Annotated in this window: 31 protein-coding genes and 2 rRNA genes (2 of these 33 running past the window's edge); 16 read left to right on the top strand and 17 right to left on the bottom strand. The window is 71.3% G+C overall.

The window, feature by feature from the left end; all coding sequences use genetic code 11:
• Together OV090_RS04755 and rrf are read left to right on the top strand one after the other, a co-directional pair.
• Positions 1 to 751, top strand: a 23S ribosomal RNA gene (locus OV090_RS04755); it begins 2,192 nt to the left of the window's first position.
• Positions 752 to 919: 168 nt separating this feature from the next.
• A 5S ribosomal RNA gene (rrf, locus tag OV090_RS04750) occupies positions 920 to 1,036 on the top strand.
• A gap of 683 nt (positions 1,037 to 1,719) precedes the next feature.
• Here rrf and OV090_RS04745 read toward each other — a convergent pair.
• Positions 1,720 to 2,730, bottom strand: a complete 1,011-nt coding sequence (locus OV090_RS04745) for a hypothetical protein (protein ID WP_267702273.1) — start codon at positions 2,728 to 2,730, stop codon at positions 1,720 to 1,722.
• Between the two features lie 881 nt (positions 2,731 to 3,611).
• Here OV090_RS04745 and OV090_RS04740 point away from each other — a divergent pair.
• Positions 3,612 to 5,153: a hypothetical protein gene (locus tag OV090_RS04740; RefSeq protein WP_267702272.1), complete on the top strand. Its 1,542-nt coding sequence runs from the start codon at positions 3,612 to 3,614 to the stop codon at positions 5,151 to 5,153.
• 61 nt (positions 5,154 to 5,214) lie between these two features.
• On the opposite strand, the gene OV090_RS04735 is transcribed toward OV090_RS04740, so the two are convergent.
• Both OV090_RS04735 and OV090_RS50465 read right to left on the bottom strand, forming a co-directional pair.
• The gene (locus OV090_RS04735; RefSeq protein ID WP_267702271.1) at positions 5,215 to 5,994 is read right to left on the bottom strand and encodes a DUF1571 domain-containing protein; all 780 of its coding nucleotides are present in this window, start codon (positions 5,992 to 5,994) and stop codon (positions 5,215 to 5,217) included.
• 299 nt (positions 5,995 to 6,293) lie between these two features.
• Entirely contained in the window at positions 6,294 to 8,399 is a 2,106-nt protein-coding gene (locus OV090_RS50465; RefSeq protein ID WP_267702270.1) for a fused MFS/spermidine synthase, read from the bottom strand.
• A gap of 438 nt (positions 8,400 to 8,837) precedes the next feature.
• On the opposite strand from OV090_RS50465, the gene OV090_RS04725 reads away from it, so the two are divergent.
• Together OV090_RS04725 and OV090_RS04720 are read left to right on the top strand one after the other, a co-directional pair.
• Positions 8,838 to 9,806 carry a macrolide 2'-phosphotransferase gene (locus OV090_RS04725; protein ID WP_267702269.1) on the top strand — a complete coding sequence of 323 codons (969 nt, stop codon included), beginning with the start codon at positions 8,838 to 8,840 and terminating at the stop codon, positions 9,804 to 9,806.
• A gap of 569 nt (positions 9,807 to 10,375) precedes the next feature.
• Positions 10,376 to 10,600: a hypothetical protein gene (locus OV090_RS04720; RefSeq protein WP_267702268.1), complete on the top strand. Its 225-nt coding sequence runs from the start codon at positions 10,376 to 10,378 to the stop codon at positions 10,598 to 10,600.
• 4 nt (positions 10,601 to 10,604) lie between these two features.
• Here OV090_RS04720 and OV090_RS04715 read toward each other — a convergent pair whose 3' ends face one another.
• Positions 10,605 to 11,459 carry a fumarylacetoacetate hydrolase family protein gene (locus OV090_RS04715; RefSeq protein WP_267702267.1) on the bottom strand — a complete coding sequence of 285 codons (855 nt, stop codon included), beginning with the start codon at positions 11,457 to 11,459 and terminating at the stop codon, positions 10,605 to 10,607.
• A 123-nt stretch (positions 11,460 to 11,582) separates the two neighbouring features.
• Between OV090_RS04715 and OV090_RS04710 the strand changes: the two genes are divergently transcribed.
• Positions 11,583 to 12,596, top strand: a complete 1,014-nt coding sequence (locus OV090_RS04710) for a lysylphosphatidylglycerol synthase transmembrane domain-containing protein (protein WP_267702266.1) — start codon at positions 11,583 to 11,585, stop codon at positions 12,594 to 12,596.
• Between the two features lie 370 nt (positions 12,597 to 12,966).
• Positions 12,967 to 13,215: a helix-turn-helix domain-containing protein gene (locus OV090_RS04705; RefSeq protein ID WP_267702265.1), complete on the top strand. Its 249-nt coding sequence runs from the start codon at positions 12,967 to 12,969 to the stop codon at positions 13,213 to 13,215.
• Positions 13,216 to 13,396: 181 nt separating this feature from the next.
• Here OV090_RS04705 and OV090_RS04700 read toward each other — a convergent pair whose 3' ends face one another.
• From OV090_RS04700 to OV090_RS04690, 3 genes are all read right to left on the bottom strand, one after another.
• On the bottom strand, positions 13,397 to 13,846 hold the full coding sequence (locus tag OV090_RS04700; RefSeq protein ID WP_096332173.1) for an NAD-binding protein: 450 nt from the start codon (positions 13,844 to 13,846) through the stop codon (positions 13,397 to 13,399).
• 9 nt (positions 13,847 to 13,855) lie between these two features.
• Positions 13,856 to 15,604, bottom strand: a complete 1,749-nt coding sequence (locus OV090_RS04695) for a potassium transporter TrkG (RefSeq protein WP_267702264.1) — start codon at positions 15,602 to 15,604, stop codon at positions 13,856 to 13,858.
• A gap of 352 nt (positions 15,605 to 15,956) precedes the next feature.
• The gene (locus tag OV090_RS04690) at positions 15,957 to 17,705 is read right to left on the bottom strand and encodes a potassium transporter TrkG (protein ID WP_267702263.1); all 1,749 of its coding nucleotides are present in this window, start codon (positions 17,703 to 17,705) and stop codon (positions 15,957 to 15,959) included.
• Positions 17,706 to 17,745: 40 nt separating this feature from the next.
• Between OV090_RS04690 and OV090_RS04685 the strand changes: the two genes are divergently transcribed.
• A complete protein-coding gene (locus OV090_RS04685) occupies positions 17,746 to 19,041 on the top strand; it encodes a hypothetical protein (protein ID WP_267702262.1) in 1,296 nt (431 codons plus the stop codon).
• 396 nt (positions 19,042 to 19,437) lie between these two features.
• Positions 19,438 to 19,935 (top strand): hypothetical protein, encoded by a 498-nt coding sequence (locus tag OV090_RS04680; RefSeq protein ID WP_267702261.1) that lies wholly within the window; start codon positions 19,438 to 19,440, stop codon positions 19,933 to 19,935.
• Between the two features lie 189 nt (positions 19,936 to 20,124).
• Here OV090_RS04680 and OV090_RS04675 read toward each other — a convergent pair whose 3' ends face one another.
• From OV090_RS04675 to OV090_RS04645, 7 genes are all read right to left on the bottom strand, one after another.
• Complete coding sequence (locus OV090_RS04675; protein WP_267702260.1) at positions 20,125 to 21,078, bottom strand: DMT family transporter; 954 nt, start codon at positions 21,076 to 21,078, stop codon at positions 20,125 to 20,127.
• 457 nt (positions 21,079 to 21,535) lie between these two features.
• Positions 21,536 to 22,078: an inorganic diphosphatase gene (locus OV090_RS04670; RefSeq protein ID WP_096332178.1), complete on the bottom strand. Its 543-nt coding sequence runs from the start codon at positions 22,076 to 22,078 to the stop codon at positions 21,536 to 21,538.
• A gap of 150 nt (positions 22,079 to 22,228) precedes the next feature.
• Positions 22,229 to 23,581, bottom strand: coding sequence for a sigma 54-interacting transcriptional regulator (locus tag OV090_RS04665; RefSeq protein ID WP_267702259.1), 1,353 nt, complete (start codon positions 23,579 to 23,581; stop codon positions 22,229 to 22,231).
• 131 nt (positions 23,582 to 23,712) lie between these two features.
• Positions 23,713 to 25,539 carry a feruloyl-CoA synthase gene (locus OV090_RS04660; protein ID WP_267702258.1) on the bottom strand — a complete coding sequence of 609 codons (1,827 nt, stop codon included), beginning with the start codon at positions 25,537 to 25,539 and terminating at the stop codon, positions 23,713 to 23,715.
• Positions 25,540 to 25,724: 185 nt separating this feature from the next.
• Positions 25,725 to 26,582 carry a hypothetical protein gene (locus OV090_RS04655; protein WP_267702257.1) on the bottom strand — a complete coding sequence of 286 codons (858 nt, stop codon included), beginning with the start codon at positions 26,580 to 26,582 and terminating at the stop codon, positions 25,725 to 25,727.
• Between the two features lie 327 nt (positions 26,583 to 26,909).
• Positions 26,910 to 28,217 (bottom strand): porin, encoded by a 1,308-nt coding sequence (locus tag OV090_RS04650; RefSeq protein ID WP_267702256.1) that lies wholly within the window; start codon positions 28,215 to 28,217, stop codon positions 26,910 to 26,912.
• 106 nt (positions 28,218 to 28,323) lie between these two features.
• On the bottom strand, positions 28,324 to 28,725 hold the full coding sequence (locus OV090_RS04645; protein WP_267702255.1) for a hypothetical protein: 402 nt from the start codon (positions 28,723 to 28,725) through the stop codon (positions 28,324 to 28,326).
• 251 nt (positions 28,726 to 28,976) lie between these two features.
• Here OV090_RS04645 and OV090_RS04640 point away from each other — a divergent pair, with 251 nt between their 5' ends.
• Positions 28,977 to 34,805 (top strand): MG2 domain-containing protein, encoded by a 5,829-nt coding sequence (locus OV090_RS04640; protein ID WP_267702254.1) that lies wholly within the window; start codon positions 28,977 to 28,979, stop codon positions 34,803 to 34,805.
• A 127-nt stretch (positions 34,806 to 34,932) separates the two neighbouring features.
• A complete protein-coding gene (locus tag OV090_RS04635; protein WP_267702253.1) occupies positions 34,933 to 35,448 on the top strand; it encodes a hypothetical protein in 516 nt (171 codons plus the stop codon).
• A 76-nt stretch (positions 35,449 to 35,524) separates the two neighbouring features.
• On the opposite strand, the gene OV090_RS04630 is transcribed toward OV090_RS04635, so the two are convergent.
• On the bottom strand, positions 35,525 to 36,460 hold the full coding sequence (locus OV090_RS04630) for an endonuclease/exonuclease/phosphatase family protein (RefSeq protein ID WP_267702252.1): 936 nt from the start codon (positions 36,458 to 36,460) through the stop codon (positions 35,525 to 35,527).
• A 179-nt stretch (positions 36,461 to 36,639) separates the two neighbouring features.
• On the bottom strand, positions 36,640 to 37,317 hold the full coding sequence (locus tag OV090_RS04625) for a TetR family transcriptional regulator (RefSeq protein WP_267702251.1): 678 nt from the start codon (positions 37,315 to 37,317) through the stop codon (positions 36,640 to 36,642).
• Between the two features lie 165 nt (positions 37,318 to 37,482).
• Here OV090_RS04625 and OV090_RS04620 point away from each other — a divergent pair, with 165 nt between their 5' ends.
• From OV090_RS04620 to OV090_RS04600, 5 genes are all read left to right on the top strand, one after another.
• Entirely contained in the window at positions 37,483 to 38,337 is an 855-nt protein-coding gene (locus OV090_RS04620) for an alpha/beta hydrolase (RefSeq protein WP_267702250.1), read from the top strand.
• A gap of 111 nt (positions 38,338 to 38,448) precedes the next feature.
• Positions 38,449 to 40,365, top strand: coding sequence for a glutamate-cysteine ligase family protein (locus tag OV090_RS04615; protein ID WP_267702249.1), 1,917 nt, complete (start codon positions 38,449 to 38,451; stop codon positions 40,363 to 40,365).
• Positions 40,349 to 41,584: a succinylglutamate desuccinylase/aspartoacylase family protein gene (locus OV090_RS04610; RefSeq protein WP_267702248.1), complete on the top strand. Its 1,236-nt coding sequence runs from the start codon at positions 40,349 to 40,351 to the stop codon at positions 41,582 to 41,584. The genes OV090_RS04615 and OV090_RS04610 overlap by 17 nt, the downstream gene beginning before the upstream one ends.
• Before the next feature lie 63 nt (positions 41,585 to 41,647).
• The gene (locus OV090_RS50460) at positions 41,648 to 43,234 is read left to right on the top strand and encodes a sensor histidine kinase (RefSeq protein ID WP_267702247.1); all 1,587 of its coding nucleotides are present in this window, start codon (positions 41,648 to 41,650) and stop codon (positions 43,232 to 43,234) included.
• Positions 43,231 to 44,157, top strand: a complete 927-nt coding sequence (locus OV090_RS04600; RefSeq protein WP_267702246.1) for a response regulator — start codon at positions 43,231 to 43,233, stop codon at positions 44,155 to 44,157. Before OV090_RS50460 ends, OV090_RS04600 begins: the two co-directional genes overlap by 4 nt.
• Before the next feature lie 91 nt (positions 44,158 to 44,248).
• Here the strand turns inward: OV090_RS04600 and OV090_RS04595 are convergent, their stop codons facing one another.
• On the bottom strand, positions 44,249 to 44,502 hold the 3' end of the coding sequence (locus OV090_RS04595) for a serine hydrolase domain-containing protein (protein WP_267702245.1). 1,768 nt of this gene lie beyond the right edge of the window; the window shows 254 of its 2,022 coding nt (coding positions 1,769–2,022); the start codon falls outside the window, past its right edge; its stop codon occupies positions 44,249 to 44,251.

The following is a 44,502-nucleotide window of genomic DNA, read 5'->3' as shown; positions in this document are numbered from 1 at the left end:
GGGGCCGCTAGGTTCCACGGAGCCAACGTTGAAATACCACCCTGAGAAGTCTGAAAGCCTAACCGTGACCAGTGAGCCTGGTCCGGGACACTGCCTGGTGGGTAGTTTGACTGGGGCGGTCACCTCCGAAAGAGTAACGGAGGCGCGCAAAGGTTCCCTCAGGCTGATTGGAAACCAGCCGAAGAGTGTAAAGGCATAAGGGAGCTTGACTGCGACTCATACAAGAGGAGCAGGCACGAAAGTGGGCCTTAGTGATCCGGTGGTTCTGAATGGAAGGGCCATCGCTCAACGGATAAAAGGTACTCCGGGGATAACAGGCTTATCACGCCCAAGAGTTCACATCGACGGCGTGGTTTGGCACCTCGATGTCGGCTCATCGCATCCTGGGGCTGTAGTAGGTCCCAAGGGTTTGGCTGTTCGCCAATTAAAGCGGTACGCGAGCTGGGTTCAAAACGTCGTGAGACAGTTTGGTCCCTATCTGCCGTGGGCGCAGGAATCTTGAAGTGGAGCTGTCCCTAGTACGAGAGGACCGGGATGGACAGACCCCTGGTGTTTCGGTTGTTTTGCCAAGAGCATTGCCGAGTAGCCATGTCTGGAACGGATAACCGCTGAAAGCATCTAAGCGGGAAGCCAACCACAAGATGAGGATTCCCTGAAGGTCCGTCGTAGACGACGACGTTAATAGGCCGGGTGTGGAAGCGCGGCGACGCGCGGAGCTAACCGGTACTAATCGACCGTTCGGCTTGACCTTGGGCACCGTCCCGTGTGGCGGTTTGCAGTCCGAGGTTCCGAGCGACACCTGCACAAAGGCCAAATGGCCCGCTCCGAGATGGAGCCCCGTGCACAGCGTACAAAGATCTCTTGCGAGGCGATTCGATGGCTCCGCCGTCACTCTCCTCGCAGCTCGTCGACAAGTTTTGCTGGTGGCTATAGCGGAAGGGCCACACCCGATCCCATCCCGAACTCGGTCGTTAAGACTTCCAGCGCCGATGGTACTGCAGGGGAGACCCTGTGGGAGAGTAGGACGCCGCCAGCGCTATGCCCCCTTCGAAAGAAGGGGGCTTTTTTATTTTGGTCTCGCCAGGGCGCCGCGGCGCTTAGGCAGCTGGCCGCGCCGGCAGTTGGCTCGCGGGCCACCTTTGGCTCGCCGCGGGAAGCAGAGCCAGGCGCTGCAGGGCGGTCGTTCTCGCGGGCAGCATGCGACGATCTGCAACTGCCGGCCGCCCCTCTTCGGCGCGTCTCGCAGACGCGGTCTTCTTCTCGATAGCTCCTTATTGGGTCGCCCGGGGCGGCGCTTGGGCGTCGGGCCACGCCTGCGGTTGGCTCGCGGGCCACCTTCCGCTCGCCGCGAGAAGCAGAGCCGGGCCTGCAGGACAGTCGTTTTCGCAGGCAGGACGCGGCGAGCAGCAGGTTGTCACCCGTCCCTCTTCGGCGCGTGTCGAAGACGCGGTCTTTCTCGCTCTCGGGCCGATGGCGGCGGCTGGCGGCTACCGGCCGCGAGGTCGCGGACGAGGCGGTCGGAGACGAGGGCCTTTCTCGAGAGCTTCCAGGCCGAGGGCCTTTAGCGAGAGCTCTCGGGCCAATGGCGGCGGCCTGCGGCTGCCGAGCATTTGATGTGGCGGGCGCAGGCCATGCGACGAAGAGCATTCTCATCGGTCGCGGGCCGATGGGGGCGGCTTGGCAGCCGCCCCGAGTTTCGTGCAGGCCTGCGGCCGTCGATCACTTGGTGATCGGCACGAACTTCACGGCGCCGCCGGAGATCTCGAGGATCTCCGCCGGGCCGCTGGCGTCGCCGGCAGCAGCCCCCACGCGTACGAGCTTGCCGTCGCACATGACGGCGTCGATCTTCTCGGCCGCGGGCCGGGCGATGACGAGGCGCTTCACGGCCAGGTCAGTGACGGCTTGCTCGACCACCTCGCAGGCGGGCTCGTTGCCGCGGAGGCGAGGGGTCCGCGCCGGGCCGGGGGCGGCGAGCATGTCCGGCATCATGGCGATCTCCCCGAGCATCCACTTGGTGCTCTCGTCGTTGATGTTGTCGATGCCCTTCTGCACGTGCTCGCCGAGCAGGCCAGCGTGGGCGAAGGCGCTGTCGCCGGCGACGAGGATCAGCTTCTGCTCCGACAGCTTCTTGGCCGCGGGACCGCCGGAGGCGAACACCGCGGCGCGTCCGCGCTGGTTGGCCGGCAGGCTCTCGATCCGGGGGTCGTCGCTCTTCTCCTTGGAGTAGTCCTTGAAGCCCTGGGCGTGGACGATGTCCTTGAAGTTGAGGGCGACGTTGAGGATCTCGTTCTCGCCGGTCAGCCGGTAAAGCGCGCCGCCGGCGGCCTGGGCCTGAGCTGCGAGGTCGTCGAGGAGGGCGAGGGTGGCCTTCTCGTCCTTGCTGTTGCCGAACTGATTGCCGAGCTGGACGACGACGAGGTCACCACCGGTCCACTTGCCGGCGTCGTCGATCGCGCCCGCCGTCTTGAGCGCGGCCTTGGTGGCGGCGAGGTCTCCGTTGAGCGAGCCCAGGACGACGACGCGGCCCTTGGGATCGGCGACCCGCGACTTCTCGCTCGCGGGAGCGCGCGGGCGCGGCTTCTTCGCGGCGTCGGCCCCGGGCTCCTCCTTGGCCTCGGCCTTAGCCTCGACCTTCTTCTCGTCAGTCTTGGGAGCCGTCTTGGTGTCGCCCCCGCAAGCGGCGAGGACGAGGGCGAGGGCGAGGGTGGAGCGATGGACGAGGACAGACATGGCACCAGAGACTACACCGCGGGGCCCGGTTGCGTCACCCCGCCACGAGGCTGGGAAGTGCGCCGCTGGGGCTGCTGGCGAGCTCGGCTGCCTTCACGAAGCTGGCGCGCCGGGTCGCCCCGAGACGCGTGGCTGAACAGACGACGGCTGTCCCTTCGGACCTGTTCGGCGCCGCGACGAGCAGGGCGTGGCGCGGCGACGCGCCGGCTCGCTCGAGGCGACGTCGAAATCGTGGTCGACGAACTGCGCGGCGCAGGGCGGGGGACGAACTCGAGGTCGTGTGCTCGGCGGGCTGCGAGCGCTGGGAGCGTCGGCTGTTCGACGAACTTCGGCTGTGAGGCCGAACATGCGGACAGGCGAGCAGGGTCCAGGGGTGGTGAGTCGCTCTGAGCCAGGCGGGTCTGCAGGCGGGCCGGTGCGCTCAGGGGCGAGTGTCGTCGGCTGCGATCAGCCTGTTCGTCGCGACGCGATGTCCTGGTACGCGAGACGGAGATCGCCCGGAGGAGACCTGGCGGTTCGTGATGGCCGCAGCGAGGCACTTCGTGCAGGGAATGAGGCTGCTCGGGACATTCCGAGTTTCTTGGATGTCTTTTAGAGCATGTCCCAAAGACTGGCTGCGCAGGCAGAAGCGATCCGGGCGAGGCGATGGTCGATCTTCCTGCGAGGAGCAGGTCCCGACGTTTGTTGCGCCGGTTACCTGCGACGAGGGGCGCTCCGGGTGAGTCGATGCTCGACTTCCCCGCGACGGATTCGCGGGGTTCACACGCGAGCGCGAGGTGATGGCCACGCAGGACAGGAGTCGGCGCACGGCCGGGTGCGCGGGGGAGACGATGGGTGGTTCCGGGATCGTGATATGGTGTCGGGAGATCTTGGAGGCGACCATGCGCAAGTGGGCGAGCATCGTGAGCGGAGCGCTGCTGATCGGGGCCTGCAACGGCTCGGGGAACGAGACGGGCACGGCGAGCGATACGTCGAGCGGGACGACGACGGGCAGCACCACGACGACGACAGCGACGAGCGTGGGCACGACCGAGCCGACCACGACGGCGCCGACCACGACGATGGCCGATACCACGACCGGCACGACCGGGGTCGAAGGCGGATGCGGCGAGACGGCGCCGCCGGACACGCCGATCGAGTGGGACAAGGGCCAACCGGACATCTCCGGTTGTGGAGCCGTCCGCGGGCTCCGCGAGGTGCGGGCCATCATGCACCTGCACTCGCACCACTCGCACGACGCCTGTGACGGCGATCCGCAGCCGAACGGGGTGCCCGACGAGGATTGTTTGGCGGATCTGCGCGTGGGGCTGTGCGTCCCGCGGATCGACGTGGCGATGTTGAGCGACCACCCGGCGCACGCGAGCGAGGCGGCCTACGAAGAGCTGCTGCTGATGCGCGAGATGGACGAGCCGATCATGGGCGACGGCGGGACGCCGATCGCGGCGTGGTTGAAGTGCTCGGACGGCCACAAGGTCCTGGTGATGCCGGGGATCGAGAGCGGCGAGATGATGCCGTTCGGGCTCGAGAAGCACGTGACCGACGTGTACGGCACGAGCTCGCCGGCCGCGTTCGCGGCGATCAAGGAGGCCGGGGCGCTGGCCTGGGTGGCGCACACGGAGGGCCGCGACGTCGCCGAGCTGGCGACGCTCGGGCTCGACGGCATCGAGCTGTATCAGCTGCACGCGAACCTCGACCCCGACATCCGCATGGAGGACCTCGGCCTCGAGGACGACGGCTACTTCGCCGCGATCATCCCGTTCTTCCTGCAGCCGGGCCGGCAGCCCGACCTGGCGACTTTGGCGTTCCTGCTGCCCAACGAGCCGTCGATCGTGGCGCTCGAGACGCTCGGGCAGACGCAGCGGCTCACGATCTCCGGCGGCACGGACGCGCACCAGAACGTGTTCGACAGCATCGCCACTGACGGCGAGCGCGGCGACTCGTATCGCCGCATGATCCGGTGGTTCAACAACCGGATCCGCACGCCCGAGCTGACGCCGCAGGCGGTCAAGGCGGCGCTGCGCGCGGGCAACAACCACATCGTGTTCGAGTCGCTCGGCACGCCGGTCGGGTTCGACTTCCACGGCGAGGGCGCGGCGGTGGTCGAGATGGGCGCCGAGGTGTCTCTGGCCGGGGGTCCGCTGACGCTGCGAGCCTCGCTGCCGACGCTCGACCCGCGCAGCCCGCAGGGGCCGGAGGCGCCGGAGGTCCGGGGGGTGCTCTACCGGGCCACCGCCGACGAGCGGCAGGAGCTGATGACCTGGTCGAGCGGACAGATCGAGGTCGAGGCGCCAGGCCCGGGCGTGTACCGCGTCGAGGTCTGGATCACGCCGAAGCACCTCTTGCCGTACCTCGGCGACGCGCTCCAATACGCCGACATCGAGGCGCCGTGGATCTACAGCGGCGCCCTGTTCGTTCGGCCCTGATTGTCAGCACATGGCTCATAAGACAGCCGGAGGCCCAGGTGCCTCCGGCTGAATCGTCGGATCAGAAGTTGTACTCGCCGTTTTCCGGGTCGAAGTCGACGTCGGACAGGCCGACGTTGATCTTGGTGTCCTGGAAGCCGTAGTCCTCGAGCAGGTCGCCGTCGGCGTCCCACACCTGGATCCGCGTCGGCATCTTGGTCTTCAGGTCGAAGCAGACCTTGGCGCGGGCGGCGTAGTAGACGCTGAACACGCCGCCCGCGGGGGTGCGGGCCTCGATGCAGCGGCTGCGGGCGCCGTGGACGACTTTCTCGCCGAGGTCGAGGTAGAAGACCCCATCCTGCGGGCGCGACTCGCTGAGCCGCGCGTCGCGGGCGATGACGCCGATCGCGTGGCCGAAGTGGGCCTCGGTGATCATGTGGCGGTTGCCCTGCATGGCCATGCTCGAGTCGGGCTTCAAGTTGACGGTCATGTCGGGGAACGAGCCCTTGTGGGCGCGGATCTTGTCGTCGTTCCAGCCCTTGACGTAGATGACCTCGCGGGTCTGGTTCACCTCGCCGGTCCACTTGAGGTACAGGCCGAGTGGCTTGCGGAACTTGACCTGGATCTCTTCGCGGGGCATGAGGCGTCCCTTGACGCGCTCTTGCTTGTACATGGTGGTGGTGTAGTCGTGGACCTGCTCGAACGCCTTCTCCATGTCGAACACGAGCTGGCGGATCTTCGCAGCGTCGGCCTCGACGCCGGCGACGGCGGCGGGCTCCTCGGCGCGAGCGACGAGCGCGGCGCCGGCAACGACCGTGACCGCCGCGATCAGCGACGGCACATGACGCGTAAGCCATTTCATGGGGTGGAGCTTTTGCATGGCTTTCTTCCTCTCGTCAACCGCGGCGGCCCCGCGAATGCGCAGGAGCGAGCCCGACCGCAGATAGACGTTGTTCGGGGGGGCCGCTGCGACGCCGGCCCCCAGGCCCTATTCACGCGCGGACGGGCGCCCGTGCGAACGCGCCTTATGTCATTTGTGGCTTATCCCGTGCGGATCATTTGAATGCGCGATGTCGTGCGTACGCGCGAATCGGCGCGGTGCGTATCGCAGGCCCCGCGGATTGTCGGGCGGCCTGCGTGTTCACCGAATGATAGCGAGGATCAGCGCTTCAGCACCTGCAGCAGGTTGCTGTACGCGTCGGTCCACAGCGGATAAGGCGCGTCGGGGTCGACCTTGGGCGCGAGCGCGTTGACGAGGTCGGGGCTGTTCATGTCGCTCTCGCGCCGGGCGAGCAGCATCCAGTCGCTCTGCCACACCACCTCGTCGTTCTCGAGGTCCTCGACGTACTCGACCTGGAGGCCGAGCTTCTCGCCGATGCCGCGCACGACAGGGTCGAGGTCGAGGTAGCGGTTCGAGATGTGGACCGCGAGGATGCCGCCCTCGCGCAGGTGGCGGAAGTAGAGCTCGACGGCCTCGACGGTGAGCAGGTGCGCGGGGATCGAGTCGCTGCTGAACGCGTCGATGGCGAGCACGTCGAAGCCCTGCGGCTGCTCGCGCTCGAGCGCGACGCGGGCGTCGCCGATCACGACGGCGACCTCGCCCTCGCTCTGCTGCAAGTACGTGAAGTAGGGCTCGTCGCCGGTCGACAGCGCGACCACGGCCGGGTTGATCTCGTAGAAGCGCACGCGGTCGCCCGCCCGCCCGTAGGTCGCCATGGTGCCGGCGCCGAGGCCGACGACGCCGAGGTGCAGGCGCTCGCCGGCGAGCCGCCGCGGGTGCTTCTCGACCGCGAGGCCGACGCCGCTGGTCTGCCCGTAGTAGCTGGTCGGCGCGGAGCTCAGCGGCTCGCTCTCGAACTGGATGCCGTGGGTGATCCGGCCGTGGCGCAGGCGCGTGTACGCCAGGTTGCCGCCGCTGGCGCGGTCGACCCGCAGCACGCCGAAGAAGTTCCGCGTGACGAACATGTTGTCGTCGAGCTGCTCGCGCATGTGATAGACGAGCGCCCCCGCGAGGCCCAGCGAGCCGACGAGCACGCCGAAGGCCGACAGCGCCGCCAGCCACAGCCGCTGCGGCCAGGCGCCGCGGTACAGCACGTACATCGCCAGGACGAAGCCGACGAACAGCGCGATCGGCAGCTCCCAGAACTCGGGGAACAAGAGCGGCGCGACCACGCCCGTGAAGATCCCGCCGGCCGCGCCGCCGGCCGAGACGATCAGGTAGAACTGCGTCAGGTACTTCGGGTCAGGTTTCTGCCGCACCAGCTCGCCGTGGCAGACCATGCAGTAGGCCAGCAGGGTGACGAGGTAGATGACGAGCTGCAGGACCATGCCGGCGTAGACGCCGGCGAACAGGGCGTAAGTGGCTCCGCCGGCCCCGAGCACCAGGAGCGGCAGCCACAGCGCGCGGACGTAGCTGCGCTCGTACTCGAAGCAGAGGATGAAGCTCAGCAGGTAGAGCGCGAGCGGCAGCATCCACAGGAACGGGATGACTGCGACCTCCTGGCTGATCTGGCTGGTGGTCGCCAGCAGCATGGTCGAGGGGATGGTCGCCAGCGCGAACCACAGCAGACGCCGCCTGGCGGTGGGCTTGCTGACCGTTGCGACATGTCCCGAAGGCTTGGCGAGCGCAGGGGCGGCGCCGGCGAGCACGGCGCAGGCGCCACAGGCGACCGCAAACACGAAGAAGCCGATCGACCACACCCAGCCCTGACCGGCGATCGGCAGCGCGGGCTCGAGCGCGAACGGGTACGAGAACATGCCGAGCAGCGAGCCGAGGTTCGACAGCGCGTACAGGCGATACGGCGAGACGCCGGGGCGCACGCGCGAGAACCAGCTCTGAAGCAGCGGGCCGGTGGCGGCGAGCACGAGGAAGGGCAGGCCGACGGTGAAGGCGAGGAGGCCGAGGATGGCGAGGATCGGGCTGGCCTCGGGGTCAGGTTTCCAGGCGTCCGAGGGGCTGATCGGGGCCGGCCACACGAACGCCCGCACGAGCAGCAGCACCGCCGCGAGCGCGAGGGCGGCGAGGTGGATGTCGCGCTGACGCGCCGGCGTGAAGCGATCGGCCAGCAGGTGGGCGTAGCCGTAGCCGCCGAGCAGCAGCAGCTGGAAGAACAGCATGCAGGTGGTCCACACCGCCGGCGCGCCGCCGAACCACGGGAGCAGCTGCTTGCCGAGGATGAACTGCACGAGGAACAGCAGGAACGCGCCGAGCCCGATCGCGACGGCGAACAGCGCGGAGGAGGCGGAGGTGCGGGCAGGGGCGGTCACAGCCGCGCGAGACTACTCCAATCGCGCAGGCGACGGCCACGCGACCGGGTGCCTCAGCGCCGCCTCCGCCGCGCGCTCCGCCGCATGCGGCCGGCCGATGGCGGGGCGCCCCAGCCCGTCCTCGGGCCCGCCATGGGCCGCCGCTGGCCTGGTTGGCCGTTGCAGACGGCGTCGCAGGCTCCCGGGGCTTGCGCCGGCCGTCGTCACGGTGCGAAGCTCGGCCCATGGTCGCGTCGATCCGCTTCCGTTGAGCCCCGCCGCCGCCCGCGTGCGCGCCGGATCGGGCGCGTGCGTCGGCGTCGCGGCGTGGTCGCGCTTCACCCTCCCGTCCACCCGGAGGACCGCGCGCACCTCGGCCCGATCGCGGCCGGCTCACGCCTCACGCGGCCTCCTCGCGCTCGTCGGACCGCCTGTCCGAGAGCACAGGAATATTTGCACATGTCTGAAAAGTCCTATGTAAATTCCACGCTCGACCCCTCCGCCGAATCGTTCCACCCCGCGCCCACGACCGTCGCCGAATTGTTGGCGCGGGCCCGTCGTCACGGGCACGCGCTGGCGGCCGCCGGCGCGGAGCTCGAGACCATGGGCCTCGACTTCGTGGTCGCGCACGCCACCGACGCCGCCGGCGTGCCGTGGATCGTGCGAGCGCCGCGGCGGCCCGACGTGATCGCCGCCGCGCGCGTGGAGGCGCGGGTGCTGGCGCTGGTGGGCCCGCGCTTGCCGGTGGCGGTGCCGGACTGGCAGATCCACGCGCCCGACGTCATCGCCTATCCGCGGATCGCCGGCGTCCCGGCGGTCACCGTCACGGCCGCCGGGCCGCAGTGGAACATCGTCGATCCGGCGGCGCCTTCGCCTGAATTCATCGAGTCGATGGCGCGCACCCTGGCCGCCCTGCAGGCGATCGCGCCGGACTCGGCGGCGGCGCAGGGCGTGCCGACTGCGACGATCGCGGCGGCGCGGGCCAGGCTCGCGGCGGCGATGGCGGCCACGCGCGAGGCGCTGCAGCCGTCGCCGCGGATGTGGGCGCGCTGGCACCGGTGGCTCGAGAGCGACGCGCTGTGGCCGACGCACACGGCGCTCGTCCACGGCGACCTGCACCCGGGGCACCTGCTGCTCGCCGACGACGCGCGCGTGATCGGGGTGCTCGACTGGACGGAGGCGCGCGTCGACGACCCGTCGATCGACCTGGCGCTGGTCGTCGGCTGCTTCGGCCGTGACGCGCTGGAGCGGCTGCTGGGACGCTTCGCGGCGGCCGGCGGGGTCACGTGGCCCGGCCTCGCCGAGCACGCGAGCGAGCGCTGGGCCGCGTCCGCGGTGGTGGCGGCCGAGTGGGCGCTGCGGCGCGACCACGTCGAGGCGCTGGCGTATTCGCGCGCGCACCTGGCCGCCCTCGACGCCGCCGATTGATGGCAGTCGGCGAAAGCGAGCGCGCGGCGATTGACGGGACCGTCCCGCGAGCGCCGCGCGATCCGGGCCGGCGCGTCGGGTCATGAGGCTGCGACGAAAGCGAGCGTACGGCGATTGACGTGACTTGTCCCGCGAGCGCCGCGCGATTCGGGCCGGCGGCCGCGCGTTGGGGTCATCAGGCCGCGATCGTGCAATGATCACAGTCGAGGTGGCTCGATAATTGCTGTCGTCGCGGCCGCGGCCCTTCACCAGGGGCGATTCGTCGGCGCGTGCGGCGTGTGCACAATCGAGCGCGGCCTTGTGAAGGCTCTCGGACGCTCGTCCGCGGTGATTTCGGCGCTCCGTGCTGTGAGTCGCATTGCGGCACACAGCACCCGCGCTACCCCCGAGATATGCGAACTGCATCGATTACCGCAACGCTCCTGGCATTGCTGCTCGTCCCCTTCGTGGCCGCGCCGCGCGCCGATGCGGCCGAAGATGCCGCGCGGGCGCCTAGCACGGCGCCGTCGGTCTCGAAGCGTGAACGCGAGCGCGAGCACGACGGCGGCGTCGTGAAGGCGTCGCGCTGCATGGCGGCCTGCCACAACCGCGGGACCGGCCGCGACGCCTGCCTGCAGACGTGCGCGCGACGGATCGAGCGCGTCGTCAACGCGCCGGCGCCGGCGACGCTCGAGCAGCTGTCGGCCTGCCTCGACGACTGCTACACGGACACCAGCCTGCGCAAGACCGACCGCGAGACCTGCAAGCTGACCTGCGAGCAGATCGCGTCGCTGTCCGGCCCCGGCAAGCGCTGAGGGCTCAGGTGAACGGCGTGACCAGAGGGGCCAGCTCGAAGCCGTCGAGGGCGACCTGCGCCGAGTCGCCCGGCTGCAGCGCCGCGACCCCCTCGGGCGTGCCCGTGAAGATCAGGTCGCCGGGCATCAGCGTCATGCACGCGCTGACGTAGGCGAACAGATACGGGATGTCGAACACCATGTCGGCGAGCGGGGCGGATTGTTTCGCCTGTCCGTTGAGCCAGCCGCGGATCCGGGCGTCGACCGGCGGGACGAAGCCCGGCGGGGTCAGGCGGAGCCAGCTGGCGAGCGGGCCGAAGCCGTCGAAGCCCTTGGCGCGGGTCCACTGCTTGTCGCGCTTCTGCAGGTCGCGGTTCGAGACGTCGTTGCCGACGGCGTAGCCGACGACGTGCTCGAAGGCCCGCTCGGCGGCGACGTGGCTGGCCTTGCGGCCGACGACCACGACCAGCTCGCTCTCCATGTCGATGCGCTCGTAGCCGCGAGGCAGCGCCACAGGCTGGCCCGACGGGACGATGCAGCTCGGGGGCTTGAAGAACAGCAGCGGCTCGGTGGGGACCTCGTTGCCGAGCTCGGCCGCGTGGGCGCGGAAGTTGCGGCCGACGCAGATCACCTTGCTGGGGCGCACCGGCGCGAGAAGCTCCAGCGCGGCCACCGGGGTCCGCGCGCTGGCGGTCGCAGTCGCGGCGCGCTGCCACGGGTCGCCGTCGTCGTCGGCGAACGGATCGTCGATCTCCTCGGCGATGTCGTCCGGGCCGGGCGCAGCGCCGCGCGTCCGCACTCGCACCGCGCGCGCACCTGCCGCTCCGGACGCCCGGGCGCGCCCGAGCCAAAGCACCTCGTCGTTGCCTCCGCTGGTCATCGCCGCGATGCTGCCCGCCTCGCCGCCCGCGCGCAAGTCGGCGCCCGCCGCTCGCCCGGTCTTGTCTCGCCCGCCGGGGCCGCTATCCTCGCCGCCCATGCCGCACCGCCCCCCGGAGCTCGCGTGAGCCGCTTCGTCCGCCGCGCCCTCGTCGGCGTCGCGCTCGGCGTGCTGGTCTACGCGGTGGCGGTGCTGTGGGTGGACGCCGGACGTGTCCAAGAGGCCATGTCCGATTATACATGGTCGATGGTGCTGGCGGCGCTGGGGCTGTCGAGCGTCAACTACCTGCTGCGTTTCTTGAAGTGGGAGCTGTGCCTGGGCTGGCTCGATGTGCGCGGGGCCGGGCCGGGCGCGGCCCCGGGGCTGACCTACAGCCGCTCGCTGCTGGTCTATCTGGCCGGGCTCAGCATGTCGGTGACGCCGGGCAAGATCGGTGAGGTGCTGCGCAGCTACCTGCTGCGCGAGACCGACGGCGTGCCGTTCACCCGCACCGCGCCGGTGGTAGTCGCCGATCGCCTGACCGACCTGGTGGCGCTGGTGGTGCTCAGCCTGGTCGGCATCGCCGAGCACCGCGAGTACTTGCCGGTCGCCCTGGTCACGCTCGCGTTGGTGGTCGCCGGCGTGGTGGTGCTCGGCAGCCCGCGGCTGTGTCGCGGGCTGCTCGCGCTGCTCGGCCGGCTGCCGAAGCTGCGCGGCCTGGTCGCGCGCGCCGAGGGGCTCGTCGACAGCAGCGCGGCGGTGCTGCGCCTGCGATCGCTGGTGGTCCTGAGCGTGATCAGCGTGGCCGGGTGGGGGCTCGAGTGCGTCGGCTACTGGCTGATCCTGCACGGCTTCTTCGGGGTCGAGGCGAGCCTGGCCCTGTGCACCTTCTTGTGGGCGACGACGACGCTGATCGGCGCGCTGAGCTTCTTGCCGGGCGGGCTCGGCGCGACGGAGGGCTCGCTGGCAGTGTTGGTCGCTAGGCTGGCCCACGGGGTGACGCAGCCGATCGCGCTGGCGTCGACGATCCTCATTCGTGCCTGCACTCTGTGGTACGGCGAGCTGGTCGGAGGGGTGGCGCTGGCGGTGTTGATCCGCCGCGGCGCGAGCAGGCAGCCGGCTTGCGACGAGCCGACCGCCGGGTCGCCGACTGCGTGAGCGACGGCCACGCGGAGCGAAGGTCGGCGCCTCGTTCGCCGCGCCGAGAGCGGGCCGCGCCGCGATCGTGCAGGGAGTCCGCGTCGGCCGATCGGCGACGTCGATCCGGATCGGATCATGTCGTCATTCGCCGATCGTCATGATGCTGCAGTCGCTGTCGCCGACCCGGTGCGCAGCGAGGGAGACGCTGTTCTCGGCGGTGTGTACGGGGTCCGGCGCGCGGCGGCGCGCTCGCCTGCGCGCGGGTCTCCGCCGGTCCCCACGAGTACGCGGCCACATGCCGCGCGACGCACGAAACACAAGCCGGTCGCTGTTCCGGCGCCGCGCGCTTGCTCTCCGTTGGATCAAGCGCGTGTTCTAGGTTGTCGTCATGCAGATCGTCCTCGACAACTTCAACCTCACCGCCGCCGAACGCCTCCTCTGCGAGACCGCCCTGCACACCGCGGGCAGCATCGTCGAAGCAGCCAAGCTGCTCGGTATCACCCGGCACGCGCTCAAGCGGCGCATCATCAAGCACAATATCCGCTGGATCCGCGACGCGGGTGCGCGCCCCGGCATCGGTGACACCTCGCCGCGTCAGTCCGCGAGCGTCGCCGGCGTCGCTGCGATGACCGCGTGAATTATTCGAAGACCGGGGGCGGCTCCTCAACGCCCCTCGCGCGGTCCGTCGCTCCGGCGTCGGGCCGCTGGTCGTTTAAGCGCCCGAGCGCGCCGTGTGATCTGCGCGTACGAGCATGTCCTGAAGAGCATGCCCGAAGAGAAATGTCCGCGAAGACATGCCCGATCGGGCAGGACGAAGTTCACGCCTTGAGCGCCTGGCCGAGCGCGGGCTGGGCCTCGGCGCCGCCGATCAGGCGCTTGCCGAAGGTACGGCCCATCTCGTACTCGAGCTCGATGACCTGGGTGGCGCCGACGGCCTGGAGGATCCGCGACTCGCGGGCGGAGCGGGAGCGGGCGACGATGTCGCGCACGCCGACCTCCTTGAGGGCGGCGAGGGTGAGCACGGTCGCCTCGAAGTTCTCACCGATGGCGACGATGGCGGCGCGGCACTTCAGCGGGTCGATGGACAGCAGCGCCTGCGGGTCGGTGGCGTCGAGCTCGATCGCGTAGGCGACCTTCTGCTTGACGGCGTCGACCATGGCCATGTCGCGGTCGACGGCGATGACTTCGGCGCCCTGCTCGGCGAGCGATTCGGCGAGAGCGGCGCCGAAGCGCCCGAGGCCGATGATGAGGTAGCGGCTCTGTGCCATGGCGACAGCTTACCCGACCGGGAGGTCCTCGCGGGCGAGGCGGTGGCGCGAGCGCGTGGCGGCCTGGTCGGCGACTGCGAGGGCGATCGTGAAGGGGCCGACGCGGCCGAGGAACATCGCGGCGGTGAGGATCAGCTTGCCGGCGACGGAGAAGGAGCTGGTGATCCCGGTCGACAGTCCCACGGTGGCGAGCGCCGACACGGCCTCGAAGGCGACGTGGAGGAACGGCAGGTCCTCGGTGAGGCTGAGCAGGAGGACGAAGGCCATGAGCAGGCCGCTCATCATCACCAGGACGGCGGTGGCCTTGCGCACGACCTCGGGGGCGAGGGCGCGACCGCCGAGCTCCGGCTCGCGGCCGCGCAGCTCCGCGCGCAGGGTGGCGACGACCGTGGCGAAGGTCGTGGTCTTGATCCCGCCCGCCGTCGAGGCCGGGGCGCCGCCGATGAACATGAGCACGCACAGCACCAGCAGCGTGGCGTCGCGCATGCCGCCGACGCCGACGGTGTCGAGCCCGCCGCTGCGGGTGTTGGCGGAGATGAACAGCGCCGACCACAGGCGGTGGAAGATCCCGTGCTCGCCCGCGGGCTGTAGCCCCGATCCGAACTCGAGCGCGAGCACTGCGACGGTGCCGGCGACGATCAGCGCCAGGGTCGTCGACAGCACCACGCGGGTGGCCAGCGACAGCCGCGGCGGCGCCGGGGTGGTCGGCTTGACGACGCGGACGAGGCGGCGCCAGCCGTGGCGCACCAGCTCGACCATGACGGGGAAGCCGAGGCCGCCGAGCATCATCAGGGTCATGACGACGACCTGGACGCCGATGTCGCCGACGAACGCGCCCATGCCCCCGGGGAACAGCGCGTAGCCGGCGTTGCAGAACGACGAGACCGCGTGGAACACGGCGGTCCACAGCGCCGGGGCGTCGCCGATCCGCGGATCGCCGACCAGCAGGAGCCACAGGAGGAAGGCGCCGATGGCCTCGACGATGAAGGTGCCGGCGAGGATGCCGACGACGATCTTGCGCAGATCGGCGACGGTGCGCGCGTCGAGCATGGCGGCGTAGCGCAGCTGGCTCTGCAGCGAGCTGTTGTTGCTGAACGCGAGGGCGAGCGCGGCCACGGTCATGATGCCGATGCCGCCGAGCTGGACGCCGGTGAGGATCACGCCCTGGCCGAACAGGCTGTAGGTCGCGCCGACGTCGTTGACCGCCAGGCCGGTGACGCACACCGCGCTGGCCATGGTGAACAGGGAGTCGACGAACGAGGTGTGGGCGGCGTCGGTCAGGGACACCGGCAAGGTCAGGAGCAGGCTGCCGAGCGAGATCAGCGCGGCGAAGCTGCCGATCAGCATCATGGCTGGCCGCTGGGACATGTTTAATAGGACACGTCCGGTGCGCTCGGGGGCGATCACCAGGGCGCCGGCGAGGGCGGCCAGGGTGGTGAACACCAGGTCGTAGGTCTCGGCGGCCGCCAGGCGCCGCTCGCTCAGGGGGCCGTCGAAGGCGTCGCCGAGGATGAAGGCGCGGGCGAGGAGGAAGCCGAGCAGCGCGAGGAAGAGGGCGACCTCGAACCACAGCACGCCGCCGACGTCGGCGGTCTTGCGCCGCGCGGCGATCATCTGCCGCACCTGCTCGGCGACCGCGAGGGTGACGATGCCCATGCCGAGCACGACGAGGAGCCCCGTCCAGGGCGAGGCGACGGCGACGTCGAGCGCGACGACGGCGACGGCGACGACGAGGACGATCAAGCTGCCGATCGACACACGATCACTATATCGGCGTCCGCAGGCCCGCGCGTACGGGCTTCGACGACCCGCGAAGACGTGCGAAAATCAATTCGCAGAGGTGTGGCGAAAGCGCGCGGGCGCTCTCGCCACTGGTGGAGCGGTGCGGGAGGGCATCAGGCTGCTCGACGGCGAGGCGGCGACGACGCCTGGGGTCGCGGCGTCCCTCGGCCGACCGGGAGGTTGTCCTCGGCGACATCGCTCGGGGTCGAGGCATCCCTCGGTCGACCGGGAGATTTTCGCCGGGGATGCGACCTCGAGGACGCGGCTCGCTCACCCGGGGCGAGGGACGCGAAGGACCCGATGCGGGGGCGCCTCGACGAAGGGGCCTTCAGCCGACCGGGAGGTCCTCGCGGGCGAGGCGGTAGCGCGGGTTCGTCGCGGCGCTCTCGCCGACGGCGAGGGCGATGGTGAAGGGCCCGACGCGGCCGAGGAACATCGCGCCGGTGACGATGAGCTTCCCGGCGACGGTCAGCGAGGCGGTGATGCCGGTCGACAGACCGACGGTCGCGAGCGCCGAGATGGCCTCGAGCGAGAGCTTGAGGAACGGCTGGTCCTCGGTGAGGGTCAGCAGGAGGATGATCGCCAAGGCGATGCCGCTCATCATCACGAGGACGGCGGTGGCCTTGCGCAGGACCTCGGGGGCGATCGCGCGGCCGCCGAGCTCGGGCTCGCGGCCGCGCAGCTCGGCGCGCAGGGCGGCGACGACCGTGGCGAGGGTGGTGGTCTTGATGCCGCCGGCGGTCGAGGCCGGCGAGCCGCCGATGAACATCAGCGCGCAGGTGACGAGGATCGTCGCGTCGCGCAGGACGCCCATGTCGTAGGAGTTGAAGCCGGCGGTGCGGGTGTTGACCGAGGCGAACAGCGCGGCCATGAAGCGGCGGCCGAAGCCCTGCTCCGAGGCGGGCACCAGCGCGTTGGAGAACTCGAGCGCGTAGATGGCGACGGTGCCGCCGACGATCAGCGCGAGGCTCATCGACAGGACCACGCGGGTGGTCAGCGACAGCCGCGCGGGCGCGGGCGTCGAGGGCTTCACCACGCGGACGAGGCGACGCCAGCCGTGGCGCACCAGCTCGACCATGACGGGGAAGCCGAGGCCGCCGAGGATGATAAGGCCCATGATCACGGTCTGCAGCCCGAACTCGCCGGCGAACTGGGTGATGCTGCCGGGGAACAGCGAGAAGCCGGCGTTGCAGAAGGCGGAGATCGAGTGGAACACGGCCATCCAGACCGCGGAGTGCTCGCCGAGCCGCGGGTCGCCGACGAGCAGGAACCACAGCAGCAGCGCGCCGACGGCCTCGACGACGAAGGTGCCGGCGAGGATGCCGACGACGATCTTGCGCAGGTCGGCGACGGTGCGCGCGTCGAGCATGGCGGCGTAGCGCAGCTGGCTCTGCAGCGAGCTGTTGTGGCTGAAGGCGAGGGCGAGCGCGGCGATGGTCATGATGCCCACGCCGCCGAGCTGGATGCCGGCGAGGATGACGCCCTGACCGAACGGGGTGTAGACCGTCGGCACGTCGTTGACGGTCAGGCCGGTGACGCACACGGCGCTGGCCATGGTGAACAGGGAGTCGACGAACGAGGTGTGGGCGGCCTCGGTCAGCGACACCGGCAGGGTGAGGAGCAGGCTGCCGACCATGATCATCGCGGCGAAGCTGCCGATCAGCATCATGGATGGCCGCTGGGACATGTTCAAGAGGACATGTCCCGTGCGCTCGGGGGCGATCACCAGGCCGCCGGCGACCGCGGCGAGGGTGGCGAACACGAGGTCGTAGGTCTCGATCGCCCGCAGCCCGCTGGCCTCGAGGGTGCCGCCGAACTGACCGGTGAGCGCGAGGGTGCGCGCGAGCAGGAAGCCGAGCAGGGCCAGCAGCAGCGAGACCTCGAACCACAGCACGCCGTCCATGCCGGCGGCCTTGCGGCGGGCGAAGATCATCTGCCGCACCTCCTCGGCGACCGCGAGGGTCACCGCGGCCATGCCGAACACGATGATGAGGCCGGTCCAGGGCGAGGCGACGGCGACGTCGAGGGCCACGACTCCGAGGGCGACGAGGAGGACGAGGACGCTGCCGATCGACACCGCGCCACTATACCCGCCGGGCCCGCTAGACTGGGGCCGCATGCGCGCTCGTCCCGCCCCCGGCGTCCTCCTCGTCCTCGCCCCGCTGATCCCGCTGCTGCTCGCGCCCGTCGGCTGCGCGAGCTCGGTGTGCAGCAAGGTGCGGTCCGACCGCGAGGCGTTCACCCGCCGGGCAGTCGCGCCCGGGCCTCACCTGGCGCTGGCGGTGCCGTACGCGACGCTGAGCCAGAGCGTGCAGCGCTCGTTGACCGGCCTGCCGCAAGTGCGGCTGCCGCTGCCCGACCTCGGTCCGGTCGATCTCGGCGCGCTGGCGGTGGCGATCCGCAGCGTCGCGTTCCGCCCGGCCCCGGCCGGCAGCGTGGGCGCGCGCGTGACCGTGGCCCTCACCAGTCAGGGCAAGCCGGTCACCGCGCTCGAGCTCGACGCAGTGGTCGCGCCGCGCCTCGACCCGCAGGCCGGCAGCGTGCGCCTGCGCCTCGGCGCGGCCGACCTGCGCGAGGTGAGGCCGAGCATGCCGCCGGCCGAGCGCAAGCGGTTCGCCGAGTTCCTGCTCTCGCTGGTGCCCGGGGCCGCGCGCGCGCTGGTCGGCCGCGAGCAGGTCGAGGCGCTGGCCGAGACCTTCCTGCGCGAGCTGGTCGGCGGGCGCTGGCCGCAGATCCGCGACGGCCTGCTCCAAGGGACAGACGACCTGGTCGACGTCGAGATCGACCTCGGCGAGGTGCCGCTGACGAAGATCGAGCTGAAGAGCGGGGCCGCCGACCTCGAGCTGTGGGCCCACGCCGCGCTGCCGGCGGAGGCCCTGTCCCCGGGGACAGCTCGCCCCGCGGGCAGCGACGCGCGTCTGGTCGGCCTGCGGATGTCCGGCGGCGTGGCGGCGGCGCTGGCCAACCGGGCCATGGCGAGCGGCCAGATCCCCGCCCGCTACAACCGCGACGGCGCCCCCGACCCACGCGGCGAGCTGCTCGCCGGCGTCGACTGGCGGGCCGGCGAGCGGCCGCTCAAGGTCCACGCGTGGAGCACCGAGGGCACCTGCGCCCGCCTCACCTTCGGCGGCACGCCGAAGGTCGCGGCCCGCGGCGGTGACCTGGCGGTGGACGTCGCCGACGGCACGCTCGAGGAGGTGACGGGTTCGCTGCGGGTGCGCGCCGCGGTGTGGTTCTCCGGACTCGGCCGTCAGACCTTCGCGGTCAGCGAGTCGATCGCCGACGCGATCGAGTTCGAGATCCTCGGCGTCGACTACCGGGCCCGCGTCGTCGCGGCCGCGGTGTCGCGGGCCGAGCTCGAGTTCTCGCTCGCATTGGCGGAGGCCCCGCAGCCCGCGACACCACGTCGGTGATCCGGAGGAGGGAGTGATCCACCGTGAGCCGCTGCACGCCTCGCACAGACGAGCGCAGGCGCGCCGTCTGCTGCTGACTTGATTGTGTTGCCCCTTACAAAAACTACAATGTGACAGTTGTCCGAGGGACGAAACCGATCTCTGCTGGCAGATTTATCCACAGATCCAATTGTGGCGAATTCGTGCCTTCAGGGCACGGTAGCGCGCCTCGGGAGCCATGGGAGTCCACCGGAGGCAAGGGCTCTCGGCAGGCCCGGCGGTCGGTGTCGGCGGGGTCGGCGACGGCCTGCGCTTTCCGAGTACCGAAAGCGAACCAGTGTGCATATAGTCCGGCCGTACAGCCGCTCGCGGAATCGACCGCGGCGTCACCATGGAAGCTGCTCCATGAAACAGCCGATGCGAACGAGAAGCCGCCGCTGCCCCCCCAAGATTCTGGGCAACACTGCGCGGGCCCCTCAGCCGCTCCGCTCGCTCGCCGGCCCGAGCAACACGCTCGGAGCCGCCCCTCCCTCCGGCAGACCCGGGGTCCGAAATTTCCCCCGGCAACGGCACGCCGCCCCCCTCGGTGAGTGTCATCGCTCGGTCGCCGTCGCCAAGTACCTGGCCCGCCGCAACGAGGCCGCCGCCAAGGCCGAGCCCGCTAGCGCGACCGGCCGCAAGGGCAAGCGCAAGCCCTGGCGCGGCCGCCCGGGCCAGGAGTCTCCGGGGCTCGAGCACAGCCCTGCGGTGGCTCGCCCCGCCACGCCGCCGCGTGAAGCCGGCGCCAGCACCCCCGATCTGACCCCGTGGACAGCTCGTCGCAATGCCGCCCGTCTGAGCGGGCGCGACCGCGTCCCGGCCCGCCCGCGTCCGTCGCGGGTGCTCGCCGAGCTGGTGACTGACGCCACGCCCTGAGCGAGCCGACAGTTTTTGGACGAGGCGCACCAAGGGCGGCCCGGGCAATGGTGCTCGGGCCGCCCCCGTCCAATTCAGGGCCCTGACGCGCGGACTCGAGCGTGACGCAGAGTTCGGGGACATGCCCTGAAGAACATGCCCGTCGGGACATGGCTCGGGCGACATGCGCCTCGGGGCATGTCCCGGAGTTCAGGTCGCCGGGGCGCCCCGCTCGGGCACGAAGCGCAGCGACAGGCCGAGCAGCACCGCCGCCGCGGCGATGACGGTGCGGTCGTCGAGGCGCTCGCCGTGCCACAGCGCGGCGGTCGTGGCGGCGACGATGAACTGGACGTTGATGAACAGCCCGACCAGCGAGGTCGGCAGGCGCCGCAGGGCGTAGAGGTTGAGGATGTAGGCGAGGGCGGTCGGACCGACGATGACGAGCGCGCCGAGCAGCCAGACGTGGCTCGGCACCGCGGCGAGGTCGATGGCCGCGACCGCGGGCAGGCCGACGACCGCGATCATCGGCAGCGAGCAGGCGTAGATCGCCGCCGACAGGATCAGCGGGTCGGTGGTCTCCGAGACGCGCTTCGACAGGGCGATGAACAGCGAGTAGGCGCCGGCGTTGCCGCAGATCAGCAGGTCGCCGCACAGGACGGTGTCGCTGAAGCGCGCCGCGACCTCGCCGTCGCGGGTGCGCAGCCAGGCACCTGTCCCGACGGCCAGCTGGTCGACGCCGAACAGGGCGGCGATGCCGACGACCCCGAGCGCGACGCTGACGAGCTTGCGCCGGGTGAGCCGCTCCTGGCCGAGCAGGACCCCGAGCGCGAGCGTCTGCGCCGGCACCGTGGCCATGACCAGGGCGCCGTGGACGGCCGTCGAGCGCTGGATGCCGGCGTTGAACAGCAGCTGGTTGAGGACCACGCCGAGCAGGCCGAGCACGGCGAGGAGGCCCCAGCCGCGCCGCGGCCAGGTCTTGCGCAGGACCAGCGCGACGCCGACGAGCAGCACTGCGCCGCCGAACTGGCGGATCGTGGTCCACGCGATCGGGTCGAGGTACGCGGTGATCTCGCGCGCCGCGCTGTAGTGGGTGCCGAACAGGAGCTGCACGCCGATCAGCGCGGCGACGGCCCTGGCGGTGTCCTGGCCCGGAGATGCTTGCAAGTCGCGAGACGGTAGCGGACGCGGTGGTCGCGGTCGATGTCGGCGCGAGGCCTACGCGACTCGTCGCCCGATGCGAGGCTCACGAGCGCGAAGGCCCACGGGTCGCGGCCGCATGCAGAGGCGAGCGCGGCGCGCGGCGCGAGAACGACGACGAGCTGCGCGCAGTCGCGGCCGCCGCGGGAGCGGGTCGACGCCATGTCGCTTTGCCTCCAGGGAGACAGAGCGGCCAGGGACGCGTCGGCTCGGCCAATCACCACAGTCGTCCGACGAGCCCCGGGGCGGTGCCACCATTCGCCGATGCCGGCGCGGGCTCGAGAAAGGGCGAGGGTGCGAGGCCAACGAGGCGAGATGCCCGCGTCCGCGGATGCATGCGCAAAAGCGCCCCGGATCCCGCGATCCGGAGCGCCTCTTTGCTTCGCAAGAAACATGTCCCGAAGGACATGTCTTTTGGAGAAGACTACTTGTGGAGCTCGCCGCGGCGCAGGCGCTTGTACAGCTCGAAGGCCTCGCGGATGACGACCAGCGCCTCGGCGGTGCCGAGGATGTCGTCGATGACGACGGTCTTGTTCTCGAGGATCTTGTAGTCCTCGAAGAAGCGCCGGACCTCGCGCATGACGTGGTGCGGCAGCTGCGACTGATCGGTGTATTCGTTGAACCAGGGGTCGTGGGTGCTGACGGCCACGATCTTGTCGTCGATGCCCTTGTCGTCGCGCATGCGCATGACGCCGATCGGGCGGGCAGTGACGATGCAGAGCGGGTGGACCGGGCTCTGCTGCAGGACCAGGATGTCGAGGGCGTCGCCGTCGTCGCAGTAGGTGCGCGGGATGAAGCCGTAGTTGGCAGGGTAGTGGACCGCGCTGAACAGCACGCGGTCGAGGCGGAGGAAGCCGGTCTCCTTGTCGACCTCGTACTTGTTCTTGCTGCCCTGCGGGACCTCGATCACCGCCGGTACGTGAGGGAGTTGGCCTTCGTCGACATAGATGTCGTGCCAAGGATGCATCGCGCGGAGCGTGGTGCGGACCCCGGCCCCCTGTCAAGCAATCGTGCGCGGAGGGCCGCGTGCAGGGCCGCGGCGACGTCGAGGCCGTCGCCGCGGAGGATCGGTCTCACACGGCTCCGGCGCCGGACGCGGCGAGATCGCGCGCCGACGTCAGCCGCGCAGCTGCAGCCGCTTGAGCGCCTGTCGCAGGCCCTCGCCCGACATCTCGGCGGCCCGCGCGGCCTTGGCCTTGGTCGGGTGCTGTGCGAGCAGGCTGGTGAAGTAGAGCCGCTCGAACTCGTCGACCGCGCGATCGTGCGGGAGCAGGAGCAGGCCGTCGTGGGCCACGGCTCGCCGCGCGCTGACTTCGGGCGCGAGCGACAGGTCGTCGGCGGTGATCTCGGGGCCGTCAGCCATAACGTGGGCCCGCTCGATGACGCTCTTCAGCTCGCGCACGTTGCCGGGCCAGGCGTGGGCCTGCAGCGCGGCGCGGGCCGCCTGCGCCAGCCGCCGTGGCTCGCTCGCGCCGGCGCAGCGGCGGAGGAACAGCTCGGCGAGCAGGACTGCGTCTTCCTCGCGCTCGCGCAGGCTCGGCACCTCGACGCGCACGTCGGCGATCCGGAAGAACAGGTCCTGGCGGAAGCGGCCCTCGGCGACCATCGCCCGCAGGTCGCGGTGGGTGGCGCACAGGACCCGCACGTCGACCTTGCGCGGGCTGCGTTCGCCGACCCGCACGACCTCGCCCTCCTGGATGACGCGCAGCAGCTTGGCCTGCAGGTCGAGCGGGAGCTCGCCGATCTCGTCGAGGAAGATGGTGCCGCCGTCGGCCTCCTCGAAGCTGCCGGGGCGGTCGCCGACGGCCCCGGTGAAGGCGCCCTTGCAGTGGCCGAACAGCAGGCCCTCGGCCAGCTCGCGCGGGATCGCGGTGCAGTCCTGGACGATGAACGGCCCGGCCTGTCGCGACGAGCGGTGGTGCAGCGCTCGCGCGACCAGCTCCTTGCCGGTGCCGGTCTCGCCGCCGATCAGCACGCGCAGGCGATCGCCGCGGGTGGCCAGGCGCTCGAGCGTGGAGAACAGCTCGCGCATGGCGGCGCTGCGCCCGTACAGCTCGTCGAAGCGATCGATCGCCGGCAGCGCGACCTGGACGTCGTCGGTGCCGAGCAGGCGAAAGGTCGACTGCCCGGCGCGGAACACGGTCTGCGCGGTCAGCCAGACCTCGCGCACGCGCACCTCGCCGACGTGGACGCCGTTGGTGCTGTCGAGGTCGCGGAGCAGCAGGCCGCGCGGGGTGACGGCGATCTGGAAGTGGTTGCCGCTGATGTGCGTGTCGGTCAGGACGATGTCGTTGACCGCGTCGCGCCCGGCGGTGATGAGCCGCCGGTCGGACAGATCGACGTGGAACTCCTTGCCGCGGTCGGGGCCGTCGAGGACGCGCAGGTTGACCCGCCCGAGCCGCTGATAGCTGCGGGAGAAGTGCTGGACGGCGGCGGTCGGCTCGAGCGGTTTCTCGCGGGAGTTGCTCACTGCGAAAACGATGACTCCGGCCCGCAGGGTAGCACGCGGCCGCGCAGACCGGCTAGAGCGGCCTCGGGACAGGTCCTTCGGGACAGGTGAGCGCGCGGCGGAGGCGCGAGCGACGGCGCAGCCGCGGACGCTCAGGCCGGCTCGATCCGGGCCGGGTCGGGCGTGCTGGCGTAGAGGCGAGCGACCTCGGCGGCGCGGCGGCGGAGGACCGCGCGCTGATTGATATAACCCTTGTCGGTGATCTCGCCGGCGTCGATCGCGGGCGGCTCGGCGAGGACGACCGCGGCGGCGAGCTTGCGGCTGCTGCTGCCGGGGTTGGCGGCGTTGTGGGTCGCCAGCGCGGCGGCCAGGTGGGCGCGGATCTGCGGGTCCTCGGCGTACCTGTCCGCAGGGACATCCGGGGCGATCGCGCGGCAGCCGTCCGGGCTCAGGAACACCAGCGCGGCGGCGGCGGAGCGACCTTCGCCGGCGATCACGACGTCCTGCACGACCGGCGCGGCGGCGGCGATGAAGGCGACCCGCAGCGCGCCGGCGCTGACCCACGTGCCGCTGGTGAGCTTGAAGTCCTCGGCGACGCGGCCATCGAACACCACGCCCTTGCGCGGGTCGGTCGGGTCGGCGAGGCGGCCGGCGTCGCCGATGCAGTAGTAGCCCTCGTCGTCGAAGGCCGCGGCGGTGAGCTCGGGCTCGCGGTGGTAGCCCGGGGTGACGTTGGGCCCGCGCACCCGCAGCTCGAGCTTGCCCTCGCGCGGGACCAGCTTGAGCTCGCAGCCGGGCGCGGGCAGGCCGATGATGCCTGCGTGGTCGATGGGGAAGTGGACGCTGGTGACGAGCGGCGACGTCTCGGTCGAGCCCCACGCCGACGTCATGAGCACGCGCCCGGCCGCGCCGGCCAGCTCGGCGACCGCGGCCAGGCGGGCCCACAGGTTGGGCGGCAGGGCGGCGCCGGCGTAGAAGATGACGTCGAGGCGCGAGAAGAACCGCGCGCGCAGGTCCGCGTCGCGCTCGAGGTAGGGCAGCAGCACCTCGAAGCCGCGCGGGACGTTGAAGTAGAGGGTCGGCGGGACGGCGCGCAGGTTGGCGACGGTGCGCTCGATGAGCCCGGGCGCCGGCTTGCCCTCGTCGACGTAGAGCGAGCCGCCGTGGTAGACGGCCATGTTGAAGTTGTGGTTGCCGCCGAAGGTGTGGTGCCACGGCAGCCAGTCGACCAGCACCGGCGGGCGCGCGCGCAGGAACGGCCAGCACTGGGCGATCGCCTGCTGGTTGGAGCACAGCATCCGCTGGGTGTTGATCACGCCCTTGGGCCGGCTGGTCGAGCCGGAGGTGAACAGGATCTTCGCCACGGTGTCGGGGCCGGTGGCGGCGTGGGCGGCGTGGGCGTGCTCCAAGGAGCATGTCTCGGAGAGCATGTCCGAGAGGACAGTCTGCGCTGGGCCGGGGGCCTCGCCGACCACCGCCGGGCAACCGACCGCCGCGAGGGCGCGGGCGAAGCGGGCCCCGTCGGCGGCGAACACCAGGCCGGGCTCGACCTGGACGGCGATGTGGCGCAGGTTCTCGAGGTCCTGCGAGACCAGGCTGTAGGCCGGGGAGACCGGGACCGCGGGCACGCCGACGTACATGGCCGCGAGCTGCAGCAGGGCGTTGTCGACGCCGTTGTCGGACAGCAGCATCAGCGGGCGCGCGGCCGAGAGCCCGCGCGCCAGCAGAGCGGCGCCGAGGCGGCGGATCTTGGCCCACGCCTCGCCGTAGGTCAGCTCGAACAGCTGCCCGCCGCGCCGCTCGCCCAGCAGGACGCGCTCGGGTGCGGCCTCGGCCCAGCGGCGCAGCGCGGCCGCCAGCGTGGTCGGGTAGGGCAGCAGCGGCTGCGGCGAGCGCAGCTCGATCACGCCGCTCTCGCGGTAGGTGACGACGACCTCGGCGGGCGCGAGCTCGAGCGAGAGGTGCTTGGGGTCAGTCATGGCTCCTCGGCGCGGTGAGGGACGACGGGCTGGCGGTCATGGTGCGGCGCGGGGTCCGGCGGCCGGCGAGCGCGCGAGGGCTCGGTCGGGCGGCTCGGCGCCGACATGCTGATGGTCGAAGGGACATGCTCGGAGGGACATTCCTGTTTGAACATGGCCTTCGGAGCATGCACGATGGGACAGCCTCAGCCGCAGGCCCAGCGGCCGAGGGTCTGGAGGCCGTCCCGGCCGCGGGACTCGAGCGACAGCGAGAAGCTGTCGTCGCCGTAGGTATTGAGGTAGAGCTCGCGCGGGCCGTCGCCGTCGAGGTCGAGGGCGCCGAGCAGGGCGTAGCGCTCGCGGGTGTCGGTGCGCGAGCGCAGCAGCACGGGCGCGCCGGCGGGCGGGACGAGGAACAGGCCGCTGAAGCGGAGGTTCGCCTCCTCGTCCTTGGGGTCGGGGACGACGACCGCGACGATCTCGTCGGGGCTGCCGTCGCCGTCGAGGTCGAGGCTGGCGCGCTGGTCGATGCGCGGCTTGATGGCCTTGAGGCCAGGCGCCGCGGCGGCCACTGCCTCGGCGATCCGGGTCCGCAGCTCCTTGGGGGCGTCGCGGTCGACCTCGGCCGGCGGGGTCGGCGTGACGTAGACGAGGCCGTCCTTGAGGCTCGCCGGCACCACCGCGTCGCCGCGCAGGGCCTCGGCTGGGGCGTCGATCACGAGCGTGGGCTCCGGCGAAGTGACCCCGGGACAGGCAGCGACTGCGCGGCTCACGACCTTCGCGGCCGCGCCGCTCATCAGCCACACGTCGGTGCCGACGGGCGCGAGGTCGAGGCAGTCGGCGCCGCCGGCGAATTGCTTGCTGGCGTCGAGGAAGCAGGCGAGCGGCGAGAGGCCGAACTCGCTGGCGACGAGCAGCGCGCGGCCGATCGGCGGCGGCGGGGTCTCGGGCTCGGGGGCAGGCGCGGGTGCGGGCGCCGGCGCGGGAGCGGGCGGAGGAGGCGGCGCTTCACCGCCGCAGCCGACGAGGGACGAGACGAGCAGCGCGAGCGGGACGGACCTCATGGCCGCGGCACGATACCATGTCCGGCAGCCGGCCCGCGGCCGCCCGGAGGCGAGTGGCAAAAGACGGTGCCGACTGTCCGCGGAAGGCTTGCATGGCGAGCGGGCCGCGGCGCCGCTGGCTCGTGGCGGCAGCAGGTCGGCGACGCCAAGCCTTCGAGCAGGACGAGCGGACGGCGGCGACGGTCGCTCGCCATGAGAAGCCTGCGGTGATGCGGTGCTCTGCGCGCAAGAAGACCGGACGCTGGCGATGGCCGCTGGCCAGCAGTCCGCGGCAGCGGGTCGGCGACGCTGCGCGCGTAATGAAGATCGGGCGGCGACGGCCGCTCGCTAGAAGCCGGCTTGCAGCTGCAGCCGCATCTGGTCGGCGACGCCGGCGGGCACGCCCGGGCCGTACTGGCGGAAGTAGTCGAGCTGCAGCTTGAGCGAGTGGCGATAAAAGTAATAGTTGAGGCCGACGCCGTACTCGTCGAGGCGACCGATGCTGGTCTCGACGCGCCGGGAAGGGCGCACGCCGGACGAGCGGGCGGTGACCTCGAGGCGGGTGCGCGGGATGAAGAGGCCCATCTGCGCCGTCCAGCCGACGCCGTTGCGCGCGGCTTCGACGGGGATCGGCTCGCCGAGCGTGTCCTTCGCGTCACCCGGCAGGCGCCAGCCCTGACGCCAGTAGAAGTCGAGCAGCAGCGACATGCCGGCGACCTTGAACATGAGGTCGACCGTCAAGTTGTTGCTGCGCATCGTGCCGCCGTCGGCGAAGGTCGTGCCGCTGATGGCGCGAGTGCGGTGGTCGCGGTCGCTGAAGGCGTACGCGGCGCCGAGGGCGAGGCGCGGGGTGGCCTTGCGTTCGAAGTCGGCCTCGCTGTAGTCGTCGAACATGCCGAAGGGCAGGTAGTCGACGCGGGCCATGTACGTCAGGCCGAAGTCGCTGGCCTTGTAGTAGTCGTAGCCCTCGCCCATGAACACGCCGGCGAAGTAGCGCAGCTTGCCGAGGCCGGCGACGTCGGGCGAGCTCACCTGCACGCCGATGTCCTGGTCGAGGGTGAACTCGTAGCTGGCCGACGAGTTGTCGACCATCTGCAGCTTGGCCAGCGGGGCCATGCGCTGGCGCGCGTACGGCACGAAGAAGAAGCCGGCCTGGACGTTGGCGTGGCGGAAGCGGGTCCAGGTCGTGTACCACTGGAAGATCGGCGGGCGACGCGGCGTGCCGTCCTTGAACCCGAGGTCCTTCGGCGCGAACATCAAATGCACGTAGTAGCCGACGTGCGGCGAGAAGATGTTGCCCGAGAGGATCAGGCGCGCGCGCCTGAACTCGAGGCTGCTCGACCACGGCTCCATCCCGGCGGCGGGGATCGCCTCGCGCCGGACCGTGGCCAGCAGCTGCGCCCACAGGTTGAAGTTGATGGTGAAGCGGCGGTCCGGCGTGGCCAGCTCGATGCCCTTGCCGGGCCGCCACGTGGCGTTGCCGACCGGCGTCTCGGCCTGCCGCTGGGCCTCGCCCGCGGGCATCCAGGCGGGCGGCGGTGGGGGGGGGCCGCTCGGCTTGGGCAGCACCGGCGCCGGCGGGTTGGCCCACGCCCGGCCTCCCGCGACGAACACGACCAGCGCGGCGGCGTACCGGAGCGAAGCGAGAGGACGCATGCGTCGACGCGAATACACCCGAAGCGAAGGGCGCGTGTCAAGCATTCACTTAACGCGCGCGTTCGCGGGCTCGGTCGCGTTTGCGACCCCTCGCGCGACGCCTGGCCTAAAGGCCAGATCCGCTGTCCTGCGCCTCCGGCTCGTGGGGCTCGTCCTCGTGCTCGCGCACGCTGTGGGTCGGGCTGCCGTGCGAGTGGTGCCCGCCTTCGCGGCCGATCTCGGCCATGTGCTCGCGGTCCTGGCTGACGGTCTCGCCGCCGCGGCGGCCGATCATCGCCATGTGCTCGCGGTTCTGACTGACGGCCTCGCCGCCGCGGCGGCCGATCATCGCCATGTACTCGCGGTTCTGACTGACCGCAGCTCCGCCTCGCCGGCCGATGTTCGCCATGTGCTGCCGGTCCTGGCTGACGGTCTCGCCGCCGCGGCTGGCGATCACGCGCTGCCTGTCCGGGTCCATACCTGCGAATCCGCGGGCGTCGCCGCGGCCCTTACCTCGATTGCTCGACATCGCTTCTACTCCTGCGTATAGCGAGGGGGCGCGGCCGGACAGGCCGATGGGTCTCGTCCCTCGCGGGTCGACTCGCAGCGTGTGCGATGTTGACCCAGCCGCAAGTGCAGCGGTGCGGCCGCCCGGCGGCAGGTTCGCCGGCCCGCGGGCGGCGGAATCACATGTCCCTTTCGACATGTCCGAAGAGTCTTTCTACGGTTCCGCGCGGGCGGGAACTTTTGCCGCTTCGAGCCGTCACAGGGCGGCCTCGTATGACCCCGCGCATCTCGTCGTCCGCTGCTCTCGTCGCCTCGCTGCTCGCGTGCAAGAACTCCGGTCCGGCCGACCCCGAGCCCGCGCTCCCCGAGGCAGACATGCTCGCGGCCTTCGATCCCGCGGCCCTCGTCGATCGTCCGGGTGCGCCGCCGAGGGTTTCCACGGGCGCAGCTCTCGCCGTCCTCGACTACGCGCCGCAAGGAAGGACCGCGGGTGGCGCCGCGATCAAGGTCCGCTTCAACCAACCGGTGGTCGCGCTCGGCGTCGAGCAGATCCCCGACGTCTCGCGCTTCCTCTCCTTCGATCCGCCGCTCAAGGGCGACGCGTCGTTCCAGACCCCCGACCTGCTGGTCTTCCACCCCGCGGAGCCGCTGCAGGACGCCAGCACGTACACGGTCCGCTTCGCGCCCGGGCTGGTCGGACTCGACGGTCAGCGGCTGGACAAGGGCGTCGAGTGGACGTTCGAGACGCCGCGGCCGGAAGTGCTCGGGGCCGACCCGCTCCACCGCAACGACTCGTCGCCGCCGGCCTCGCGCCGCGACACCCCGTTCGTCGTCAGCTTCGATCACCCGACGACGCTCGCCGAGGTCCGCGCCCACCTCATGGCGACCGCACGGCCGCTCGCTCGCGAGGATGCGAAGCCGGCGCCGGTGCAGCTGCAGATCCGCGAGGCCACCGCCGCGGAGCGCGACCGGGCCGGGTACTACGGCTACGAGCCCCGCGAAGATCGCGGGCGCTACTTCACGGTCCGCCCGCAGGGGCTGTGGCCGGGCGACAGCGAGGTGGTGCTGGCGGTCACACCGGGGCTGATCGGCCGCCGCGGCCCGCTGCCGCTCGAGACCCCGTGGGAGATGGCCTTCGAGACATACGGCCCGCAGGCGGTGGTCTCGCTGCCGTGCGGCGAGGAGACCCGCTGCGGGCTCGAGTCGATGCAGATCGGCCTGCGCAACCCGGTGCGCGAGGGGCAGGCCCGGCACGTCTCGGTAAGCCCGCGGCCGAAGTCGCTGCAGATCGAGGTCACCGACGCCTACGACGAGTCGGGCGGGACCAACCTCGAGATCTGGGGCCAGTTCGTGCCCGGCACCACGTACACTGTCTCGATCGCGCCTGGCCTGAAGGACATCTACGGCCAGACCCTGGCGGGCGGCTTCAAGCACACCGTGGTGGTCGAGCGCAGGCCCGAGCTCGATCTGTCGAGCGACAAGGGCACGCTGCTGCCGGGGCGCAAGCAGACGGTCGGGATCGAGGCGCGGTTCCTCAAGTCGGTGCGGGTGCGCGCGGCGGTCCTCGACGAGCTCGAGCTGGCGCGCCAGGCGTGGCAGGGCGTGGCGATGCCTGCCGGCGCGAGCGAGCGGACGGTCGCGCTCGAGCCGAAGGGCGCCGGCGGCTGGGCCTCGATCGCGCTCGACGTCGCCGACCTGGTCGCGGGCAAGCGCGGGGCGGTGCTGGTCGAGGTGTCGCCGGGCGATCTGACGGCCAACGCCGACCGCGAGCGGCCGGACGCCGTGCGCGGGCTCTATCGCCTGACCGACCTCGGACCGGTGGTGATCGACTCGCCGACGCAGGCGGTGGTGCAGGTGCTGCGCCTGTCGGACAGCACGCCGGTGGTCGGGGCCACGGTCGCGCGCGTGGTGCAGGCCGGCGACGAGCTGACGACCCGCCCGCTCGGCACGACCGGCGCCGACGGCCTGCTCGCGCTGCCACCTGTCTCGGAGTACATGTCCAAGGGGATCGTCAAGGACGGCGAGGGCTCGCAGGCGCAGCGGCTCGTGATCGTCGACCCGGCCTCGGGCGACCGCACCGCGATCGCGGCCGGCGAGGTGCCGGCGGCCGAGAGCCTGACCGCCGACCTCCGCCCGCACGAGCGGGTGATCGCCCGCATCGTCGCCGACCGCGGCGCCTACCGCCCGGGCGAGAAGGTCAAGGTGGTCGGCTGGTCGGCGATCGAGACGCCGCACCGCCAGAGCGGCCTGAAGCACCTGGCCCAAAAGACAGAGGCTGTGTTCACCCTCACCGATCCGCGCGGCGCCGAGGTGGCGACGCGCAGGGTCAAGACGACCTCGGAGGGCAAGTTCTGGGCCGAGCTCGAGCTGCCGGCCGGGGCCGCGCTGGGCCGCTACTCGGTCACCGCGAAGGTCGGCGGCGCCGAGGCGCGCGAGACGGTCAAGGTCGAGGATTATCGCGTGCCCGAGTTCCAGGTCGCGGCCAGCGTGGCCCGGCCCGACGTGATCGCCGGCGACGCGGCCGGGCTGCGCGTCAACGCCAGCTACTACTTCGGCGGGGCGGTGCCGATCGTCAATCTGACGCGCTACGCGAGCTGCATGCCGCACCGCTGGCGCCCGCCGGGCCTCGACGCGAGCTGGGCGGTCGGGCGGCCGGTGCCCTACCGCATCCGCGCGCAGCACGGCTCGCGGGAGGGCAGCCGGCCCGATCCGGCGGCCAAGCCCGGCTTCATGGACGTCGCGGTCCCGCTGACGCTCGCCGCGGCCGACTATCCGCACCGCTGCACGATCAGCGCCGAGGTCCGCGACGCCAGCAACCAGGCGGTCGGCGCCGAGACGCAGGTCCAGGTCCACCCGGCCGACTTCTACCTGGCGATGGCGCTGCCCGCCCGCTACCGCAACCTCGGCGACCGCGTCGAGGTGCCGATCCGCGCGGTCGACCTCGCCGGCGAGCGCGTGGCGGTGTCTGGCGTGAAGGTCATGGTCGAAAGGACATGGTCGGAAGCGAAGGAGCGCGCCGAGGGCGGGCGCATGGTGTTCGACGGCTACGTCGACAAGACCGAGAAGGTCAAGACGTGCGAGCTGACGCTCGCGGCCGAGGGCGCCGACGCCCAGTGCGCGCTGCCTCCGCTCAAGGAGGGCAGCTACGAGCTGCGCGTCGAGACGACGACCGCCGACAAGCGGCTGGTCGCGAGCGCGGGCAACTTCCGGGTCGCGGGCAGCCGGCGCGCGTGGAAGCCGACGGCGCAGGAGAAGACGCTGTCGCTCGCGACCAGCGTGCAGAAGGTGACCCCGGGCGAGTCGGTCGACGTCGCAGTGCACGCCCCGTGGCAGGGCGGGCGCGGCGTGCTGGTGCTCGATCGCAAGGGGTTGCGCGAGTTCCAGCCGTTCTCCTTCACCGGCGCCGACGGGGGCACCGCGAGCTTCCGCTTCACCGCCGACGACAGCTGGACGCCGCAGGTGCACGTGCGCGCGTTCGTGGTCGCGCCGATGGATCCGCGGCGGCGGCCGCAGCGGCCCGAGGTGCTGAGCGCGAAGGCGGCCGTGGCCCAGGGCAGCGAGCACCGGCGGCTCGAGGTGCGCGTCGAGGCGCCGACCAAGGCCGGGCCGGGCGAGAAGATCGAGCTGGCGGCGTTCGTGCGCGACGCCGCGGGCGAGCCGGTGGCCGGCCGCGTCGCGCTGTGGGCGGTCGACGAGGCGGTGCTGGCGTTGACCGACTACGAGGTCCCCGACCTGCTGCCGAGCTTCGTGCCCGGCGGCGACGCCGGCACGACCTCGTACGACGACTACCGCGCGGTGCTGTGGCCGTACACGCCGATCCACGACGACCCGTGGCTGAGCGGCTCGTGGGGCTACGGGCGCGGCTACGGGGCGGGCTACGGGCGCGGCGGAGGCCACGCGGGCGTGCTCGTGGGCGCGGCCGGGGGTCTGCCGCCGGCGCGCGAGCGGTTCGAGACCACGCCGGTGTTCCTCGCCGACCTCGCGGCCGACGCGGCCGGGGTGGCGCGCACGAAGGCGCTGCTGCCCGAGAACCTGACGACGTTCCGGATCTTCGCGCTGGCCTCGGCGCGCCTCGAGGACAAGACGTCGCCGGGCCGCTTCGGCGTCGGCGACGCGCGCACCACGGTGACCACGCCGTTCATCGTCCGCGCCGCGGGGCCGCGCCAGCTCCGCCCCGGCGACGCGGCCGAGGTCGCGGCGATCGTGCAGAATTTCACCGACGTGGCCGGCAAGGCCGCGGTCGAGCTGGTGCTGCACGATGATACAGGTACGAAAGGACAGGACCTCATGGCCATGTCCGGAAAGACAGCCGAGGTCGAGGTCCCGGCCGGCGGGCAGGTGCGGGTGCCGTTCACGATCCGCGCCGACGCGGTCGGCGAGGCCAAGCTCGAGCTGCGGGCGGTGCTGAAGGCGGGCGCGGGTCAGGCCGGCCGCGACGCGGTCAAGCTGGCGCTGCCGGTCGAGCCCGAGCGCACCCTGACCGAGAAGGTGGCGATGTACGGCAGCCTGGCCGACGACCGCGCGATCGCCATCCCGATCAAGATGCCGGGGGCGGTGCGGCCGGACGTCGGCGGCGTGTCGGTGTCGGCCAGCTCGAGCCTGCTCGGCGGGCTCGAGGACGCCGCCGACGCGCTGCTCACCTATCCGTACGGCTGCGTCGAGCAGACCTCGAGCCGGCTGCTGCCGGTGGTCTCGCTGCTGGCGCTGCACGGCACGTATCCGCTCGGGCTGCGCGAGGACCCGCAGGTGTTCGTCAAGGCCGGAGTCGAGCGGATCCTGGCGATGCAGACCCCCTCGGGCGGGTTCGCCTACTGGCCCGGCGGCGACGAGGTCCACCCGTACGCCAGCGGCTACGCGACGTGGGTGCTCGGCCTGGCGGCGCGCGCCGGCTACCCGGTGCCGGCCGCGGCGCTGGAGAAGGCCCTCGATGATCTGGAGGACCGTCTGCCGCCCGCGGATGCGCCGCAACGGTGGTCGGGCGAGCTCGAGCGCCACGCCCTGGCGCTGCACGTGCTGGCCGAAGCCGACCGCTTCAAGCGCGAGCACGTCGACGCGCTGTTCGCCCGCCGCGGCGACCTGCCGGCCTACGGGCGCGCGTTCCTGCTGATGGCGATGCACCGCGCCGACCCGCAGCGGCCCGAGGTTGCGACGCTGACGCAGGAGCTGCTGGCGGACCTCGAGGAGCTGCCGGCGACGGCCCACGTGCTCGAGCGCGACGACGGGTCGGGCGGGCGGTACTTCCACTCCGACGGCCGCAGCGACGCGATCATCCTGTCGGCGCTGCTGCGGGCCCGGCCCGAGCACGCGGTGATCGAGAAGCTGGCCCGCGGCCTGCTCGAGCGGCGGATCGGCGGGACGTGGCGCAACACCCAGGAGAACGCCTACGCGCTGGTCGCCATCACCGACTACGCCCGCGTCCGCGAGGCCGATCCGCCCGACTTCGTCGGCCGCGCGTGGGTCGGAAGGAAACCTGTCTTCGAGGCCAGCTTCCTCGGCCGCGACCTCAAGGGCCAGGAGGCGACCGCGAAGATGCCCGACATCCTGAAGCCGGCCCGCGCGGGCGAGCCCGTGGCCGCGAGCGCGCCGCTCACCGTGGTCCTGCAGCGCCAGGGGCAGGGCCGCATGTACTACCGGCTCGGCGCCGAGTGGGCGCCGGCCGAGCCGAACCCGCCGGCGCGCGAGCACGGGCTCGAGATCCGCCGCGAGCTGCGCCTCGGCGACGGCGCGCTGAACGGCCGGCCGATCGCGATCGGCGACGCGGTGGCGATCGACCTGACGCTGAGCGCGCGCACGCGGATCCGCTACGTCGCGCTCGAGGTCCCGCTGCCGGCCGGGCTCGAGGCGGTCCAGCGCGACCTCGGCAAGGGCCAGGCAGCCGCGCGGCTGTCCGGCTCGCGCGGGTGGTGGACCTCGCACGAGGAGCTGCGCCGCGATCGCGTGGTGGTGTTCGCCGACGATCTGCCCCCGGGGACCCATCACCACACCGTCTTCCTGCGGGCGACCAGCCGCGGCGACTTCTCGCTGCCGCCGGCGCACGCCGAGGCGATGTACATGCCCGAGGTCTGGGGCCGCTCCGAGGGCGCCCGCGTGACCGTGCGCTGAGGGCTGGATCCCACAACGTTCGCCGGCCGCCACGGGCGGCCGCGAACGTCGCTTGTCGGCCTGGAGCGCTCGAGGTAGACGGGCGGCTGTGACGACCGCGAAAAGGCTCTTCTCCACCTTTCTCGGCTTGCTCCCGGCGCTCGCCCTCTCGCTCGGCGGGTGCAAGGACGACGACGCCACCCTCGACTCCGGCATCGACGGCGCCAAGCAGGGCGACGAGCTCACCGACGCCGAGAAGCGGCAGTTCTGCGAGGCCGCCGACGCCTACGGCGAGAAGGTGCTGTCGGAGGAGGAGTTCGCCGGCGCGACGTGCACGCTCAAGGCGATCAATGACGCGCTGAACGCCGACGGCAGCGTCGACACCTGCAACGTGCTGCGACAGAGCTGCCTCGCCAACAAGCCCGAGACCGAGCCCGAGGGCGACTGCGACCTCGGCATCGATTGGTCGACCTGCCAGGCGACGATCGCCGAGATCGAGGCCTGCTACCAGGAGTTCAGCGCCGGCTTCGCGGCCCGCATGCGCTCGTTCTCGTGCTCGAAGATGGCCGAGTACGCCGAGACGCCACCGACTCAGGAGATCGAGGTCGGCCCCGACTGCAGCATCGCCCGCGCCGAGTGCCCGACGGTCATGGGCGGCGGCTGACGGGGCTGTCCCGAGAGGCAGGTGATCTGTCCCGAGGGGCAGATGATATGTCCCGAAGGGCAGGCACGATGGCGCTTCAATGCGCCTGTCCTGCGGGCCAGGCGAGGTCGACCTGCACCGCCAGGTGGTCCGAGCCGAGCGCCGGGCCGAGCGCCCGCGCGGCGGTCACCAGCGCGGGGTCGTGGAGGCAGTGGTCGATGGCGATCCGCGGCAGCAGCGGGCCCACGGGCCAGCTCGCCTGCAGGCCGAAGCCGCGCTGAGAGTCGACCAGGCCGCCGTCGGCCAGGAGCCGGCGCAGCGGGGCGCTGAACGGCGAGGCGTTGAGGTCGCCGACGATCACCGGCACGCGTCCCGCGTCCCGCTGCTCGCCGGCCCAGGCGGCCGCGCGCGCGAGCTGGGCGTCACGCCGCTCGGCGTAGTCGCGGCTGACCGGCGGCAAGGTGTGGACGGCGAGCACGGCGATCCGGCGCCCCTCCAGCGCGAGCTCGGCGGCCAGCGCGGGGATCCCCGGGACCAGCTCTTCGCGCCATGTGCGAACGACCATGTCCCGAAAGACATGTCGCACGAGCAGCGTCATGCCGAAGTTGTCGGCCCGCGGGACCGACTCGAGCGCGACGTGGTCGGGCAGAGCCGCCAGCGCGGCCGCCCAGCCGGCGTCGACCTCCTGGACGACCACGACGTCGGCGGCGGTGTCCGCCAGCCAGGCGACCGCCTCGGGCTTGCGCCGGTTGCTCGACAGGCCGTTGAAGTGGACCAGGCGCAGCGCCGGGACCCCGGCGGCGGGCGGGCGCGCCAGCCAGAACGGCGCCACCTGCCACAGCTCCGCCAGCAAGAGGATCGCGGCGGCGATGACGAGGCGACGGCGGCGGAGCGCGGCCGCGACGACCAGCGCGAGCGCGGCGGCGGCGACGTACCACGGGCGGAAGTGGCTGGCGAGGTCGAGCCGCCAGTCGAGCCCGCCGAGGTGGCCCGCCAGGCTGAAGAGACATGTCCCGACGACCAGGACGAGCACGAGGCCCGCGAGCAGGCGCGCGCTCGCGCGAGCGGGGCGGGAGTCGGACGCGGAGGGTCGGGCAAGCCCGCGGACTCTACTGCATGTCGTCGATGCGCGCCCGTCCGCGGTCCGGATCTGCGGAGCGGTCCGCGTACGCTCGCCGAGATGTCCCGAGGGACAGGTTCATCTCGCCCTCGTCACTCGCTGCGCGCGGCCTCGTCGGGCTGGAGCCCGCGCAGCAGGGCGGCGGCGTGCGCTTGCAGGGCCGTGGCGAAGTCGAGGCGCAGCGGGCCGATCGTCGGGCACGTCAGGGTCGCCGCCAGCTCGGGCGCGGGGTGGGTCATCTGGTGCAGGCCGACGGCGGCGGCGTGCAGGTGGAGGAAGAACCGCAGGCCCTCGCCCGCGCGCAGGGCCGGGCAGCGGCGCTCGAGCAGCGCGGCGGTCTGCAGCATCTGCTGCAGCATGGCGCGGCGCCACGCCAGCACCACCGCCGGCGCCACGTTGTGCTCGAGCACCGCGTGCTGCAGCGCGAGCAGCCGGGCCAGCCGGACTCGCCCGGCCAGCGAGCGAGCCAGCAGCTCGGCCAGCGCCTCGGCGTCGACCGGCGCGGCGCCGGCGGTCAGCGCGGCCTCCACCTCGCCGAGCCACTCGCCGAGCTGCTCGAGGGCGAGCTGCAGGAACAGCTCCTCCTTGGTGGCGAAGTAGAGGTAGACTGTCCCTTTGGCCAGGTTGGCGCGGCGGGCGATGTCGGCCACCGTCACCGCGTTGTACGGCATCTCGTCGAACGCCTCGGCGGCGGCGCACAGCAACACGCGCCGCCGCGATTGCTTGTCCGCGTCGGCCCGCGCGCGTCGCTTCGGCGGGACTTCTACCATCTCCAGTGAGCAACACGTTGAAGGACGCCGCCGCCGGAGTCAACCTGCGTAGATCCGTTCGCAGCCGCAGTTCAGATGTCCCGAGGGACAGGTCACTCGCGCTCCGACGTTCGCTGTCTGCGCGCTTAGTTGCGTTCAGCTGTCAATTCGGACATCGTCCCGCGCATGCTTTCACCACGCGGCGAGCGGATCATCGACATCGGCGGCGCGCGGCTCTCCGCGCTGTGCTTCGGCCCCGAGGACGGTGTTCCGGTGCTGGCGATGCACGGCTGGCTCGACAACGCGGCGAGCTTCGAGCGGCTCGCGGAACGCCTTTCCGGCGTCAATCTGGTGGCCCTCGATCTCGCCGGGCACGGCCTGTCCGAGCGGCGCGCCGACGGTGTCTACGTGTTCCTCGACTACGTCGCCGACGCGTCGCTGGCGATCTCGGCGCTCGGCTGGTCGCGCTGCGTCGTGGTCGGCCACTCGCTCGGGGCCGGCGTCGCGGCCCTGCTCGCTGGGACATGTCCCGAACAGGTCGCGAAGCTGGTCCTGCTCGAGGGCCTCGGGCCGCTCACCAACCCCGACGAGGCCGCGCCGAAGCAGCTGCGCGAGGCCCTGCACGCGGAGCAGGCCGCCCGCGCGCGCGAAGAGCACGTCGGCTATCCCGACGCCGAACACGTCGCGCAGCGGCTGGCGAGCGCGACCGGCATGCGCGTCGACTCGGCGCGGATCTTGCTGCACCGCGGGCTGGAGGTGCACGAGGGCCGAGTCCGCTGGCGGGCCGATCCCCGCCTGCGCCTGCCTTCGCGTCAGCGCCTGACGGAGGCGCAGGTGCGGTCTTTCTTCACTGCAGTGGCGTGCCCGACCCTGGTCGTGCGCGGCATCCCGGGCATGGCGTTCGACGAGGCGCTGCTGCAGGAGCGGCTGGCCCTGCTCGCCGGCGCCGTGCTCGCCGAGGTGCCCGGAGGCCACCACGTCCACCTCGACGAGGCCGCGGCGGTGGCTGCGATCGTCGGTCCGTTCGTGACGTCGGCGTGATCGCCAGCGTGACAGTGTTCTGCGCGCGCTCCGCGCTGTGTGGCGGCGAGTCCCCGCGATCCGAAGTTGGCCGCCGATCCGACCCGCGATACCCTGCGCCCGGATACGCCCATGGGTGAACAAAACATCTCCACGTCCGACGACGACCAGCTGCGCAATTTCATGAAGAAGCTCCTCGACGACGTGGTCGCGCTCGAGATGCTGCTCGAGACCGATCGCTTCGAGACCGGCGTGCGTCGGGTCGGCGCCGAGCAAGAGATGTTCCTCGTCGACCGCAGCCTGCGCCCCGCCTCCGTCGTGATGGAGGTGCTCGAGCGGGCCCAGGATCCGCGCCTCACCACCGAGCTCGCGCGCTTCAACCTCGAGGCCAACCTGTCGCCGCAGGTGTTCAACGCCGCCTGCCTGCGCCGCATGGAGGACGAGCTCAACGAGGTCGTCGGGGTCGCCCGCGACGCCGCGCGCCACTGCGGGGCCGACATCCTGCTGACCGGCATCCTGCCGACGCTGCGCAAGGCCGACCTCGGGCTCGACAACATGACGCCCAAGCCGCGCTACCTCGAGCTCAACCGCACCCTGCGGCGGCTCCGCGGCGACGACTTCCACGTGCTGATCCGCGGCATCGAGGAGCTCGAGACGACGCACGACAACGTGATGCTCGAGTCGTGCAACACGAGCTTCCAGGTCCACTTCCAGGTCAGCCCGCGCGAGTTCGCCAAGTTCTACAACCTCGCCCAGGCGGTCACCGGGCCGCTGCTGGCCGCGGCCGTCAACTCGCCGGTGCTGCTCAAGCACCGCCTGTGGCACGAGACGCGCATCGCCCTGTTCGAGCGCTCGGTCGACACGCGCTCGCAGATCCGGGTCGACCGCGCCGCGCGCCCGCGCGTCCACTTCGGCGACGGGTGGATCCAGCAGAGCGTGCTCGAGATCTTCCGCGAGGACATCGCCCGCTTCCGGATCCTGATCGCCAACGCGATCGACGAGGACCCGATGCAGGTGATCGAGCGCGGCGGGATCCCGCAGTTCGGCGCGCTGCGCCTGCACAACGGCACGGTGTACCGCTGGAACCGCGCCTGCTACGGCCTGAGCGGCGACAAGGCCCACCTGCGCATCGAGAACCGCGTGCTGCCGTCGGGCCCGACTGTCCTCGACGAGGTCGCCAACGCGGCGTTCTTCTTCGGCATGATGGCCGCGCTGGCCGAGGACGAGCGGCCTGTCTTCAAGGACATGTCCTTCGAGGACGCCAAGAGCAACTTCTTCAACGCCGCGCGCGACGGCCTCAAGGCCCAGCAGGTGTGGAAGGGGCGGACGATGTCGGCGCAGGAGCTGATCCTGAACGAGCTGCTGCCGACGGCCCGCTGGGGCCTGCAGCACGTCAAGGTCGACGGCAGCGACATCGACCGCTACCTCGGCACCATCGAGGAGCGCGTCCGCAAGGGCACCACCGGCTCGCAGTGGATGCTCAACTCGCTGCACGCGATGGGCGAGCAGGGCACCTCGGACGTCCGCTACCGCACGCTGTCGTCGGCGATGCTCACCAACCAGAAGAGCGGCGCGCCGGTCCACACGTGGGAGACCGTGCGGCTCGAGGGCGAGCCGAAGACCTGGCGCGACTCGTACCAGACGGCCGGCCAGTTCATGTCGACCGACATCTTCACGGTCCAGCCGAGCGACATCATCGACCTCGCGGCCAACATCATGGACTGGAAGAAGATCCGGCACATCCTCGTCGAGGACGAGGAGGGCCGGCTGGTCGGCCTGCTGTCGCACCGGGCGCTGATCCGCATGGTCGCCCGCGGCGCCCGCGGGGCCCAGGACAACGCCACGGTCGCGCAGCTGATGGTCAAGAACCCGCTGACGATCGGCCCGGAGATGCCGACGCTCGAGGTGATGAAGCTGATGCGCGAGCGCGGCATCTCGTGCCTGCCGGTGATCGAGGGCGACAAGCTGGTCGGCGTGATCACCGAGCGCGACCTGATCGACGTGTCGGCCAAGCTGCTCGAGAGCTACCTGCGTGACTCTCAGCAGTAGCGCGCCGCCGTCTCCGCCGGCCGAGGGCCCGGGCGCGCGCCCACGCGTGCTCGGGCGCTACGACACCGGGCGCCCCGGGCCCACTGTGGTGTGCATCGGAGCCCTCCACGGCAACGAGCCGGCTGGCCTTTCGGCCATCTCGCGCGTGCTCGCCCGCCTGCGCGCGGACGACGTGCCGCTGCGCGGCCGGATCCTCGGCGTGACCGGCAACCGGCGCGCGCTGGTGGAGGGTCGGCGCTTCGTCGACCGCGACCTCAACCGCCGCTGGACCCCCGCGAACATCGCCCGGATCGCCCAGGGCACCGTCGAGACGGCCGAGGACCAGGAGACCCGCGAGCTGCTGGCGGTGTTCCTGCCGCTGCTGCGCCAGGGGCCGGTCAGCTTCATCGACCTCCACAGCACGTCGAGCTTGTCGACCCCGTTCTCGTGCATGGCCGACGTGCTGCGCAACCGGCCGCTGGCGCTGGCGCTGCCGATCCCGGTGGTGCTCGGGCTCGAGGAGGTCATCGAGGGCTCGATGCTCGGCTACCTGTGCGACCTCGGCCACGTCGGCGTGGCGGTCGAGGGCGGGCAGCACGACGACCCGCGCACGATCGACTTCCACGAGTCGGCGCTGCTGCTGATGCTGGTCGCCGCCGGCTCCCTCGAGCCGCGCCACGTGCCCGACCTCGCGGCCCACCGCGCCCGCCTCGCGGTCGTCAACGCCGGCATGCCGGCGGTCTGCGAGATCCGCCACCGCCACGTCGTGCGCCCCGAAGACGAGCCGTTCGTGATGGCGCCGGGCTTCGTCAACTTCCAGATCGTCGAGCGCGGCCAAGTCGTCGCCGACGACCGCCGCGGCCCGGTGCGCGTGCCCGAGACCGGCCTCATGATGCTGCCGCGCTACCAGGGCCAGGGCGACGACGGCTTCTTCATCGCCCGCCCGGTGACGCGCAACGCCCTGCGCCTGTCGGCGGCGCTGCGGACGCTGCGGCTCGACGTGCTGGTGCCGTACCTGCCCGGGGTGTCGCGCGACCCGAACCGCGCCGACCACTTCATCGCCGATCCGGCGATCGCCCGCATCGCAGTGAAAGAAGTATTCCACCTGTTCGGCTACCGCCACGAGCGCGCGCAGGCCGAGCAGCTGGTGTTCAGCCGCAGGAGCCCCGCGGCCCGCCCGGTGCTGCCCGCCGAGCTGGCGCCGCTGCTGCGCGCGAGCGAAGAGTCGACCGAAGGGTGAGGGGCCGGCGCTGAGCTCGCTGGCGCGGTTGCTGGTCCTCGGCATCGACGCTAGGCTCGCGCAGTGTTCGTCGAAGCGCTCCGCAGGCACCTCGAGCTGGCTCGACGGGGTTTGTTGTCGAGCCGACGCTTTCCGACGTGGCTCGACGACGTCCGCCGTGAAGCGCGAATGTTGGAGATTTTTGAAGTCGCCGAGCGTGAGCTTCCCGCCGAGCGGACGGAACAGAACAGCTTCCTGTCTATGTTGGACGAGTGGGACCCATCGTTCACGCGACGGCTTGTAGAAGGTCTCCTCGCCGAGCTGAACGCGGCGTCCCTCTTTTCGGGAAAGTCCGATGAAGACGAAGCGATCATCGACTATGCGGTGAGGAGGCAGCTCGCCTGGGCGGGGGTCATCGGGGAGGTAGAACCGTGGCCGACACTGGTCCGCGGGCGACGGATCGAGGCCTGCGCGGATCAGGCGACGGAGGTTGCGCGTGCTGAGGCGAAGGCGCTTTACGCGTTGTCCCTGCGCGGTTACTCCGAGGCGCTCCGTCTCACGCGGACGAGCCACGGGGAGACAAAACTTTGCCCGGCCGGGCTCATCTTCCTGGACTTGCGAGGGCGTGATGTGATGCGCTGGCTACTCGCGCTGGAGGTGTCCTCCGCGATGCATGCCGGAGATCCGTGGTGTATCGATGAGAGGCGCGCGAAGGCGTTGGCCAGCTCCAACGAGTCAGAACAGGTCCACGACGGGCATCCCTCGTGGCCCTGGGACTTCGACTATGCGCGTTTCGAGGCCTCAGGGCTGGTCCGCAGCGAGATCAAGGATCGACACTTCATCCGCTACGGAGCGACGCCGCTCGGCGTCGAGCTGTTCGGCGAACTGGAGCAGCCGTCCGGCGAGGCGCTGCGCTCGCTCGCACGCGCGACCCTCGCCGATGAAGCTCATGAGGTTCTGCACGGGCGTCCGCCTGTCATCTCGGAGGCGGCGGAGCTCGGGCGGCACACACGAATGGTCGCGCACGAGCTGCGCAACATCCTCGTGCCTGTGCAACTGACGTTGAAGCTGCTGCGGCGGCAAGGCAGCGGCGAGGCCTTCGTGACGGCGAATACGAACGCCCTCGACGATATCGCCGGCGGGCTCGAGCGGGCGTTGAGGTTCGCCACGGAGACTGCGCGCGCGATGGGCCAGAGCGTCAGTCGCGACGAGCTGTTCGCCGTCGAAGCGGCGGTGCGCGACGCCATCGTGGGCGTCCAAAAAGACCTTCGCCATGCCGTGGAGGTGTCCGTTGCGGACGGGATCGAGCGGGTCTATCTCCGAGGACGGCGGGAGCGGTTCGTCCTGGCCATCTTGAATCTTCTCCGCAACGCCTGTCAGGTCGGCGGCGTGGAGGTCCGGATCTTCGTCCGCGCAGAGTTAGCGACAGAGACGGGCGCTCGTCTCATCGTGCTCGTCGAGGATGACGGACCGGGGGTACCGGCCGAGCAGCGCTCCGCAATCTTCTCCGACGGTGTTTCTTTCCGTCCTGGTGGCAGCGGACACGGCCTCGCGCTGGTCCGTGAAGTCGTTGAGGATGAGCTGCGTGGGTCGATCCATTACGAGCCCAGTGCTCGAGGCGGCGCGCGGTTCGTCCTGCGCTTGCCGATCCCGCTCGAAGGAATCACATGACGCTGAGCCCCAAGATCCTGATCGTCGACGACGATCCGAGCTTCGTGCAGATCTACCTCGGCATCCTCAAGGAGGAGGGCTACTCGGCCGAGAGCGCTGCCTCGCGCGACGAGGCGCTGGGGAAGCTGGATGCGGGCGACTGGACCGCGGTGCTCCTCGATCAGCGACTGCGCGGCGCGGACGGGCCTGACAGCGGGCTCGATCTCCTCGAAGAGGTGTCCCGGCGCTCGCCCGGGGCCAAGGCGATCGTGGTCACTGGTTACGCTGACAGCCGGGCCGTCGAGCGGGCCTTCGAGCTCGGTGCCTACGATTATCTGGAGAAGAACGCGGTGCTCGATGCGCTGCTGCGGATCAAGCTGCGTAGCGCGTGGGAGAGCGTCCGTGCCCGCGACGCGGCCGCACTTCAGCGCGGCGAGCTCGACCGACAGCTGCGCGACACGTGGAACGCTTGCTTGCGCGAGACCGACAAGAACCGCAAGGGTGCGCTCCTCGAGGAGGTGCTCGACACGCTCTTCCGCACGATGCCGGGCTTCGTCGTCTTCAGTCGCAACCGCCGCAACGACATCGAGGAGATCGACCTCGTCGTTCGCATCGAGTCGAGCGATCCATTTTGGCGCGACGAGGGCCAGTACCTCCTGGTCGAGTGCAAGCACTGGAGCTCACCCGTGCCGCGCCACGAGTTCGACTCGCTGCGAGGAAAGATGAACCGTAAGCACAAGCGCTGCCGGCTGGGCGTCTTCGTCGCGTTGAACGGTTTCACCCAGCCCTTCCGAGCGATGGCGACGCTCGTCTCGAGCGAGAGCCACGACCTGGTGCTGCCGGTCGATCGAGAGCATCTGGAGCGGTGGATCGGCGCGAGCGATCGTGTGCAGTTTCTCAAGGACCTGCACGGCCAGGTGACGACCGCAGCGGATGCGAAGTAGCGGCGCGCGTGCCGGAGGGGCGCAGTCGGTCTCATGTCCCTACGGACATGCCCCTGAAGACATGCCCGAAGCGACATGCTCATGAGAGCCGTCACCGCTCGGCCGGCGTGAACGTGTACTCGTGCTGGGCGTCGCGCAGGATCAGCGTGCGCTCCGGGCCGACCACGAACTCGGCGCCGATGAAGCCGGGGAGGGCGAGGACGAAGGCCTGCGCGCCGTCCGGGTACTTGCGCGAGCCGACCTCGCCGGCGAACTCGCCGAAGTCGAACGTGGTGCGCGCGCCGGTGGTGACGGCGATCTTGCCGATCGCGGCGTTGTGGTAGCGGGGGGCCAGCTCGGCGGCCG

The sequence above is a fragment of the Nannocystis sp. RBIL2 genome (genome assembly GCF_026626745.1).
Lineage (GTDB): Bacteria > Myxococcota_A > Polyangia > Nannocystales > Nannocystaceae > Nannocystis.
Note: the sequence above shows the minus strand (reverse complement) of the source record. Positions and strands in the feature narration are given on the sequence as shown.

Excerpts from the sequence above, each read along its gene's own strand:
- OV090_RS04745 (WP_267702273.1), bottom strand. The coding sequence starts at position 2,730 with ATGTCTGTCCTCGTCCATCGCTCCACCCTCGCCCTCGCCCTCGTCCTC.
- OV090_RS04740 (WP_267702272.1), top strand. The coding sequence starts at position 3,612 with ATGCGCAAGTGGGCGAGCATCGTGAGCGGAGCGCTGCTGATCGGGGCC.
- OV090_RS04735 (WP_267702271.1), bottom strand. The coding sequence starts at position 5,994 with ATGAAATGGCTTACGCGTCATGTGCCGTCGCTGATCGCGGCGGTCACG.
- OV090_RS04725 (WP_267702269.1), top strand. The coding sequence starts at position 8,838 with ATGTCTGAAAAGTCCTATGTAAATTCCACGCTCGACCCCTCCGCCGAA.
- OV090_RS04720 (WP_267702268.1), top strand. The coding sequence starts at position 10,376 with ATGGCGGCCTGCCACAACCGCGGGACCGGCCGCGACGCCTGCCTGCAG.
- OV090_RS04715 (WP_267702267.1), bottom strand. The coding sequence starts at position 11,459 with ATGACCAGCGGAGGCAACGACGAGGTGCTTTGGCTCGGGCGCGCCCGG.
- OV090_RS04705 (WP_267702265.1), top strand. The coding sequence starts at position 12,967 with ATGCAGATCGTCCTCGACAACTTCAACCTCACCGCCGCCGAACGCCTC.
- OV090_RS04700 (WP_096332173.1), bottom strand. The coding sequence starts at position 13,846 with ATGGCACAGAGCCGCTACCTCATCATCGGCCTCGGGCGCTTCGGCGCC.
- OV090_RS04685 (WP_267702262.1), top strand. The coding sequence starts at position 17,746 with ATGCGCGCTCGTCCCGCCCCCGGCGTCCTCCTCGTCCTCGCCCCGCTG.
- OV090_RS04680 (WP_267702261.1), top strand. The coding sequence starts at position 19,438 with ATGCGAACGAGAAGCCGCCGCTGCCCCCCCAAGATTCTGGGCAACACT.
- OV090_RS04670 (WP_096332178.1), bottom strand. The coding sequence starts at position 22,078 with ATGCATCCTTGGCACGACATCTATGTCGACGAAGGCCAACTCCCTCAC.
- OV090_RS04660 (WP_267702258.1), bottom strand. The coding sequence starts at position 25,539 with ATGACTGACCCCAAGCACCTCTCGCTCGAGCTCGCGCCCGCCGAGGTC.
- OV090_RS04655 (WP_267702257.1), bottom strand. The coding sequence starts at position 26,582 with ATGAGGTCCGTCCCGCTCGCGCTGCTCGTCTCGTCCCTCGTCGGCTGC.
- OV090_RS04650 (WP_267702256.1), bottom strand. The coding sequence starts at position 28,217 with ATGCGTCCTCTCGCTTCGCTCCGGTACGCCGCCGCGCTGGTCGTGTTC.
- OV090_RS04645 (WP_267702255.1), bottom strand. The coding sequence starts at position 28,725 with ATGTCGAGCAATCGAGGTAAGGGCCGCGGCGACGCCCGCGGATTCGCA.
- OV090_RS04640 (WP_267702254.1), top strand. The coding sequence starts at position 28,977 with ATGACCCCGCGCATCTCGTCGTCCGCTGCTCTCGTCGCCTCGCTGCTC.
- OV090_RS04625 (WP_267702251.1), bottom strand. The coding sequence starts at position 37,317 with ATGGTAGAAGTCCCGCCGAAGCGACGCGCGCGGGCCGACGCGGACAAG.
- OV090_RS04620 (WP_267702250.1), top strand. The coding sequence starts at position 37,483 with ATGCTTTCACCACGCGGCGAGCGGATCATCGACATCGGCGGCGCGCGG.
- OV090_RS04615 (WP_267702249.1), top strand. The coding sequence starts at position 38,449 with ATGGGTGAACAAAACATCTCCACGTCCGACGACGACCAGCTGCGCAAT.
- OV090_RS04600 (WP_267702246.1), top strand. The coding sequence starts at position 43,231 with ATGACGCTGAGCCCCAAGATCCTGATCGTCGACGACGATCCGAGCTTC.